Source organism: Pseudomonas sp. H1_D04 (assembly GCF_054683855.1).
Map to the genome: position 1 here is coordinate 6,160,388 of NZ_CP162826.1, position 57,671 is coordinate 6,218,058.

The following is a 57,671-nucleotide window of genomic DNA, read 5'->3' on the forward strand; positions in this document are numbered from 1 at the left end:
TCTTGCCCACCTGTCCCGACAGAATCGCGATCATGGTCATCGCAATACCGATGTGCGGCGTGGCCAGGGTCAGTACCACCACGTACATCGGCCCCAGAAAACCGCCGATCAGCTGCCAGCGCGGCAAGTCCGTGAGCGCCGGGCCTTTTTGCGGACCGCTGAACAGCAGCAGCAAATACAGAATCGCCGAGCCCACGCCGAAGATGCTCAACGTCGCCCACAGGGGCCCCACCTGCACGCCCAACGGGCCGAGTAAACCGGCCTCCACCGACAAGCCCATACCGGCGAGGATCACCAGCGGCAACAACAGCAACCGCAGAAGGTTTTTTTTCGGCGTGGCGTTCGCCACACCCTCGATAGAACTGGCCTGCATACATCACCTGCGCATCAACAAATGGATTAATGGCGCGCATTATCCAGTGGCCGTCCTGTGCGATAAATGGGAGCATACCAACAACACCTTTGCGCAAAACGCACAGCTTGGAGCCATGATGCAGGGTTTGAACGAGTTGAGTTTCAAGGCGCTGCGCCTGTTCGTCGCAGTGCTGGACCACGGCAGCTTCTCCGAAGTGGCGCGCCGCGAAAGCCTGGCGCCCTCCTCGATCTCGCGGCAGATCCAATTAATGGAGCAGGCCCTGGGGCAACAGTTGTTGTATCGGCACACCCGCGCCGTCAGCCCCACCGAGGCTGGGCGCCTGCTAGGGCGGCACGCGCGCCTGATGCTCGAACAACTGGAAGCCGCCGGCCAGGCCCTGCAGGAACAGGAAAGCGAGCCCAGCGGCCTGGTGCGTATCAATGCGCCGATGGTGTTCGGCCAGCGTCACCTCTCGCCCTGGCTGGGCGAGTTGTGCCGCCGCTACCCCAAGCTGCAACTGGATATCCAGCAAACCGACACCTACGTCGACCCTCTGCAAGATGGCACCGACCTGCTATTTCGCATCGGCGTGCTCAACGACTCCGGCATGCAGGCCCGTATCTTTGCGCCCCAGCGCTTTCGCATCGCCGCCAGCCCTGCTTACCTGGCGAAGCACGGCACGCCCTCGCACCCCGATGAACTGATCAACCACCAATGCCTGGCGTACAAGGGCATCACCGGCCAACAACGCTGGTTTTTCCGCCGCGACCAAGGCGACTGGACGCCCTACAGCGTCAAAGGCCCGATCACTGGCAACCACGCCGACACCCTCACCCACGCCGCCGAACAAGGCCTGGGGCTGGTGGTGTTTCCATCCTGGTTGATCGGTGAAAGCTTGCGCGCCGGCACGTTGCACGCGGTGCTGACGGAGTACGAAGTGGCGACCACGCTGGAGCCGCAGCAAATTGCGGCGTTGTGGCCAGGGAGCCGGCGCTTGTCGCTGAAGGTGAGGACCGTGATTGATTACTTTGTGGAGTGTTTTGGGGCGGTGCCTTATTGGGATCGCTGACTCAAAACACCCATTGCCCAATCAACCATGCATTCGCCCCACTGATCACCACAAATAGAAACCACACCAACACCCTGGTGGGCAGGCTATTCACAAACGGTCCCATCAGTTGCTTGTCGCCAGTCATGCGAATCAGCGGATACAGCGCAAACGGCAGCTGCAGGCTCAGCACCACCTGGCTCAGGATCAGCAATTTGCCGATGGCATCGTCACCCATCAGCCACACCCCGAGAAACGCCGGGATCAGCGCCAGCCCCCGGGTAATCAGGCGCCGCTGCCAGCAGGGAATGCGCAGGTTCAGGTAGCCTTCCATGATCACTTGTCCGGCGATGGTGCCGGTAAACGTCGAGCTTTGCCCGGACGCCAGCAAGGCGACGCCGAACAGGATGCTGGCAAAGGCGCCACCCACCAACGGATCGAGCAGGTGGTAAGCATCCTGGATTTCCACCACGTCGGTGTGGCCGGTCTTGTGGAATGCGGCGGCGGCGAGTACCAGGATGGCGGCATTGACCAGCAGGGCCAGGGCCAGGGAGCCGATGGTGTCGATGCGCGCCAGCTTGACCGCGTCCTGTTTGCTGGCCAGGTCTTTACCGATCAGGCGGGTCTGCACGATTGAGCTGTGCAGGTAAAGATTATGGGGCATCACCGTAGCGCCCAGAATGCCGATGGCCAGGTACAGCGGCGCGGCATCGCTGATGGCCGACAGTGACGGCGTGAAGCCGCTGAAGACGTCCGGCCAATACGGTTTGATCAACACCAGCTCGATAAAGAAACACACCCCGATGGTCGCCACCAACGCCAGCATGATCGCTTCCAAGCGGCGAAAGCCTCGGTTTTGCAGGGCAAGGATCAGCAGCGTGTCAAAGGCCGTGATCACAATACCGGTCGTCAGGGAAACGCCCAGCAGGAGGTGAAACGCCAAGGCGCAGCCGAGCACTTCGGCCAGGTCGGTGGCAATGATGGAGATTTCCGCCAACGCCCATTGGGTGCGGGCGGAGCGCTTGCTGTAGCGCTCGCGGCATAGCTGCGCCAGGTCTTTGCCGGTGGCGATGCCCAGTCGCGAGCACAGGCACTGCACCGCCATCCCCGCCAGGCTGGCCAGCAGCACCACAAACAGCAGGCTGTAGCCGTAGCGCGAACCGGCCTCGATGGCCGTAGCCCAGTTGCCCGGGTCCATGTAGCCAATGGAGATCAGCAGGCCGGGGCCGGCAAACATGAGGGCACGTTTGAAGAACGACGCCTTGGGATCAACGGCGACAGAGCCCGCCACTTCCGGCGGGCAGAACGGGGCGGTAGCAATTTTCGGCAGGCTGAATTTCACGCGGTATCCCAGGCAAACACACTCGACAGCGCGCAGCTTATCAGTCGGACGCGACCGTGCGCATCACCGTGTCCCGTGGCAGGTCAAACGCTTCCACCACCTGCACCACGAGGTCCATCTCCTGGTTCAGCGCCTCACGCTCCATGCGCTGGCGAATCACACCGATCACCAACACCGCCAGCGTCGTAATCGAATACGCCGGACCGGAAAACGCCCGAACACCACTCACCAGCAGCATCGCGGCCGCCAGTGCCTGCCCCACCACCGGAATCGCTGAGGCCGCCCCACGACGCAGGATAAACCCGGTCAGCCCCGCCAGCGCCGTGCCGCTCAAAGCCGTGGTGGCCGAGCGCCCAACATCGAAACGCTTGAACAGGCCCTGCTCTTTTTGCGCGGCCGCCTTGAGCTCCGCGTCGAAGACCTGCCGGTCGGCATTACTGAGCTTGTCCTTGTACTGCTCGATCAGCTTTTGCGCGACCTGGGTTTCGATCTCTGCCAGCGCAACCGTTTCAAGCGACTCGTCAAACTTGATCCCCAGGCGCTGCGCCACGTCTTCGGCGATCTGGCGATAACTTACGCCATGCCCACGAGCCAGGTTCATAAAGCTATCGCCGCCCATGCGCTGTAACTCGATGGCCAGTTTGAGCGGCTCGCGCACCTTGGCATCAATCGATGCACTGCGCTTTTGCGCCATCAGTTCGGCGAGGAATTTCAACTCATCCGGCCGCGCCTGCACCAAGGCTGGGAACAGTTCCACATCCTCCTCGGCAAAGCGCACCTCGCTGCTGCGCTGGTCGGAGCGGATCATGCCGCGCCGCTCGTGCAACAGGTCGGTGTACTGCACCACCGTCTGCAATTGCGGCCAATAGGCGGCGTGATCGAAGGTAGCCAAGTGCACATTGGTGATCTTGGCCTTGAGTGCCGGCGTCACCTCGATTGCATAACGACCAATGCAGCGCTCGGTGTCCGGCTTAATGGCCAACGCCCAATCCTTGCTGGAGTGGCAGTTGATCAGCCGGCCCTTGAGTGGCGCCGACACCTCATCCCACGGGCTCGACGTACAGATCGCCCCGCCCATCAGCAGTAGATTGTCCAACGGCAGTTCACGCGCGGTTTCAGGGCTGGCCAGGAGGCTCTTGACCAGAATCCGCGCGCCCAGGGAATGGCCGATCAGGTTGATACGCCGCACGTTCAGCGACTCACCGTGCAGGTAACCCGCCAGCTCCGGCAGCAAACTCTTGGCCACTTCGTCCACCCGCGCCTCGACGCTTTTGTAGTGGTCGAGGAAATAGGCAATCGCCTTGCCCACACCGACGGTCGCTGCGCCGACACTGCCGCCGCCGAGCATCGCGCCGATCACGTCCTTGAAAGGCGCAAACAGGTTTTCCAGGAAGTGCCCCGCGGGCCAGAACAGCATCAGGTTGGTGGAGCCTTCGATGCCCGCCAACTGCGCCTTGAAATTGCCCAGTTGTTGCCGGTTGAAAAACGCCGAATAACCGTGAACATAGAGATTGAGCACGTCCCCCTGAGGCTCGCCACACAGTAGGAATGTGGGCTTGCGGGTGCGGTGCATTTCATCCCACTGGTGTTGCATTGGGCGGTGACTCCGGGTGACAAGGGTGGGCGATAGTAACAAAGGCAAGGCCCAAGGGAGGTGAATCCTGACCGACGTGGCAGCAGCAAAAGCCTCAGAACTGCGCGCCAGCCTTTGAGTTCGCCAGGTAGCGCGCCGGAGAATCCCCCAGGTTGCGCCGGAACACCGACGTGAACGCACTGGAGCTGCTGAAACCCAACCCGAGCGCCACCTCGGTGATGGAAGCGCCATGGCTTAGCCGCGCAGTGGCTTCCAGCAGGCACACCTGCTGGCGCCAGGACACAAACGTCATCCCCGTGCTTTCCTGGAAATGGCGGGTGAACGTGCGTCGACTCATGTTCGACCACTCAGCCATCTCGTCGAGGGTGATTTTTTGCGTGGGCGCCTCCAGGAAACGCTGACAGGCCCGCGCCAGCCGTGGTTCGCCAGGCAATGGTGCGCTGAGGGGCACCTCAGGCATGGCGCCGATCTCATCAATCAGCAGCGTCAACACGCAGCGATGCCTCACATTGAGTGGCATTGAGGGATCGATAGCCAGCGCCGCCTCCAGCAAATGCCTGAGCAAGGGCGACACTTCAAACACCTGACAGCGCGCTTGCAACCCCGCGCGCAGGACGGCATCGGCGTTCAGGTAGGTATTGAGCATCACCACCTCCCCGCGCATCTGCATTTCATGGGGCACACCACCGGGCACCCAAATCGCCCGCTGCGGCGGCACCACCCAATTGCCGAGGTCGGTGAACATTTTCAACGCACCGGTGGAGGCATAGGCGAACTGCCCACGCGCGTGCGTGTGCCGCTCGAAAACAGTGCCATTGGGGTATTCGCGTAGCGTCACCACGGCGTCAGGGCTGGAAAAATCAAAGGCTGGAATCATGGCCCGATCTTGTCAAAAGTTGACCTGACATAGCAAGCGGGCCAATCGAACTGCCCCTAACATCAACGCCCTTAAAGAAGCGTCATGACCTAGGGAACATTCCATGCTGAAAAAACACTTGGCGCTAGCCGTGCTCGTCACCCTGGTGTGGGGAGTGAATTTCCCCATCACCCAATTAGGCCTGCGCTCGATCGACCCCTTTGTGCTCACCGGCATCCGCTTTGCCTTGGCAGCCCTGCCCCTGGTGTTCTTCATCAAGCGCCCCGCCGTCAAGTTCAGCTACGTAGCCGCCTACGGTTTTATCTTCGGGCTGGGCATGTGGGGCGTAATCAACTACGGGATCCAGATCGGTGTGAGCCCTGGTATTGCTTCATTGATCATTCAACTCAGCGTGTTCTTCACCATGGGCTGGGGTTTTTTACTATTCAAGGAGAACATCCGCAAGGCGCAGATCGTCGGCGCCTTGCTGGCGCTCAGCGGCCTGGCGGGCATCATTTCCACTCAGGAAGGCAACCACGCCGTCCTTGGGGTGATGTTGATCGTATTGAGTGCGCTGGCCTGGAGCGTGGGCAACGTCATCATCAAGAAGTCCGGGGTCAAGGAGATCTTCTCGTTCATGGTATGGGCCAGCCTGTTTCCGCCGATTCCACTGTTCCTCATGGCCTGGTGGATGCACGGCAGTAGCCCGTTCGAAGGCTTGAACGCCAGCCTCGACCTGGCAGCGATACTGTCCATCCTGTTCCAGGTGTACCTGGCCACGCACTTTGCCTACTGGGGCTGGAACTCGCTGCTAAAACTGTACCCCGTGTCCACAGTGGCGCCGCTGTCGTTGCTGATTCCCGTGTTCGGGATCAGCAGTTCGATGTTGATCATCGGTGAGCACGTTTCCACGCCGAACCTGATTTCGATTGCAATCATCATCGTCGGGTTGGCGGTGGGGTTAGTTCCCCGCTACGGACCGCGCTTGAGCGAAAACACAAAATAGTCTTCGACCCAAAAGCCGTCCATCAACGATCAACTTTCGTAGGAATATGCTCAGCAACGTAATCTACTAGCTGTTTAAGGCTTTGCTCGAACGTCTGGTTAGCCGTATCAATGACCAGATCAGGGTTCAAGGGCGGCTGGTAAGGCGCATCTATACCCGTGAAGTCGAGAATTTCTCTGGCTCGGGCCTTGCGGTACAAACCCTTGGGGTCACGTACCTCACACGTTGCAAGGTCTGCCGCAATATAGATTTCATGGAAAGACGTGTTGCCGGCTGCGGCACGAGCGCGCGCACGCCCTTCGCGATAGGGGGAGATAAACGCAGTGATACAAATCATGCCCGCATCTGCAAATAGTGCGGCTACTTCACCGACCCGCCGTATGTTCTCTGTCCTGTCGTCTTCTGAAAATCCCAGGTTGGCATTAAGTCCTTTGCGAATATTGTCTCCATCCAGTGTGTAGCACGCGCAGCCAGACCTCAGTAGATGCGCCTCCAAGGCCATCGCCAAACTCGACTTTCCGGACGCAGAAAGGCCCGTAAACCAAATCACAGCGCCTTTTGTCCCCATGTAATGGGCGCGCTCAGCCTGGGTCACATGGTGACTGACAGACGTCAGGTTAGAGGTATTGACAGGCGATTTCATAAGCGTGATCCCGCGTATCCCAACGCATGAATTAGAACTCGCCGAGCTTTCAGCTCAGCACCGTCTGATTGTAGAAAATAGTCTTGGGCGCATCAGTCGTGAGGAACTTGTGAGGCGATCACTCACCAACGTCTGCCAGGTAACTGGATAAATACTCACTCGGAAAAGAGTGCCCTCTCAATCCGTCCAAGCCACTAATAATTCCCTCACGCCATTTCTCAAGAAGTACTGTTGAGACATGGCGTTTATCTACGCTGACCCCAGCCGCGCTTAGTAAGCGTCGGCTTCGTCGCATGGAGTTGGGGTCATTTTCAACGTAATACGATAAAAAGCTGCGCTTTATCGAATTCAAATGAGGTAGCAGGAACGGTTCGGGCTTTCCTTGTTGATCTGCTGAAAGTACTTTTACAATTCGATTCAGCACTCGCATAGCCTGAAGTTCATGCCCGGTCAGTGAGCGGTTATGTTGAATACTCTCTGGGGAACGAGGCCTCAAGGTAAAGCCTGCGTGCCCCTCAATCATGTCGTAGAAACGACCGGGGTCGTCACGCAGCAACTCTACGGGAATAACCAGTACGTTTGATGCGCCAAACAGGGAAGCGTAAAGATCATACAACTTCGCGTAATTCAATAACCCGAGCAACATGGCATGCCAGCGTTCGGTAAACACACGAGGGCTTTCAGAAGCGCCCTCTTTCACCGCCTGATTGTAGTAGCTGTCCACAAACGACAACGGGCTTCTTGTCACAATCAGCACTTTAGCGTCGGGTAACTCATGCTTCAGCGCCGCCGCGACCAGGCGTTGGTACGTTTGAATTTCAAGTGCCGTTACCGGTCTCGGCGCCCAGCCGCAGAGTTCTTCACAGCTCACGAAAACAGGGGCATCTGCCCGTGGTTGGTGTGGCGCTATATTCGACTCCCCCGGACCGTCTAGATAAGCTTCCAGCGAAGCCGCGTGAACAATATTCTGGGCGTAATTGTGCCATTGAAGCACCTGTACGTCGCCCCGCTGCTGTGCCGCGGCTTGTATGTAAGTTGACGCTGACTTGGGGAGGCCAATGTGAATAAGCTTCATTAAATATCCTGTCGAGGGTACCCCGATAACGATCGGCGCCACCCCATGAGTAAATTTAGCGCCCCGCGGCAGTCTGCCGGCGTTAGCCTAGGTCGGTTTCGTCACCTACCCTATAACCAGCGCTTCCTTAGGAGTGATCAACTTTCTTTTCAGCCAGACACGTAATGTGATGTGTTTATTCTCCAGCAACCACGCGCACATTGCAGCAAACATAATGCATATAAATACTGACAGCCAGGCATTAGACACGCGCGATGGATCTATATATTGCGCCACCAGAACACGAATCGGCTCATGTGTCAGATACAACGCATAGGACACATATGCACCCGTTGCAGTCACCCACCTGACGGGGGAAGGAATACGAAGATCCTTGCTTGCCAATACGACCAGCATCAGCCCTACACCCGAAAGAATTAGAAGCTGTAAGTCATACATATTTATCTGACTGGCAAGCGAGAGTTTTTGAAATTTCCAGAGAATCCCAGCCACAACAGCCATGAGGGGGACAACAACCTGCCGCCACCCCATCTGAGGCGCATAGACAAATATAGCTGCGCAGGCGGCACCCAGAAACCACTCCCATGCTACCGATTCCCAGACTGTGAAATACCCCACCACCAGTGTCGCGGGGCATGACAGCAGTACCGCAAGCGATTTCTCAATCTTTCCCATCGACCTCCAAAAAAAGGCAATACCGAAAAAGACATAGAGCCACCACTCAATAGCTATCGTCCAAAGAACACTGTTTCCCCCCATAGATATTTATAGGCGGGACGCCTCCGATCATCCTGGCGAAAGGCGTGTGCTGAAGCTGAAAAAGGTGCCCAACAGAATCCCAAGCCGTTGGCGGAGCACGGCCCAAAACAACAACACAAACCAAAAATGTAATCATCAGCCCCGGAATATATAAAACATATATCCTGCTAAAGCGATCTATCATGTACTCGCCAAAACTGTACTTTTTCTTACTCAAGCATTGGTAGACGATAAGAAATCCTGAAAGCCAAAAAAACACAACTACCGCCAAGCTTTGAAATGGCATCACCTTACCAAACCAACTATCAGGAACTACTAATGAAAACGTATGCCCTACTAAAACTACAAAAGCAGCCAACGCTCGTATTGCATCGAGCATGGTTGACTGACCAGCGGTTAATCTATTAATCACAAAAAGCTACCTTCTTTATTATTAGTCAAAATACCATTCAGACATTTGTGACTTTATTGGAATAAAGAGATAAACGCTTTTTGGCCATATTATTATGCGCCCACTGCGGGCTGCACCTGCAAATAACCAGAATGCCCAGCACACACACAAAAAAAACCGCCATTCAAATGAGAATGACGGCTTTTAAAACTTAATCGTTTCTTGGCGTAAGGCCATATATCGCAGCCTGTTCCAGCATGCGTACCGCAATGTCCCAATCCTCGAGAGTATCAATATCGAGCGACTCGCGACTGTCCGTCATTACTAACGGCACGGTCCCGGGGCCTAAAAAACGCTTCTGCTCACGAAGAACATCTGGCGCCAGCAGGTAAATGGCCCCGTCCAATGTGTAGGCCGGTTCCAGGTCCTGCGATCGCTTCGACAGGCTCTCCCAACCAAGGAAAGGCGTCATGGTGTCCCCTTCCAGCCTGAAACACCAAGCGGGATGAGAGCTGGCTGCTGCAACACTGACAACGGAGCGAGAAACATCCTGCTGATACTGCAATACCGCACGCCGAATGGATTCTGCCGAACGAAAGGGCGAGGTGGGCTGAAGCAACATGACACCATCCACGGCACCGTGAACGGTTTCATATTCATCCAGCACCTGCACCACTACGTCAAAACTGCTGGCGATATCAGTGGCCAAATGCGCAGGCCTCATACTGAGGACACTGCCACCAAACGTGCGGGCAACGTCCGCAATAGCAACATCATCCGTCGAGATCACGACATCGGTAACAACGCCACTTTGCTGCGCAGCTTCAATTGTCCATGCAATCAACGGCCGCCCACCCAGAACCTTGATGTTCTTTCCGGGTAGCCGTTTGGATCCGCCCCTCGCGGGTACGATTGCCAGGATTTTCATTTCAGCGCCACAAAGTCGCGCAACATCGACAACCCGACCTTGCCACTTTTTTCCGGATGAAATTGAGCGCCCCACACATTGTCGCGCCCGATAACCGCCGCCACAGCCGTATCGCCGTACCGGCAATCCGCAACGCGATGAGCACCATCTTCAGGAACAGCCATGTAGGAGTGCACAAAATAGACCGCGCTATTGTGCGGTTCTATCGAGGCCAGCAATGTTCCTTCCCAGGAAGCACGCCCTGCGGCACAAACCAGATCTGACCAACCAATATGAGGGATTTTCAGACGCGCACCGCTCTTATCAACGGCAGGTATCGGTTCTACGGAACCTGGGATCAATCCCAACCCGTTGATAAGGCCAAACTCATGGCTGCAATCCAACAACAGCTGCATTCCAAGGCAAATGCCGAAAAGTGGCGCACCAGATGAGGCGTACTCTTTGATTGCCTGATCCATTCCGTTCGCCGACAACATCGTCATCGCATTGGAAAAGGCCCCCACACCTGGCAGTAGAACCTTAGTGGCGCCTTTCAACGCATCGGGATCGGATACCAGGTTTACGGTCGCACCGCAGTACTCAAGCGCACGACGTACGCTAAAAAGATTACCTACGCCATAATCGATAACTGTTACTACATTACTCATAGGTTCGAACCCGGATCCCGCCAGCAGAGGCTTCTGTTCGGATGTCAGCCAGCGATGCTCGCTTATAGTGAAGAATGTCAGCCATAGCTACTGCATCCGCCCCCATCCTGACCACCTCGACGGCATCTTGGGCTTTACCCATACCGCCGCTGGCAATAACAGGAATATTGACTGAATCGGTTACCGCCTGAACAAGTGCCAGATCGAAGCCTTTACGCGTTCCTTCGCGGTCGACCGAGGTCAGCAAAATCTCTCCGGCACCTAACGCTGCCGCCTGTTTTGCCCAGTCGACGACGTCAATACCCGTGCTTTCACGGCCATTGTCGGTGAACACTTCCCAACGTTCCGGCGAGACGCTTTTTGCCTCAATTGACAACACCATACATTGGCTGCCAAAGCGCCGAGCGATCTCGGTGATCAACTGCGGATTGCGGACCGCTGCGGTATTAACGGCGACCTTATCGGCACCACACCTCAGCAGATGAGCGACGTCGTCAGCCGATCGCACGCCTCCGCCGACGGTCAGAGGAATGAAGACATTCTCTGCCGCCTGCTTGATCAACTCACTCAGGCTGTTGCGCCCATAAAGACTCGCGACGCAGTCCATATAGATCAACTCATCAATGCCCTGCTCGTAGTAGCGCAGAGCATGTTCGTTAGGGGACCCGATTACGCGGAGCCCCTCAAGATGAATGCCTTTAATGAGATTGGCACCTTTCACATCAAGGCGGGCAATCAGTCGCGTGTTGCTCATTCAGCGTTAACCTGAGGATTCCAAGGCGTGTAACGCAGTTTCCACTCGCCATCAACCACATGCCACAGGTGCGGAGAACGGAAACGATCACATGTTTCCAGGAACTCTTCACGGGTCATGCTGATGTAGTCCAGGAATTCCTTTTCGTAGCGCGATGGATATTCACCTTCATAACGCTGCATCAAAGCTATTGCTTCGTCCTTGTCGATGTGATGGTTACGAATCTCTTGAGCAGAGTCCATCATCGAGCGGCCCACGCCGAATTTGATCCAACGCGTGAAGTAGAAGAAACCATCTACCTTGTCATCGAGGCTGTTGTACTTGGAGTACGTCCCCTCGGTGCGAACAGGGTTGGCTTCAAAGCCGGTATTCTCTACGGCGTAGTAGTAGGCTTCCTGCGGTACCCACTTCTTGTAGTAACCCAGGTATTTGAAATCGATACCCTTGCGCTCAAGCACTTCGGCTGGCATTGGCAGATAGCTTTTCAGGTCGACCAGCGGAACGCCTTCGTCCAGGTATTCGCCAATTTTCTTGCCACCCAGGTAAACGTCGCGGACGTCTTTGCCACCGAAATAATCCAGCGAAAAACCCTCGCTTTCCGCTACTTCATTGGCGGCAGCGTAGCTTGAGGTTTTATGGGAAATCTTTTCGCCGTACTCGCCTGGCATCTCTCCGTAGAAGATCAACGGAATATTCAGTTGCGCTGCCATTTTAGCAACGAACGTCTTCTGCCCCAGGATGAACGGCTGGAAAGGGTGCAGCAGATTGATTGTCGCGTTGCGGGTCAGCAGGCGGTGAATCTTGCCATTGGGGGTATACAGATAGTTATCGAAGCCACCGACATGCAGCCACTGCTGGAAGTTTTTCCAACCGATATCGGTATACAAGTGCGGCGACCAGGTCACGGTCAGCGGATTCATGCCGTATTTGTACTTCAGCAGGTGAGACTGCATCGCGCTGTCTTTACCACCGCTGCCACCGACGATGCAGTCATAGGTGCCGTCGGACTTACGATGCTGATTGCACAACTCGACGAGTTCGCGCTCACGCTCGTCCCAATCGATTTCACCGTCTTCCTTGAGGATGTTGAAACGGCACGCGTGACATACACCCTCTTCGTCGAAGCTCAAGGTTGTCTTGGTCGAGCCATTGCTGTGCGCGTACTCATTGCTCGACATCGGCTGCTGGTTCGACATGTTGCACTTTTTGCAGAACTTAACGTCGCGCGGCAACCCGTAATAAACTTCCAGTTCATTTTTTGGCTTGCTGAACCTTGAAAGATCTATAGATGAACTCGGGGCAATTTTCAAAACCAATCTCCAATCACGAAATTATTTATTGAACAGTGTACTTGTACGTACCAACAGCGGGTCGCTGGGTCTGTATCGCTTACGCCCCGCATGCTGCACGCGCTCGAACAACAGTGGTATATCGCTCTGACCCCCAAAATAAACGATTTCATCGATTAAAGCGGGGTCCACACGTAGATACCAGCGCTTACGTGTATTCGGTTTATCGGCCTCTCATGGAGGCCATTATTTTTGCATCTTCAGTCGCTTAACGTTTTTTCCTACCGTGTTGACTGACATCAACTGGAAACTGTTGAACGCCACTGGCATGCGTCAGACGCACAATGCTTGCGCAGCCCACTTCATGGGTTGCGACCAAGGGCCCGACAAGCGCATTTTTCCAGAGGAAGTTGGTCAACTGAGCTCATGATTATTTTGGCTCAACTTTAAATTTCGACTCACGAATCCGCATTGGAGAACTCACCACCAAATGCCCTGCTTGCAGGTCCCTGACCAACGTACTTCCCGCCGCCACGATGGCGCTCTCGCCAATACTAAGGCCTTGCAGGGTGGTGGAACCTGCGCCAACAAATGCGCCAGTCGCCACCTTGACTCCACCGCATAAAACAGCCCCGGGAGCGATGTGAACATGACTTGCGATTATACAGTCGTGATCGACCCTGGCCCCGGTATTTATGATCGTGTTGGCACCTATGACGGAATCGGGCTGAATCACTGCCCCGGCCATGACTTGGGCACCCGCCTCCAGCACTACAGTTGAGTCGATCCATGCTGCCGAGTGCAGAAGTGCTGGAAACGTATAGCCCTTGGCGGTCAGCTCCATAAAGACCTTCATCCGGCGATCGCTGCCGACAACTTGTCCCAGACCATTGACCAATGCCACCTGGGTAGGATCCAGCCCATTAAGCGCCTCGTCACCCCCCAACACCCTTACACCCCGCCAGAACTCGATACCACTCTGCGCCAGAACGGGATCGCAGACCCCCTTCACCACCGCCCCCATCGACTGAAGCAGCGCCAATAACACTTTCGCGTGCCCCCCGGCGCCAAGAATGACAAATGGAAGCAGGGAAACGTCGCGACCAGACTCCTTCATTCGATGATCTCACCGGCGCGATAGTTGCGCGAAGCCACTGCTCCGACTCGCTGCCACAACTCAGTCGCAGGCAAGCCGCTGCCAGAGCGCGCCGTGGTCAGATCGGCGCGGGCGAACCGCTGACCCGAAGTAATTTCGCGCGCCGCCACTACCTGCTGACGAGCAGCCTTGCGGGTATCCCACTCACTGGGTTGTGGCGATTTTCCCGGCTTCCCGAGGGCCAGTTCCAGCGCCCTTATCTGCCTTACCATGTCAGCAAGCTCAGCGGGCTCCAGCGATGCCTTGTGATCCGGGCCCGGCATGGAACGATCCAGCGTAAAATGTTTTTCGATTACGGTCGCACCACGAGCGACCGCGGCGACGGGCACCAGTAATCCTTCCGTATGGTCCGAGTACCCGACTTCAAGCCCGAACGCTTCTTTCAGCGTATCCATGGCCCGAAGGTTAACTTCCGCCATAGGCGTAGGGTATTGCGAAGTACAGTGCAACAGCGTGACATGGCCGGCCAATCGGCCTCTTGCCTCATCATCACTCCAGCACCGCCAAACTTCATCCATATGTGCCGGTTCGGTTTGATTACACAGTGCGTGCGCAACGATAGCCAGACCTTGCTCGACCTCACTCAGTGTCGCCATGCCCGTCGACAGGATGAGTGCCTTCCCGGTCCTGGCAAACTGCCAAAGCAGAGGTCCGTTGGTCAGCTCCCCCGAAGGAACCTTGAAGAATGGAATATCCAGCGAACACAGAAAATCCAGGCTATCGCTATCAAAAGCAGTGCTGATGAACTCAATGCCACGGGCTTTGGCATGGCTTTGCAAATCAGCGTGCCAGGCGCGCGGCAGTTCAAGCTTCTGCAGCATCGCCAACTGGCTTTCAGCCGCGTCGGTCGTTTCCTGCTGATACAAGGCCTTGGGAGCACTTGCAGATGCCAATTTGCGCGCATCGAACGTCTGGAACTTTACCGCATCTGCCCCAGCGCTCGCGGCCAGGTCGACCAGTTCAAATGCCAACTCGCGCTCACCATTATGGTTTACACCAGCTTCAGCAATAACGTACACCGCATCTTTTTTGGGTAGTTTCATACGTCAACTCAAATCATGAAATGTTTTGTGACTCAATAGGTCACAAGTTTCAAGAACGGCCACAATAGCCTCGGCGACTTCACCCTGCCCATACGGGTTGGTTGTTTCCCTGCAAGACTGCGCAAATGGCGCACTCAGCGCCAACGCAAGCGCCGCGACGATGGCGTCTTTATCGGGCGGGCAGGCCAACACCGAGTCCGCGCAAAGCCGGCCGGCCTGACGCATGCCAATATTGACGGTCGGCACACCAAAAGACGGTACTTCGATGATCCCACTGGAAGAGTTGCCGACAACCGCTGAAGCGCGTGCGACGACACTGAGGTAGCGACGAAAACCCAATGAAGGGATCGCCAGAACCCGATCAGGATGGCGCCCAGCAAAATCCTCCAGCAACGGAATGATCGCGCGACCACCGTTATCGGCATTCGGGTAGGTCAGAATGACGCGATAATCCGCGAATTCCTCCAGGGCCAGCAATAAGGCGTTGAAGCTTTCAACTGGATCCTCTGTCAACGCCGTGACCGGGTGGTAAGTGACCAGGATGAGCGGTGCATCCACATCAAACTGAAGGCTCTCACTTAACTCGTGTGCCGACATAAGCGGCGTGCGCTTAATGTGATCAAGCCCAACCGCTCCGACATTAAAGACCCGCTCGGGGCTTTCACCCATCTGAATGACACGCTGCCGGTAGGGCTCAGCCGCCACGAAATGCAGGTATGCCATTTTCGTGATTGCATGGCGAATGGCATCATCATATGCGCCCTCCGTCAGCTCCCCACCGTGCAAATGAACGACAGGAATGCGCATGACCAACGCCGCCTGAACAATACTCAGCGCCTCGAATCGGTCACCCAGTACCACCAACATCTCAGGGCGCAACCGATCCAGGGCATCAGCAAATCCCAGCGTACCCAATCCCATCGACTTGGCCACGCCGACGTCGGTATTGGAGGATAAAAGCATCTCGACTTTGGCGTCGATGGCAAAACCATCGTGCTCGATTTGTCGCCAGGTCTCTCCAAACTCAGGAGAAAGGTGCATGCAACTGACAATGGTTTGCAGCTCAAGCAGCTCGCTGGCCTGAATGCCTTTCATCAGCCAGTACAGCAAGCCGTACTCAGCCCGAGTCCCGGTAAATACGGCGACGCGACGTGTCATAAGCGACCCGCAGGCGGCACGCTGCTGGGCAGGTTAACGATACGCGCCTCCAGCCAATGCGAGTTACTCAGGTCGCCCTTCAAGCAATGCTCGTAAGTAGGCAAATGGCTCATCAATTTCCAGATCGGCCGAGTCATGACACCACTGTCGTTGGTTGCTTTCAGCAGCGCGTCACGCTGCGTCCTGTCATTGCAAATAACCGCGTTCAACCAGTAATTGGATTTGCCATGCGCCGGCTCGGTAAAAAACTGCAAGTCGGTTTGTGCCAACTCATGCTTGTAATTCATTGCCAGCTTTCGCTTGGATACGAGGAATGAATCCAACTGTTCCAACTGCGCACAACCCAGGGCCGCATTAAGGTTAGGCAACCGGTAGTTGTAGCCCACTTCATCATGAACATATTCGTAGGCATGAGGCTGTTTGGCAGTGGTCGTAAGATGCTTGGCTTTGGCACCCAGTACCTCGTTGGTCAGCAGCATACCGCCACCGCCAGTGGTAATGATCTTGTTGCCATTGAAGCTGAGCGTGCCAATCAACCCGAATGTGCCGGTATGACGCTCTTTGTAAGTACTGCCTAGAGACTCGGCCGCATCCTCCACCAACGCCAGCCCCCAACGAGTACAGACCTCCATGAGCGCATCAAGCGCTACGGGATGGCCAAATGTATGCATTGGTAAGCAGGCCCGGAGTGCGCGGTCGTCACGTCGCAAGCGGCAAACGCCGTCGGCGTCGATAAATGCTTCGGACTCAAGCCACGCATCCAGGGCTGTCGGCGAAAGGCCCAAGGTCTCACGATCGACATCAACGAATACAGGTTGAGCGCCACAATAGGCAATGGCATTGCATGTAGCTACAAATGTCAGGGACTGAGTGATGACCAGATCACCCGGCTTAACGCCCGCCAACAAGAGAGCTATGTGCAACGCGGCAGTACCGTTCACGGTAGCTACGGCGCGCTCACTGCCAGTGTAAACCTGCATGTCCTTCTCGAAACGATCTACAAAGGCACCAACGCTGGAGACGAAGGTCGATTCGATCGTGTCTGCTACATACTTTTTCTCGTTACCGGAGAACACCGGGGCATGCAACGGAATGAACTCATTTGTTCCGTATTGATCGCGTACAAACCGAACCAGGGCATCAAACATTTCGAGCCTCAAACGTTATAAATATTGGCTTTATATTTGCTGAGATTTTGAGGCTGGGAGAACCACTCAACCGTTTTTTCCAGGCCTTGGCGAATCGAATACTCAGGCTCAAAACCGGTAAGAGCGTGGATCTTTGAGTTATCACACCACAAGCGGAAAACTTCAGATTTCTCTGGACGCAGGCGCTGGTCATCCGTCAGGAACTCGACATCGCTATTCATCAACTCGCGAATAAGATTGAGCGTATCACCTACCGAAATCTCAAAATTCGAACCGATGTTCACCGTTTCACCGATCGCTTGCTCGCAACGAGCCAATTCCAGGAACCCACGGCACGTATCGGCGACATAGTTGAAGTCGCGAGTCGGCGTTACATCACCCAGCTTGATCTGTTTCTGCCCGGCGGCAATCTGACTGATGATAGTGGGGATAACCGCCCGAGCTGATTGGCGAGGACCATAGGTGTTAAATGGGCGCGCAATCGTCAATGGCAGATCAAATGCATTGAAAAAGCTCATTGCCATTGCATCAGCGCCGATTTTTGAAGCGCTGTACGGCGACTGCGCCTGAAGCGGGTGCTTTTCATCGATAGGCACATACTGGGCAGTGCCGTACACCTCACTGGTCGAGGTATGGATAATGCGCTTTACGCCGTTTTCCAATGCCGCCTGGCAAATATTCAAAGTGCCTTTGACATTAGTATCTACATAACTGTCTGGAGCGACGTAGGAATAAGGAATAGCAATCAGCGCAGCCAAGTGAAAAACGATGTCGACACCTTTAGTGATGTGCTTGCAATAGTGCGGGTCACGCACATCACCATTGAGCACCTCAATACGAGACAGGCAATCGACATCCTCGAGCCAACCCCAATAGTTGAAGGAGTTATACTGAGACAGCGCCTTTACATTATAACCTTCACGCACGAGCAGCTCGGTCAAATGCGAGCCAATGAACCCATCCGCGCCGGTCACTAAAACTGTAGTCATCGTTCAACCCTTAACGTACTTGTCCCGAAGCCCCAGAGCCCAAGACACAAAAAACAGTTACGCAAGAGTCCTACAAACGGATCCTGCTTCAAAAATTGCGACACGTGCAAAAGCACGCGCATACCACACCGCACCGAGCCGCATAGAGATAACCTGGCTGGCAACCCGCAAGGCAATGCCATCAGAGGGAGCACATCTTGCACTGAATAGCCCGGCTTGCGCCATTAGTCGCCCAACAAGTATCCGGCAGCAACCATGACACAGCGCAGCCTACGACGCAGCGAAACCAGAGGTGGTGTAAAAAATCAAACAGGGGGGAGGCTCCCATTACTTTACGCCAAGGGAGCTTTGCCAGGATCAATCACGAGCCGCCTGAAAAGCGTCTCGTAAGAAATCGGTGAGCATGCATCCCTGCAATGATTGGCTGATCATACCAGCTCAAAGAGCGCCGAAAAACATCCCTCGCCACTCTTCCTACAAAAAGCAGCATAAGTGGCTTACGTTGCGCATGCGTGAACCGCACACTGATCACTCTTGTTGACTTACGAGACCTGTCGTGTAGGCTTATTGCGCCCCTGTTTAACAGCTGCGGCTGCGCTACAGTTCGGCTGTTCAAAATATTCGGAGCAATATAGATACAGTAGACAGGGACGCTCTGCTCCGAGGCACTCCAGTCAGATTAGGAAGTCGATAAAGTGAAGGATTGGAGAGATACCGTAGTCTCGCCCAACACTCCGTTGCGCGAAGCGATTGTTCGCATCGACGCCTGCGGGATGCAAATGGCACTGGTGTTGGATGATGACGAAAAACTGGTCGGGTTACTCAGCGACGGTGACGTCCGCCGAGCAATCCTTAAGGAAGTCCATCTGGAGACGCCGGTTGCCGAAGTGATGAACGAGGCGCCGCAGACTGCTCACGCAACATCTTCCAGCAACGAACAATTGAACCTGATGCGCCGAGGTGTTTTACACCATCTGCCGCTGCTGGATGATGAACAGCGCGTGGTGGGTTTAGCCACGCTCGATGCCCTCACGGGAATACTTGAGCGCCCAAACTGGGTGGTGTTAATGGCTGGCGGCCTGGGACAACGCCTGCGCCCCCTGACAGAACACTGCCCAAAACCGATGCTGATGATTGCCGGAAAGCCCATATTGGAGTGCATTCTGGAGAGTTTCATCGAGCAAGGATTTCGCAACTTCTTTCTCTCCGTCAACTACCTCGCTGAAGTGGTACGCAACCACTTTGGGGATGGCAGCAAATGGGGTGTGCGAATTCGCTACCTGGAAGAAAACAAACGACTAGGTACGGCAGGCGCCTTGTCGCTACTGCCCAAACGCCCCGAGCACCCTATTCTGGTGATGAATGGCGATCTCTTGACTCATGCGCGTTTCGACGACTTGTTGCAGTTTCATGAAGATCACAACGCCGAAGCCACAATGACAGTACGCGAGTACGACTTTCAGGTGCCCTACGGGGTTGTGAAGGTCGATGGTTCAGCCATTACCGGCATTGATGAAAAACCGATACACAGTTTTTACGTCAATGCCGGAATCTACGCCATTTCACCCTCGGTGCTCGACCAGATTCCCGAAGGTACCTTTTACGACATGCCCACCATGTTCGAGGACTTGATCGCATCCAAAAGAGCCACTGCGGCATTTCCCCTGCGTGAGTACTGGCTCGACATTGGTCGTATCGAAGAATTCGAACGAGCACAACACGAATGGTCTGCGCAAAAAACCGAAAGGCAGCCTGCAAACTAACGCCAAACAGCACAGTGAATTTTCCATGAAAAAAATGCTTTTGCTTCTGACTATTTTGACCGCCACCGCTGGCAGCCTTGCTGGCTGCGATCAAGCCTCCGACAAACAAGCGCAGGCTCTCGGCAGACCAGCCAAAGCGGCCCCTGCAGTAACCCTTGAGAATCAGGCGCTTGAACTCGCACTGTCCTCGCCTGAAGGCGCTGCACAACTGGCCGCGAAGTCTCCGGAAACCGTTGCCGTCGCTGCAATGCAAGCGTCCGAAAAAGCGCTGTCTGAAATCAAGTCCTCGCCAGAGTCGGCAATGCTGAGGCTTAACGCCTACGTAGAGCTTGCATCGGCCGCCTCTGCAGCAGCTCCACAGTCGCAAGTTGCGAAAGACGCAGCCCAAAAGGCTAAGAGCGCTAAATTGCGTGCCACAGCGGCAATCAAGGACGCTAAATAGATAGCAATCCATCCAAAAAGTGTTGCGGTCGAGCGGGCGCTCACGCTGAGTGACCCGACTTCGACGGCACAACGAATTGTGCATAAGGTTGACGGGAACGCTCAAAGGCCTGCAAGCCGTGCTTTTTGAGAAAGAATTCCTACTCTATTTTTTCCAACACGTAACGACTTCATTAGCTTAGCGACGGAGATGTCAGGACGATGCACGCAACAAAAGGTGAGGAATGAAATTGGGCTCTCCACTCCCTGGCAAAAATGTGCTTTTTGTCGTAAACGAAGCCGGGGAGTTCGTCGAGCTTCGCCGTGTCGCAATAGCTGCCAAGACGGCTGGTTACGACGTCAGCTTCCTTTTCGTACAAGCGGGCTATATCAACCTCAAGCCTGACCGTGCGTTTTGCCGCATGAACGGCTTCGGTGCTTATTACCCAGGGCGCCCGCTGAAGCGCTCTCCACTGTCGATAAAGTATGAAAAAATCGCGAAGGAGCTTGAAAACGGTTACATACCTCACTCCTTGGTGCAAAAGACCAATCCCAAAGGTCGTGCATTTACATGGGCCGGCCTAGTTCTAACGACAGTGCTCAGTCCATTTTTCAAGCTGCATGACTTCGCCACTCGCTCCAAGCAAAAGCGCGCCGAAAAAGCCAACAGCAAAAGTTTCCAGCCGTATAACTACGCGCGCCAGCTGTACAACGTCCTCAAGCCTTCAATGGTGGTTTTCGGTCAGGAATTCCCAGGATCGGTGAATACCCTGCTGACGAAAATCTGCAACAAAGATAACGTCCCAACACTGATCGTCCCGTTCGCCGTAGGCACGGCCAAAGAAATGGTCGAAAGCCTTTCTGACAAACCGATGTACGAAGCGGACAGGAATATCCTTAACAAACTTGCAGCGTTTTTGTTTCCACACTGGGTCAACTACTACGCCTCGAAGAAACTCCTTCGCCTGCCCGGTCAGCACATATTTTTGCTGGAAGCCTTCGGTTTTGCGCCGGAACATCCTTGGATCCCCAATAACAGCAGCGTCACCTGCATCGCCGTCGAAAGCCCGGAAATGGAGCGTTACTATCGCCGTATGCTATTCCCGGAGCACCAGTTGCGCTTGACGGGGGCTGCATACGACGACGTTATGCATGCCGCACGAGAGTCGCAAACCGCCCGCGAGCGCATTTTCCGACGACTGCGTCTGGATCCTACCAAGCCTTTGCTCGTCTGTGCCTGGCCCACCGACCAATATGGCTCACGCAGCATCCCAATGGAGTTCCAGGACTACAAGTCACTTTGCAAGGCCTGGGCAAAAGCCCTCGCAAGCGTCAGTCGCTTTACTGATTTCAATGTAATAATTCGTCCACACCCCGTCACCGACCCCGAGCTTTTGAGTGAAGTCCTCAGGCCCTATCGCCTGCATCACCGGGTGACCGATATCGACACACTTGAACTCGTTCCCGCGTGCGACCTGTTTGTCGCGTGCGTGTCGTCCACGCTGCGCTGGGCCACGGCATGTGGAATTCCAGCCATCAACTACGACTGCTATGACTACGGCTATACCGACTTCGATAACGCGAAAGGCCTTATTACGACCAACCGCTACAGCGTATTCCAATCGAGTCTGGAGCAATTGACTGACAACAAGGAAGCGTACGCCGAGGCACGAGCCAATCAAATTGAATGTGCTCATGAATGGGGCCTGCATGACGGTAAATCGATGGCGAGAATTATCAAGCTGTTCGACGAACTGACAAGCGCTCAGCCTCTCTCCACCCCCTCAACCAGAACCTGACCCTAATGAGTACCGAAGAAAAAATCCGCCCGCCGCTCAAGGAAACGGTTGTCAACAATTCCCGCCGTTTCGACCTTCGCGGACTGATCAGAACCCTATGGGATTTTCGATTACTGTTGTGGGTGTTCTGCAAGCGGGATCTGAAGGGACGTTACACACAAACGATATTCGGATTGGGGTGGGTCGTTCTGACCCCACTCATTACCGTTGGCGTATTCGTTATCGTGTTCGGCATCATGGTCAAGGTGCCAACTGATGGGCTCCCCACCATTATGTTTTACCTGGTGGCGGTCATACCCTGGTACGCCTTCATGAACGTCCTCAACCCCTCGGTTCAGATGATCGAAGGCAACGCAGGCCTGATCACCAAAGTCTACTTCCCTCGCCTCCTCATTGGCGGGGCTTACGCCGTAGGCGCCGCCGTTGACTTCCTGATCGCCTACACGTTGCTGATTACGCCTTTCGCCATTATCTATGACGTTTGGACCATTCAGTTGCTGCTCATCATGCCGTTGCTACTGGCCTGTACACTCATGACAGGCCTGGGCATAGGCCTGATGCTCGCGCCTTTAAATGCCAAGTATCGAGACGTAAAACACTTGGTGCCCCTGGCCTTACAACTTTTTTATTACTCAACACCTGCTATTTACCCGGTCTCGGCTGTCCCGCCTTGGGCTAAACCCTGGTATGCAGTCAACCCACTCTCGCTGGTGATTACCGGTTACCGTGACGCCATGCACGGCCACTGGCCCGCACAATCCACCCTGCTTACGCTCATTGCCATTGCGGTGACTTGCTTCTCGGTTGGCGTGTTTATATTCCAGCACTTCGATAAAAATGTGGTAGACACCCTATGACATGGGCTATTCGTTGCGAGAACGTTTCCAAACTTTATCGGATTGGCAAGTCCAACGTTACCGCCGCCGAAATGATCAATATGCGTATTCGGTGGATGCTCGGCCGAGTGATTAACCCGCTGCAAAAGTCGAAAACTGCGAAACCGGTGGAAACCACTCACGAATCGCACACCATTCTCGACGCCATGCAGACCCAAGATGCGCCACCCAACCATTTCTGGTCTCTGAAGGACGTAGACCTGGAGATAAAGCAAGGTGATCGAGTCGGTATTATCGGTCCCAACGGTTGTGGCAAAAGTACACTGCTAAAGATCTTGTCCAGAATCACATCGCCCTCCCATGGCGGCTTTCGTTTCCGTGGACGATTGATCAGCCTTCTGGAGATCGGAACAGGATTTCACGGCGATCTCAGTGGCCGCGAAAACATCTACCTGAACGGTTCGATCATGGGCATGAAACCTCAGGAAATCAGCCGTCGTATCGAGGAAATTATCGAGTTCTCGGAACTCGGCGAACTGATTGACACGCCGGTGAAGCGCTATTCCTCAGGCATGTATGTGCGCCTCGCCTTTTCCGTGGCGGCCCACCTTGAATCCGAGATTCTCATCGTCGATGAAGTGTTGGCGGTAGGTGATGCTGCGTTTCAGAGACGCTGCACCGAAAAAATGCTTCAAGTAGCCGACCAGGGACGCACACTGCTGTTTGTCAGCCACGACATGGATGCTGTCAACCGCATTTGCAATAGAGCCGTACATATGGCTCACGGCCGCATTGTTAACGACAGCAAAATCGAACTGCCGAAAAGCGTCGAAGACAAACAAATTTCTACGCAAAGTGTCTCAGACATCACCCGCTCTTATATACGCTCAGGCATTCAACTGACACCGGCAGTGACGTGGGCTGAGGCCAACGCGCCGCTGTTTGACGACTGCGTAAGACTCGACTCGATCATGGTTCTTGATCAAAACGGCAATCCGAGTCCCGAATTTGACGTGAAGGAAGAGTTTGTTATCGAAGTCAAGTTCACGGTTCTTGAGGCGAAATGGCCGATTAATGTACACCTTCACTTGAAGGACTTGGCGGGCCATTATGTACTGGTGAGCATGGACAACCTGTACACCGGCACGGATGTCAGGGCCGTGGGCCAACATATCGAGCGTTGCACTGTTAAGTCGCCGTTGCTCAATGTTGGAGACTATCGTGTCGATGTCGAACTGTGGCCTGGCGCTGAAATCGATCACCGGATCATGAAGCAGGCGGTCATCAGCTTCACGGTTGCCGATGACAGTGAACCCACCGGGGTTCGTGGGAACTGGCCCAACGCATGGCCCAACTGCATGGTGCGGCCTCACCTATCGTGGGATGTTGATTTGCCCGTAAACCGTCAGGCGCGCTAGTCAGTGATCGTGGACAATGCACACACTCTTTCCCCCGCATCCGCGGGGAAAGAGGTCATTTTGATCTCGTCTCCACATCAACTTTTACATGCTCTCTGCGCGCTTCGTTTCGATAGAGAATCCAGGAATATTGCAAGAGAAACCCCGGCCACTCTAGTGCTGTGGTCCTATCAACTGATGGACCACTCGCCGAACTCAAAAAGTCGGCAATTTTTCGATGCCGCACTCAAAAGCTTCCCGTTCATCACCGGAGTGCTGCCATCACTGAAGGAACGTAAAGGACCGCTCTCCGCTTACCGAAAATTGTCAAAACGTGCAGAGTGGCTCAGGCAGTATTTGAACATCACTCCTGGAGAATGTGCCGCGTTTTATTACTCGCACGATGCCAGCTCTGAACATACTGCGCAGGCATTCATGCAGGCTCTATCAGCAAAACGAAATATTTGTTATGGAGACTCCCCTGGCTTTCTCTATCCAAATATAAAGCCCCCTGCGCCGACTTTTGATCTCAGCCTTCGCGGGCTGAAGCATTTTTTTTGGTTCACCCGCGTCAACATCGCCGCCGAATGGATTGCAGCAGAGACGGCGTTGACCGTGATCGATTTTGATGACCTGGACCGCACCCTTCCCCACCCTAAGCACACCATCATACCTACCGAAATCCTCGTACAGACGCTCACCACGCTGAAGCAGTTTTTCGCGCCTGTACTCCAGCTTGAACAGGAAATTGGTGCAAGGTCGAAAACAGAACCTACTTGGGTGCTCATCCTCAGCAACTTCACGAGCAGTAAATTGACGAGCGAGTCGGATGAGCTCGAATTGTATGTCCAGATCTGCAGTGAGCACGTATTACCGGGCGGGACAATTTACATTAAAAAGCATGCGGGCACGCCTGCTGTCTTCGTCACGCAGTTATTACGGCGTCTTGAAAACTATAACGCAAAGAAACTTCCTGACAGCCTGGATTGCTTGCCTATTGAGTTTCTAAGTCAAGTACTCGAAACGTGCGGCATTATTTCCGTTTCATCAGCATCAGCGCTGTTGAGTTTATTGCAAGCCCCTAATCTCATTCACGCACTCACTGCAGAAAACATAGACATGTTCTTCAGGCCAGCCCATAAAGAATATATGACCATCGCAAACAAACAAATACTAAAAAAACTACACATGCCACAGCTGCACTTCCCCCAACATCTTTAAGAACTAAATAATGCTCCGTCTCAATATAAAAAACGCTACCCTCGCATTTATTACGGTAATGATAGCCTTCACTACTCCAACGCTAGTGATTGCCCAGTCTGAGGAGGCAGACAACTCTACCACCCTCATTGGAAGCGTTCCCTACACCATTAGCAAGCCAGGAAACTATAAGCTGGAACGATCGCTACAGAGCGACCGCAACGGCATTGAAATTCTTGCCAGCAACGTCACCATCGACCTTGATCAACATACAATCAATGGCCCCACTGAAGGTGACAATACCGGATTCGGTATTTTTTCATTCGGCCAAAGTAACATCACCATAAAAAACGGGTTTATTCGCGGCTTTCAGTACGGCGTTTATCTTTCCGGGCTTTCTGACCTCGCCACTCACTCTTCAATGTTGGAAGGGCGTAATCACTTAGTCAACCGTATGGATATTCGCTTTAGCACATTCAGAGCAATCAGGGTTGAGGGCGAGAAGTCGGTGATCTCCGACAATGTGATCTCAGACATCGGCGGGGATACTACCATTGAGAACGCATACGCCATGGGTATCGAAACCTATGGAAAGGATGTCCTAATTCAAAACAACAGCATCATGGAAGTAAGAGGCCAAGGGATTCAGGATATAGGTGAGGGCGTAGGGATTTCACTCTCCCGATATGGCGAAGGCAGCGTTGTGGACAACAACAAGGTCGCTAACCGCGAGTTCGAAATAAGCAGCGACTCTCCCGCCTGGCAGAGCAGATCAAGGTCAACTTACGGCATATGGGTAGGCGGCGATGGCATTCAAGATGTTGTCATCAGTAACAACACCGTCAACAACTTTAAACAGGGCATAACGTTCAAGCGATCTGAGTCGGGCTCTTTCTCTGGCAACCGGGTTACCAACGCGTTTATCCCTTATTACCTCCCCGACAATCATGAAAGAACAAGAGTGGTAGATCTAGGAGGCAACACATCGGATGAACAGACTCTTGAATTGAAGCCTGGGAGGGCAACGCCGGGCCAGATCGAAACCGTGGAGCCCCCTTACCTCACCTATCTTTCTCCCCTGCATCGTCATTCCAATCCTGCCTTTCTTCCTCGGCCAAACCCGACCAATGGCGACGATATCATCATTGGAATTGGCGAACGGAACATGGTCGATTATTGGTCCCCAATCGACCCAAGCAAACCCGACAACCCTGTATTCATTGATCTGATGGCAGGACGAGCGACTGGTGGCGGTGGCAACGACCGTCTGATCAACATTCGCGGTGCGCAGGGCTCCCCCTACGACGACATCATCCTCGGCGATGACCACGATAACTTGCTGGCTGGCGGAAGCGGCAACGATCGTATTGAAGGCAGGGAAGGAAATGACTATCTCTACGGCGATGACGGAGATGACGAGCTTTTTGGCGGCCCAGGCGATGATGTTCTCGATGGTGGTGCCGGCAACGATATTCTGTGGGGTGGCCCGGGCGCTGATACTTTCATTTTCTGGAAAGGAAGTGGCGGCGGAGAAACTATCATTGGAGACTTTTCAGGCAGTGCCGGCGAGCAAGATAAAATTGACCTTGCAGGTATTGTAGCGACCTTCGAAGAAGTCATGGATGCGTCGGTACAGATGGGCGACGACCTGCTTATCACGCTTAACGAAGATGACTCAATCTTGCTGCTCAATATAAAGAAAGAAGACCTCTCCCCTACCGACTTCATCTTCTGACATAAACAGGCAACTATCAGGCGCTTACCGACAGGTTCGCGCCGCCTTTTTTATACGCGACGCATAATGACCGCAACTATCAAACCAAGATTCCCCAACAGCGTCTGACGATATACTCCCGAGCCTATAAAACCCCAAAACCGTCCAAATAATCTATTTTTTCTGGCCTTGGTGAAACGCTCAAGAGTCGTTCTGTTTTCCGCTGTAAACCGATGACTGATTACCTGCAACGAAATAATATTGTTATCAATCCAACCCTGATAACGTCCGCGCCACAGTTCCTTTGCACGCTTACTATTGTTAAGAAACCCACGATTGGTACCAATGCAGTTCAAACTGTGCTGACGATAAAGTACTGTGGGTGTCTCATCATAATAAATTCGACCATTACAACCGCTGACAATCATGTATGCCCACCAATCGTGAGATGCCACGGGCACACTATCGCCTGCCTCACGAATCAGATCCATCAAGGCCTGATTGAAAACCATGGTATTTCCACCTGCAATATTTTGAACGAGTGCGTTCTTAAAAGTTGCTGGTTTTAAAAAGAAGGGGGAGAAGCCAATACTTTGACCATGCTCATCAATCAGTTCCGTGCGTGAACAATAAAGGGCCGGCACGGAACTATCACCACTGGCGAGCCACTCTACTGCGATCTGGAGTTTATTCTCATTCCAAATATCGTCCTGATCGCACCATGCATAATAGTCGGCCTTTACGTCGGCGCGACAACTGACAGATAAAAAGTTTCTAGCAAACCCTTTTACTGGACCATCAGTTAGTTCAATACACTCATGCCCCAAGCGCTCAATTTCGGCTGTAACAATGGATTGCGTAGCATCACTCGATCCATCGTCAGAAACATAGACTTTAACGTTCTTATGGGTTTGACGATAAATTGAAGCTATTTGCTCTTCAAGGAAGCGCTCACCATCTCTCGTGCATAATAATACGGCGACAGAAGCAATAGCAGCCAAGCCCACACCATCCATTGGTAAGTCATTGGAATCTAAACCCTTTGAAACCCTGTCTACAGTCACGTTTCGTAAATCCCCTAAATCTAAGTATCAGTTCCGATAGCAATAAAAATTAGCGCCTCACAAAACGAGAGTACTTTCGAGCTAGTTTTCGGCGTTAAAGCCAGCGCCGCCATCCATACAAAGCGCCACTATCGCATATCAGAAAAATCTGATCTCGAATTGGTATTTTCCACGCCAACTGTAGGATTGTCTATCCTACTTCGAGTAAAAATCGACTTTCTAACACATTTCAAATTGCCACTAGTCAAATGCTTATCAGCTGTCGCGCAGAAAATACCTGGCAGATACGGCAGCAGATCTTGTTAGACGAAACAGCATCCGCCTTCAAAAATGTTATGAATTGAATCCGAATGATATTTTTGGGTTCCCTGTAAATGAGAGTTCCGTCCAGCATTCATTGATATCTGCCTCAAAAATACAATTTTCAAAATGTAAAAAGCGCTCTAATACACGCCTGATGACTGGTTTTGAAGATCCTGGAGTTCGCAATGCCCCATGAAGGCAACCTGTTACAAGCAGCCGTGGTGTTCCTGCTCGCGGCCGTGCTGACCGTGCCCCTGGCCAAGCGCCTGCAATTGGGCGCGGTGTTGGGCTATCTGTTTGCTGGTGTGATCATTGGTCCATCGGTGCTGGGCCTGATAGGCAACCCGCAAAGCGTGGCGCAGTTTTCGGAGCTGGGAGTGGTGTTGCTGCTGTTCATCATTGGTCTGGAACTGTCGCCCAAGCGACTGTGGGTGATGCGCAAGGCGGTGTTTGGTGTCGGCCTGGCCCAGGTGCTGTTGACCGGGCTGGTCATGGCCGCAGTGGCGCTCTGGGTATTTGGCCAGGCCTGGAACAGCGCCATCGTGCTGGGCCTGGGCCTGGCGCTGTCGTCCACCGCGTTTGGCCTGCAAAGCCTTGCCGAGCGCAAGGAGCTCAACCAGCCCCACGGCCGGCTGGCGTTTGCCATCCTGCTGTTCCAGGACATCGCGGCGATCCCGCTGATCGCCATGGTGCCGCTGCTGGCCGGCAGCGACCACCCGACCACCGAAGCCCAGGGCGTGCAACACGTCCTGCAGATCCTCGGCAGCATCGCTGTGGTGATCATTGGCGGGCGCTACCTGCTGCGGCCAGTGTTTCGCATCGTCGCCAAGACTGGCCTGCGCGAAGTGTCCACTGCCACCGCGCTGCTGGTAGTGATCGGCACAGCCTGGCTGATGGAACTGGTGGGCGTGTCCATGGCCCTCGGCGCCTTCCTCGCCGGCCTGCTGCTGGCGGATTCGGAATACCGCCACGAACTGGAATCCCAGATCGAACCGTTCAAGGGCCTGTTGCTGGGACTGTTCTTTATCAGCGTGGGCATGGGCGCCAACCTCAGCCTGTTGCTCAGCTCGCCCCTGGTAGTGATCGGCCTGACCCTGCTGTTGATCGGTCTCAAGCTACCGCTGCTGTACGCCGTGGGCCGGATGGTGGGCGACCTCAATCGCGAAAGCGCCCTGCGCCTGGGCGTGGTACTGGCCGCCGGCGGTGAATTCGCCTTCGTGGTGTTCAAGATCGGCCGCGACCAGGGCCTGTTCGAACCCCATCTCTACGACATCCTGGTGCTGACCATCACCCTGTCCATGGCCGTGACGCCGCTGCTGTTGCTGGTGTGCCCGAAGCTGTTCAAGCCCAAGGTCAAGCCGGTGGAAGTGCCCGAGGAGTACCGCGCCATCGAAAGCGATGCCCCGCGTGTGGTCATCGCCGGCATGGGCCGTATGGGCCAGATTGTGGCGCGGATCCTGCGCGCCCAGAACATCTCGTTCATCGCCCTCGACACCTCGGTGGAAACCATCGAACTGACCCGCAGTTTCGGCGGCATGCCGGTGTTCTACGGCGACCCGCAGCGCCCCGAGATCCTGCACGCGGCCAAGGTCGACCAGGCCGAGTTCTTTGTGATCGCCATGGACGACCCGGAGATCAACATCAAGACCGCCGAGCTGGTGCGCACCCTCTACCCGCACATGAAAATCATCGCCCGCGCACGTAACCGCCAGCATGTGCACCGCCTGGTGGACCTGGACGCCTCGCCCGTTCGCGAGACGTTCTACTCCAGCCTGGAAATGAGCCGCCGCACCCTGGTAGGTCTGGGGCTGACCCAAGCCCAAGCTGATGCGCGCATCAACCGGTTCAAGAACCACGACCTGCAAGTACTCGCTGCCCAGCACGCGGTGTACGACGACGCAGCCAAAGTGATGCAGACCGCCCAGGAAGCCCGTACGGAACTGGCGCGACTGTTTGAGATGGACAGACTTGAGGAAGAGTCCGACAAGGTGTGAGGCTAGCGATGAACGTTCTTGCGAATTTTCTGACAGAATACGGCGCAATTTCGTTCATCCCTGGAGCGCTTCATGGCCACTTTCACCAAGACCGCCGCCCTGCTGGCCCTCGCGCTTACCGCCGGCAGCGTATTCGCCGCTGCCAAGCCGACCGTGCAAACCATCTCCACCTTGGGCGGCAAGTTCACCTTCAGCCTGCCCAAGGCCTACACCGCCGACACCCTGCCGCCGGGCAAGACCGAGGATGGCACTGCCGACACCCAAGGCACGATGTACGCTAACAAGACCACGAAAAGTGTAGTGATCGTCGCCGAAACCGTGCGTAACGACGGGGTGAACATCAAGGACAACGACCCACAATTCCTCGACGGCGCCGTGGCCGGCTTCGTCAAGGACCAGAGCGCCGCCCTGCCCGACTTCAAAAAACAAAGTGAGAAAAAACTGACTTTCAAGGGCCTAGGCCTGCGCCAGGTAGACAGCACCGCCACCCAAGGCGGCGGTAAAACCTTGAACTCCACATTCCTCGGCGGTTCAGGCAATCACCTGCTGGTGATCCAGGCGATTTCACGGGCCGATGATGCAAAAGGACATGCTGAACTGGTGAAACAAATCACTGGCGGCAAGTAACCAGCAGTCCTGACGACGCCAATCAAGAGTGGAAGGGGCATGCCCCCTCCCACATTTGTTCAACGCGCTCACTTCAAATTCGTTTCCAGCCAGGCCTTCAGATCCTGCACTTCCGTCTCACTGACGGTGTGGTTCATCCCCGGATAGCCATGAAACTCCGGCTTCAACCCCAGCCCCACCAACACCTCATTCGCCCGCGTCGCCGACGCATACGGCAGCGCCTGGTCCAAGGTGCCATGACCGATAAAGATCGCCAGCTTGCCCAGACGTTCGTCCGGCTTGAGCTCAGCCTTGAGCACCGGCAGCAGGCTGCCACTCAGTGCCGCGATGCCGCGCACCAACTGCGGGTCACGTAAAGCCACCTCATACGTCATGATCGCGCCCTGGCTGAAACCTACCAAAAACACCCGGTCAGGCTGGGTGTGATACTTGACGGTGGCTTTGCCGACAAAGTCCCTGATCAGCGCAGCGCTGCTCTGCAAATCGGCCGTCACCCCATCGTAATCGCCGTCCCCCGGCGTCTTGGTAAACCAGCGGAAGCCATTGGGCTCCACCGGCATCGGCGCGCGCGCCGACAGGTAGGTCCAGGTGGACGGCAGCGCGTCCTTGATCCCGAACAGGTCCTCCTCATTACTGCCGAACCCGTGCAGGAAAATCACCAGCGGCTCGTTGCGCGCATCGCTTTGGGTCTGTTCCAGGTACGCCAGCGGCAAATCGGTGTGCAACTCGGAATCGGCGTGAGCAACGCCAGCCATCAGGGTCAGCGCCAGGGCAAACAGTTTGAGCATGGGAAATGACCTCAGGGTTTACGCAATAAATAGGTGTCCATGATCCAGCCATTCTCAAGGCGCGCCGCCTTGCGCACCCGCTCAATCTCTTCAGCCACTTCGCTGACTTTGCCGCTGATGAGGATTTCATCAGGCGTGCCCAGATAGGCGCCCCAGTAAATATCGAGGCCTTGATCCGCCACCGTGCGGTAGGAATCTTCCGCGTCGAGCATGACCACCAGGGTGTCGGCATCGCTGGCCTGCCCTGCCGCCAGCCGGCGTCCCGTGGTGATTTCGACGGACTTGCCGATGCGGTTGAGCGCCACCTTATGCTGGGCCGCCAAGGCCTGAACACTGGTGATGCCGGGGATCACTTCAAACTCGAACGTGCACCGGCCAGTGGCCAGGATCGCCTGCAAGATGCGAATGGTGCTGTCGTACAGCGCCGGGTCGCCCCACGCCAGGAAAGCGCCCACTTCACCGTCGGCCATTTCCTCATTGATCATGCGCTCGAAAGTCTGCTGCTTGTCGCGGTTGAGGTCCTGCACCGCGGTGGTGTAGTCGATCTCACCGCGTACACGCTCGGGGCAATCGGCCTCGACAAAGCGGTAGCCGGGCTCGGTGATGTAGGTCTCGCAAATCTCGCGGCGCAGGTCGATCAACTTGTCTTTGCTCTGGCCCTTGTCCATCAAGAAAAACACGTCGGTGCGGTTGAGCGCCTTCACGGCCTGCATCGTGATGTAGTCAGGGTTGCCGGCGCCAATGCCGATGATCAGGATGCGTTTCATGGGTTGCTCTCATTGCGGGGCGTGGATTTTGCCATGTTCACGCGCCTGGGCGTGAGTTTCCAGGCGCAAGCGCCAGACCTTGTTGAAGCGAAGTTCAGTGGCCGACAACGCTTCGACGTCGATGAGGTAGAACATCGACAGCGGGAACTGCATGACGTACAGCAGTGCGGCGCGGATCACAAAGGGGTGCGTAATGGCGACCACATGGCCGGGTTGGGTTTCGAGGGATTTCATCCACTGCGCGACACGTGTGCAAACGTCATCCACCGACTCGCCGCCATGGGGTGCGCACGTGCTGTCAGTGAGCCAGGTGTTTAACTGATCGCCATTCAGTTGGCTGATGGCCTGGCCTTTCCACTGGCCGAAATCCGCGTCACGCAGGGCGTCTTCGATTCCTGCGTCATCGCCGAACAAGCCGGCTGTCTGCCGTGTACGCACTTCCGGCCCGCACAACAAACGCCGGGGTTTCTTATAACGCCCGGCGAGGGACAGCGCCGCGCCATGCCAATCCATCGCCACCGCCTCGTCGTCCGGAAAACGCCCGCGCTTTTGCAGAGGCGTGGCGGCATGGCAGATGAGTGTCAAACGGGTGGCCTGGATCACGGATTGTTTCAACGACAAGGATTAAGGCCACCAAGACTGGCGCAGTTATCACTGGGGCGCAACGCCTTGTGCCAGATAGAGCACCTGGTAGCCCGTGCCTGGGTGCTCGGCATCCAACGTTTTGGCCGACAGCGTAAACCGCACCAAGCGCCACGCTTGTACGTCCAGCGCGAGGAACACCGCGAACGTGTCGTTGCTATCCGCCAACTGCTGATTCCGTCGTTTCTCATCGGCCAAGATGCCCGCGCGGTCCACGCCAGGCGCCAGCGGCCGTTCCTCCCGATACAGACTCAGCGCGTTCTGCGCCGGGCCACGTTGTACATCCAGCGGCAGCCAACTCTCGATATGCGGACGACCGAAGCTGTCGAGCACTTTCTGGAAACGCTCCCCCAGCAAAAAGTCAGCGGCCTGCAACGGGTCGGCCCACAGGTACACCGAGGAATACACATTGCCGCCAGTCTCCTGGGCGATAAACGCCTTGAACAGCAACCCTTCAGCGTGATCCCACAACGGCCCCAACTGCGTGGCACGTCGGCGAATCACGTTCATGTCGTAATCGGCGGGTAAGCGGTGTGAATACTGTTTGGCGAACATCAGGAAGCTCCCAGGCAAGATGAGGTATCAGCTTGCGCATCCGCGATGATTTCAACAAGATATGACCGAATATAGGTGCGATAAGGATTTGATATGACTGACGCGCTCAAACCTCTGGACATCGACACCGTGCACGCCTTCGTACTGGTGGCCGATTTCGGCAGTTTCACCCGTGCCGCCGAGGCCCTCGACACTTCCCAGGCCGCGATCAGCCTTAAGCTCAAGCGCCTTGAAGAGCGCCTCGGCTATCGTCTGCTTGAGCGCACGCCACGGCATGTGCGGCTGTCGCCCCAGGGCGAGCAGTTCATCGTGGCCGCGCGTGCGCTGCTCATCGCCCATGAACGCGCGCTGGGCGACATGGGCACCCACGCACCGCGTCGCCTGGTGATCGGCATCAGCGACCATGTCGCCGGCCCGGACTTGCCGGCCTGGCTCAGCCGCCTGGCCGCCTATGACCCTTTGGTGATCCTCGAAGTGCGCATCGCCTCCTCCCGCGACCTGGTCGCGGCCTTCGATCGCAACGAGCTGGACGCGGTCATCGTGCGCAACGAGGGCGACCGCCAGGACGGCGAAGTCTTGGTGGTGGAACGCTTTGGCTGGTTCGCCGCGCCCACCTGGCAGCACAGCGCCGGCACGCCACTGCGCATGGCGACCATGGCCGCGCCCTGCGGCGTTCGCCACTTGGCCACACGCGCACTGGATGCGGCGTGCATCGACTGGACCGAAGTATTCGTCGGCGGCGGTGTGATGGCCGTGGGTGCGGCAGTCAGCGCCGGCCTCGGCGTCGCCGCCCTCGCCCACCGCGTGGCACCCGCTGGCGCGGTGGAGGTGAGCGAGCAATATGGGTTGCCGGCGTTGCCCGTCAGTGAAGTGGTGCTTTACAGCCGTATCAGTGACGCACGCTCCAGGGAAACGTTGCGCGCCCTGAGCGCAACCTTTCGTGGTGTGCTGCAACGGTGAAACCAGCCCCGCAATTCCTCTGCTACGGGCCATCTCATTGAACATGTGCAGTCAATCAAACCACTCGCGGCGGCCTTCGAAGGTGCTGACGATCAACGCCACAATCATCTGCACCGCCTCGGCATCCTGCACCTGTGCATTCACCGCCAGCCACACTTGGCGCTGCATGTTTTCGGCCAACAACCCCGGCAAAGCCACAAGACCTCGGTCGAAGCTGCTCATGTAGTGCGGCAGCAACCCGATGCAGGCGCCGCAGCGGATCATCTCCAGCATCAGCGAATACGCATGCACCTGCACCACGGCGGCCAGGCGCTGCTCCACCACGTGGTTCCATGGCTGCAAGGCCTCGACCTGCGCATCGGGTTGCCATTGCACCAGCATGTAGTCAGCGAGGTCTTCCACGCTGTCCGGGCGCGTGGTCAGCCGCGAGTAGCGCTTGGCAATGTGCGGCAAGTACTGCAGGCGCGCCAGGGCCCTTGGCGGTTCGGTGACAAAGCCCGGGCCGGGCATCGGGCTGTCGCTGTCCGACAGCCACACCACAACATCCACGTCCACCGCTTGCAGGGACAGTTGGCTGTCGATGGAGATGATCTCCAGGCGCACGCTGGCGTTGCGGCGCAGCAAGGCGATCAAATCGCGGCCGAGGATGTCATGCAGGATCGGTTCGGCCACCGCCACGCGGATCAGCGGCTGTTCCACCACCGGCAGGCGTCGTTCATGGGCCAGAGCGATCAGTTGCGCCTGCAATTGCTGGCCGTCCCGACTGAGCACCAGCCCATTGCCCTGGTAACTGAACAACACGTGGCGCAGGTGCTCTTCCAGTTGCGCCAGGCGCTTGCGCAGCAGCGTCGCCTTGATGTTCAGGCTGCGCGCCGCCTGCATAAAGCAGCCGCAGCGCGCGCTCACCAGAAAGTAGCGCGCCACCTCCGGGTCAATCTCATGGGCCAGGGCCAGCCAATGGCTGCGCGGCTCGGCCGCCGCGGGATAGGCGGCGGTGCCCTGAGGGCCGGACGGTTCCAGTAATGCCATTTGAGACTCCCTGTCTTGTTGGTCTGGGCATCCAATGCGGGTGGACGGGTATTACTCCAATACTTTGTTCAACTCGGCGCCGTCGATGCTCAAGGTCGCGGTGTTGAGCATGCCTTCAAGGTAAGCCTTGGCGATCTGCTCTTGACGCTGGGCACGCAGGGCCTGGGTCAGGCGTTCACGCAGCTCATCGAGGCTGGCGGTGCGCGCCGGTTGTTGGCCGATCAACTTCAGTACATGGAACCCCGCCGGGCTCTGCACCACGTCCGACACCGCGCCGACCTTGAGTCGCGACACCGCCTCGCGCACTTGCGGCACCAGTTGCTGCAACGGCTGCATCCCCGAATCACCTCCGCGCGCGGCGCTGTCCGGGTCCTGGGAAAACTGCGTGGCCAAGGCCGCAAAATCGGCTGGCGCGGCCTGGGCCTTGCGGCTCAACTCCTGGGCCTGGCGCCGCACGGCATCGAGGGTTTGCGGGTCGTTCACGGCGAGGAAAATCTGACTCACCCGGTACAACGGCGGCGTCACCCATTGCGCCTTGCCGCTGTCGTAGGCCTGTTGCAATTCGGCGGCGCTGGGGTAATCGGCCGGGACTTTACTGACCGACAACATGTAGTCGCGAAACACGATCTGCTCGGTGGCGGCGCGGGTCTGTTGCTCCACCTCCGGGCGCTGGCGCCAGCCTTGGGCGTCGGCCTGTTCAAGCACGGCTTTTTGCGCCAGACGCGAGCGGATCCAGGTTTCCAGGGCGCCACGGTTGCCACGCAATTGTTCGCGGGATTCAGCCGGCAGGCTGGCGAGCACGTTTTTCAGTTCCGGCAGATCGATCTGCTGGTTGCCCAGGCGCGCAACCGCCGGCCCGGTTGACGCAGGGCTGATCACCGGCGCCGGTTGTTGCGCCGCCACCGGGTCGCTGCCCGGTCGCAGGCTCAACGCCACTGCCACCACCAGCAGGGCCAACGCGCCCGCGCCGACCATCAGTGTCGGCTTTTTCACAGGACAGGCGCCTCTTCCCCAACCGCAGCGGCCTGCAATTGCGCCGCGTGCTGGCTGTATTCACGCAGGTAGACAATGAATTCCTGCAACAGACGGTCCCACAATTCCAACTGACTGCGCAGGTGCGTGGCGCCAACGCCGGCCACCACCACGTCCATTTCCATCAATAGGAATTCACCCTGCACCGACAACCGCGCAAAACGGCGCGAGGCATTCCACACCTGGGCCAAGCCTTCGGGCAATTCGCCCTGGACCCGCAGCGCGCAGCTGTAGGTGAAGTCCACATAGCTGCCCTGCTCGGCCGCCGGGTTGCCGAAGCGCACGGCAAAGCCGATGCCCTGGCTGGCGCTGAGCAACTGCACGATGCCGTTCTGTTCGGATTGGTTGACCCGGTAGCCGGCTTCCTGCAACAGCTCGGTGAGGCTCTGGACGCTAACGCTGGTGATCAATTCGCTCATGGTCTGTTCTTCCTTGTCGATCAGTGGGTGACGCCCGCCTGGGGCGCATCAAAACGGCTCTTGTACAAATCGTCGCCAAAACCCTGGGCCAGTTCCTCGAACTTGACCCGCGCGCTGCTGGCGAACGGCTGGCGAATACTCATCACCTCAGCCACATCGATTTTTTCGTAGGCCGCGAGCAACTGCTGGGCCACGCCGTACATTTGTTGATTCTTGACTGAACATTGCTGCACTTGTGTGTCACGTTCGCTCAATTGCGCCTGCAACCGCGCACGCTCGGTTTCCTTGCCCTTGGCCAGCACCAGCAACTCGTCATAGGCCTTCTTGAACTTGCCAATCTGCTCGTTGCTCGCATTCACCTGGGCTTGCGCCTGGCTGTGCAGGCTTTGTTGCTGGCCGGCCAGTTGCTCGGCCAGGCCACGGGTCTTTTCCAGCTCAGCCGTCAACTGCTTGATCTGGGCCTGGGCCTGCTTGGCCTGGGTTTCGGCGGCGATGCGCGCGGCACTGGCCTGGGCCTGCTCGCTTTGCAACGCCTGCAATTGCTGGGTAGTGCTGCGCAGTTGGGTACGCAGGCGTTCCTCCATGCCTTCGGCGCAAGCGCCGCTGGCGACGAACAGCAACAACAGCCCGCAGATTCGCGTGTTCATGTGGCATCTCCCTGCGCATCAAAAGCGCGTGTTGAGTTCCAGTTGCATCACATCCACCTCAAACGGCTGGCCGTAGACTTCGGAGGCGCTCAACCAACGTGCGCTGGCGTAGATGTTCTTTTCGATGCCGTAGTTGGCGCCAATGAAATAGCCCTTGGCATTGGTGCCGCCCAGGTGGAACGAGGAGTCATTGAAGCCGTCGGGCAAGGCGTCGGGTTGGATGTATTTGTAGCCGGCCAGCACGTTCCAATCGCCACGCTTGCGCATCTCCAGCGCGCTGCCGAGGGTGAACGAGACCATCAAGGCATTGCCGCCACTTTCAAACTGGCCGTCGCTGTTGAGGTTGTTGACGATCTGGCCTTCGCTGCGCTTGAGCATTTCGCCCTTGTCGTAGGCCAGGTTGTGAATGAAGTTGCCCTGGCTGCGCAGCTTCAAGTCGCTGGGCAACTCGCTGTCCCAGACCGCGTTGAGGTCCAGCACATTGAACTTGGACGCCAGGCCGACGTATTGCGGCTCCGGCGTGAGGCCGGGTGTGGCCGGGTTAGGCGTGATGTTGCGCAGGTTGAACACGCTGTTGCCCTTTTGCATAAACGCCACCCGCGAGCCATCAGTGTCGCAACCGGGTTGGCCTGCCCACGGTGAGCACGGGCTGGAACGTTCGCCTTCGATGTCCTGGAATTGGTAGTACGCGGCGGCCAGCTTGAGTTTGTTGCTGCGGCTGATCTTCCAGTCCGCGCCGATCTGCCCGCCAAACAGCCATTTGGTCTCGCTGTCCTGCTTGTCGACGCCGTTGCTGCTGGCAGTGTCGGAGGTGTACTCGACCGGGAACGCACCAAGGGTGCCGAACAGGCCCCACTCGCTGTTGAGGCTGTGATTGAAAATCGCCGCCACGCCATCGAAATTGAGGTCGTTGGAATACATCATGTCAGTGGAATAGAACGGGTTGCCGATACGCCCGCCGGTCAGCGTCACCGCGTCGGAGGCTTTCCAGCTCAGGTAACCCTGGTCGAGCCAGATGTCTTTCTTGCCGAAACCACCGCCCAGGGTCTGGGTGGTGGACACCGGGTTATTGTCCGAACCGGTACCCAGGCGAATGCCGGCGGTCCATTCCGGCGAAATCACCGCTTTCATGCCCAGGCGGGCGCGCAGGCGGAACAGGTTCTCACGGTCCTCGCGGGTATTGAGCAACGGCGGGAAACGCGTATTGGTGCCAGGATTGACGTCATACGGGCCCGAATCGTTGAGCTTGGCGTAGTCGGTGATGGTGTCGTCGTTCTTGCCCGAAAAATACCGAGATTCGTCGCGTAAACGGATATCGCCATCAAAGCTCACCCGTGAGATCCAATCCGGAAAGGTGTTGGGTTGGGCCCAGTTTTCCTGCTTGGCGGTGGCCATGACTTCAGCTTTCACCTGGTCACGGATCTGATCACGCACCGCTTGCGGCACATACTGCACCCGCACATCCCCAGGCGCTGCGGCCGGGCCGCTGGCAACCACCGGCGCCGCATTGGCCTGGCGCGCCTGCAAGGCTTCTTTTTCGGCCTGGGCGATCAGGCCGTTGGCGGTGTCCTGGGTCAGCACGCCCTGCTGCACCAGCAGGCGGATCAGGTTGATGGTGACGTTTTCCGAAGGGGCAACCGGAGCAGCCGCCGCCTGGCCGACCAGGGTCGCGATGACCATGCCAACCGCCAGGGTCAGTCGATTCACGGGGGAAATCATGTGTACGCAACTCCTGTAAAAAACCATTGAAAAAGCATTCGATCAATCTGGACGCCGACCCTTGAGGGACAGGCGTACCGGCATCGTCACCGAGGCCGGCACCCGTTGCGTGGCATGGGGCGCACGCAAGGCCGCGAGGACCTGGGCATCGGTGTCGGCATCGCCGCTGGACTTGGCCAACTGCGCACGGGTGACCGCGCCTTCGGCGTCAAGCCACAAGTCCGCTTGCACCGTGTAAGCCTTCTTGCGTAACTCCGGGTCTTCGCGCAGCAGGCGTTGAAACACCCCGGCCAAGTACTGCTTATAAGTGCCGGCACCGAGTCCACCACCACCGGAACCCGCCATGCCGCCGCCCTTGCCCGCGCCAATGTTGAAACCGTCGTTGCCTGACTGGGCGTCGCCATCGATCTGCATCGGGTTGGCCAGGTCATCGGCCGGTGAAGGCGGCGCTTCCTCGGCCGGCTTGACCTCTTCCGGTTCTGGAGTAGGGACTGGCTCAGGGATTTTTTCTTCCACTTGCGGCTCTGGTTCCTTGGGCTTTTCAGGCGGTGGCGGCGGCGGTGGCGGCAACGGAATAATCGTCGGCACCTTCGGCGCTTCGCGACGTACGCCACTCATGTCATTGGCCCACTGCCATAAAAACCAGGCCGCCACGGCCGCCAGCAGCAGGCCGGCGCCCCACTTCAGCGGGCGCAGCTTCGGCGTTTTCTTGACCGGCAACGGCGTGATCGGGATCTGTGCAGTCATGACTCAGCCCTGGCTCGGTTTGCCGGTGACCAACCCGACCTGGGACAGCTCCAATCGGCGCAGCAGGTCGAGCACTTCGATCACTTTCTGGTACTGCACCATGGCGTCGCCGCGCACGATCACCGGGAAATCCGGGTTCAGTGCTTTCTCGATGCGCAGGCGCTCTTCCAGCTCGCCGAGGGTCACCGGGTAAGCGTCGAGGAACACCTGGCCGCCGTCATTGACGGAAATGGCCTTGGTCTTTGCCTCCGACAACGACACCGAAGCGCTGGCCTTGGGCAGGTGAATCTGGATACCCGACACCTGGGCGGTGGCGGTGAGGATGAACATCACCAACACCACCATCAGCACGTCCACCAGCGGCGTGATGTTGATGCTGTCGACAGCGGCATCATCGTCATCGTCGTGGGAGGTATTTACGGAAGCCATGGCGATTCTCCTCAGGCCGGAACCGATGCGTGATGTTCGCGACGGTGCGCGGCTTCACTGTGCTGGCTCTCGCCGTGCATCTCCGCCAGGCGGGTGATGAACTCGTCGACGAACACCCGCATGTCGGCGCTGACTTCCTTGTTGCGCGTGATCAGGCGGTTGTAGCCAAACAGCGCGGGGATCGCGACGAACAGGCCCATGGCCGTGGCCAGCAAGGCGGCCGCCATACCGGGGGCGATGGCGTTGATGTTGACGTCACCGGCCATGGCCGTGCCGAGGAACACCACCATGATCCCCAGCACCGTACCGAGCAGGCCGATGTACGGGCCGCCGGCAATGGCGTTGGACAAGGTCGAGAGTTTGGAACTGAGGGCCTGGTTCTCACGGGTGCGCACGCCGTCCATGGAACAGCGGATGGCTTCGATGGTGGCCGCAGACACCGATGAGGTGTCGGCGCCCTGGGCACGTCGCGTGCGGATCTCCTTGACCGCCACCAGGTACAGGCGCCACAGCGAGGAATGGGTCAGCCGCTCACCCAGTTGCGCGTCGTCGGCGTACATTTCCAGGCGGGTGCCGATCTGCGCGAAGTGCTCGCGGAACACCTCGTTGGCACTGCTCACACGGCTGACCTGACGGTTCTTGCGCAGCATGATCACCCACGATTGGAACATCATCGCCACCAGCACCAGGATGATGACCCAGGCATCCACCGGCACGGCATTGAGCAAAAAGCCCAGGCTGCCGAAGCCCATGCCCGACTGTTCTTCATCCACCCCGTAAGCCACCAGTTTCGACTCGGCGCCCTGGGCACTGGCATCAGCCAGCAACAGCGCGGCCGGGCGCGCCACTTTGGACAAGCGCAGCTCATCCATCGCACCAGCGAACGGCAAGTGCGTACTGCCCGCTTCCGGCAGGTCGGCACCGATGGCGAATTGGGAATTGAAGGCCGGCAATGCGACGGCGAGCGTCGCGGTTTCGCGACCATTCACATACAGCGCGACTTTTTCACCCTCGGCGGTGAACGCCAAGTGCTGCCATTGGCCGGGGTTCAACGGCTGCGTCGAGACAGCGCGCTGGCCGTCGATTTCCACAAACGGCATGCCTTGATTCAAGCCCAGCAGCAGGCTGTGGGCACCGTCGCGACGGGCCAGGACGATTTGTTCGCCACTGGCCTGGTCCAGACGCAACCAGGCGCTGACGGTGAACGCCCCACCGGCGGCGTGTTGCAGCGACGGGCTGGCCGGCAGCAACAGCGGCTGGCCGCCGAACTGCAAGGCGCGGCCGATTACGCCGTCGATGCTCGCGCCGGTGGCGTTCAGCGCCGTGTTGGCATAGGCCGTGGTGTCCCGTGGCGGCGTGGCATTGGCGCCGTCAAAGTGATAGAGCGCGGTGTAATTCGGGTCAAACGTCAGCTGGCCGTTAGCGGTGGCCGGGGCCTTCTGGTTGCCGTAGTACATCCAGATGTCCTGGCGCTGGCCGCCTTCGACCTTGGGCACGTCGACCCAAATCAGCGCCATGCCCATCAACGGATCAAAGCTCTCGATCTGGTGATTGAGCACGGTCTTGTCATCGGCACTCACAAAGCGCAGGTCGGCGCCGTCGTCCTTGACCCCGTCAAAGGTGAAATTGCCGGTGTGCAAGCGCACCAGCAGTGCGGTACGGCCCAAGGCCTGATTGATCGCGGCGCCTTGGGCGGTGGTGTCTACCGAAATCTGTTTGCGGTAGTGCCAATCGTCCTGCCACCAGGCGTGGGCGGTGGCCGGGAGCGCGAAGCCCAGGCAGATCATCAGGCTCAGAAATAGGCGTTGCATGGATGAAGTCTCCGGAAGAAAAAGTCAGAACGTCGCCTGCACACTGAAGTGCAGTCGCGAATCCTGTTTCTGGGTGTTCGGTCCATCGAGCAGCGGGTAGCCCCAATCCAGACTGCCGGACAACCATTTGCTCAAACTGGCGCGGGTGCCCAGGCCGACACTGGCCAGGCTGTATTCGTCTTCTTGCTCGGGCAGCGGGTCGTGCAGACGCAGGCGCGCGCCTTCGGCGAACGCATAAAAGCGCCACTCCTGCACATAACTGCCGAGGAACTTGGCCAGGGACGGCGTGCGCAGCTCCTGGGACAGCAGCAAGCCTTCGTCGCCGGTGCGTTCGGCCGCCAGGTAGCCGCGCACCGAAGTGGCGCCGCCGGCGGAATACTGCTCGTTGGACACCAGCGGCCCCGAGGCCAATTGGAAGCCGGCCTTGGACGCCGACTGCCAATCGTTGGCGAAGGTGTAGCTGTAATTCAGGTCGCCCTTGAGCACGGCAAAACTGGCGCTGGCCTTGTAGCGTTTGTAATCGAACTCTTCGGCGTCGCTGCCGTAGCCAAAGAACGCACGGGTGCCAACCACCAGGTTCAGGCCCAACCCCAACTGGGACTGTTCGGTGTAGCGATAGCCGTTGTAGCCGAGGGTGAACGGCGCGTACTTGAGCGGCACCTGATCGCTGCTGGAACCGAATCTCATCTGCTCGTCGAAGTCTTTGAAGTCGATACCGAACGAGAAGGAATTGGCCCAATTGCCGGCGGCCGGCAGGTTGTAAATCGCCGACACCCCATAGGAGTGGCCCTTACCGAGTACGTTGCTGCCGCCGATGGTGGCGATGTTGCTGTCGGACTGGTAACCGGAGAACTGCAAAGTCCAGCGCTCATCCAGCGGCGCGCTGTAGGAGCCCGACCAGACCTTGGCGTTGTCGGTGTCCTGGGGGGCGGTGAAGTAGGTCAGGGAGATGCTGTGGCCCAGTTGCCACAGGTTGTCGTAACCCAGTGTCGCGACCGAGCGCAGCTTCTCGGTGTCGGCGCTGTAATCGTTGTTCAGGCCGATACTGGCGTGCCAGGGGTTCTGGTCTTCCACCTGCAAATCCACATCCATGGTGCCGGGCCGCTGGCCTTCGCGCACCAGCGGCGTAACCTGGCGCCCGGCGCTGCGATTGAGCCCGGCCAACTGGGTTTGCACCGTGGAAAAATCCGGCACCGCGCCCTCCTCCAGGCCCGGCACTTGCTCGCGGATTTCCACCGGCGAGTAATGCTTGGCGCCGACCACACGTACCCGGCCGACCTTGGTTTCGCTGACTTGCAGATAGACGATGCCGTCATCGACCTTCTGCTCCGGCAACTCGACAAACACCGACTGGTAACCGCGCGCCTGGTAGATCTTCTGCAAGGCGTCCCGGGCGCCTTCGATATCGTCGAGGGTCTTTTGCGGGCCCAGGAACGGGTACACCGCCTCCTCGATGGTGGCCGCATCAAGCACGGTATTGCCACGCACGAAGTACTCGTTGACGTCCACTTTGCGTGCCGGCGCTGCGTCCTCCGCCAGCGCGGGTTGGGCCATGGCCCCCAGCGCCAAGCAGCACAGCACCAGCGTTGATTTGAACAGATGCTCCACACCGCCCCCCTGACGTTCTATAAGTATTCGCCGACGCCACTGGCACGGCGTTCGGCCGGCTCAATTGCTGGCGATCGAGGTGTTGCCGTGGCGTGCCAGCCAGGTGTGCAGCAAGGCGAAGTTCAGCGAGAACTCCGGCATGTGCAGCAAGGCGCCACAAAACACGTCACCGATGATTTTCTGGATGAGCTGTACCGCACGAGGGTTGTTGAGCAGCGTGGCGATATCGCGGGTGAGTACGTGAATGCTCCAGACCTTCTGGTTCAGGTCCAGGCCGACGAACCAGCGGAACAGCAGGTTGTAGTTGAGCTGTTCGTGCAGTTGCTGTTCGCTGGGCACCGAGTACAGCAGTTGCAGCAGCAGGATCTGCAGCACGGTCTGCGGTGCGATCAACATCGAGGGCTCGGCCACCAGCCAGTCGCGGTGCTGGTCGAGGACGTCGTCGATCTGCGGGCGCAGTAGCACCAGGGAATGGCCTGCGGGGATGTAGCTGGAGACTTCCTTCACGGCGCCCTGCCAATCGTCCTGGGAGACGATCCATACCCAGGGTGCGCCATAGCGATAGACCGACACCGGCTTCTTGCGCGCGGCTTCGACGATCTTTGACAGGCGCTGGTCGAGCTCCTGCATGCCGACTTTTGAATAACGTTCCATAGATCCCATTGCCCCACTCCTGGCGTCCTGCTGGCGGCTTTAAGAACACCTTCGTGGTGTTCTTGAGCGCGTTACACAGGAGAGACGGGGGCAAGGGTTGGCTACCGAACTTTTGTCATGAAAGCTTCATTTTTTGGGTTTTTTTTGGGGGTGGTGGGGTGAGTACATATCCGTTATTTGGGTAACGGCCGCTTAGGGTTTCGCTCTTACAGCGACTCACTTTTGGAAGAGCCCAAAAGTAAGCAAAAGGCTCTCGCCCCAACACTCGGCACCTCGCCTAGGCTCGGTGTGCCCGCACTCCGGCTTGAATCCGTGGGCCGCCGCGATGGGCCATCCATGGCCCAGCGCGGCTAACCCGGCGTCCTGCCGGGTTACCCACGGATTCAAGCCTGCGTGCGGCCAGCGTGTTTGACGGGGCGCCTGAGATCAAGATCAAAAGCGCAGATCAAAAGACCGCTGACTTCGTCAGCGAAAAGGATGTAAGAGCCAGATCAAAAGCACATCAAAAGCAGAGCAAAAACAGAGCAAAAGCAGGACAGCAGGACAGCAGGACAGCAGGACAGCAGGCTAGAACCTATCTGTCTGATCTATGGAGATCAAACTGTGGGAGGGGGCTTGCTCCCGATGGCAGTGGGTCAGTCACAACTGCATCAACTGACACACCCTCATCGGGAGCAAGCCCCCTCCCACATTTGGACGGAGTTGGAGCTGAGAACCCGGTCGGCTCTAAGGCCGCCGCGCTCTTGCTTTTGATCTGAAATCGCCCCGTCAACCACGATGGCCGGAATTCGACATTGATTTGGGGGGTAAACCGGCAGGGATGCCGGTTTAGCCGCCCTGCGCCATGGATGGCGCGTGGCGGCGGCCCCCCAAATCAATGTCGGATTACGGGCATGCCGAGCCTAGGCGAGGCACCGAGTGGTGGGGCGAAGGCTTTTTGGTTACTTTTGTGCCTTTACAAAAGTGACCCGCTGTAAGAGCGGAACCCTAAGCCGCCGTTACCCAAATAACGGATATGTACACGAGCAAAAAAAAACGGGGCAATCAAAGATCACCCCAAAAGTCCAACGAGAGGCCCTACCAACCCAACTACAACGAAATCTGCTTCCTCTCCTCGTCCGTCAACCGCGCCCGCGCCTGTTCACTCAGCGGCCCCGCGCCCAGCACCTGCACCGGGCTGTTGGGGTTATACCCCGACGTCTTCTGCCCCTCTTCAACCCCACGCTGCACCGGCTCAGTCCCAAACCCGAGCACTTCCACCGTCACGATCGAAGCCCTGCCCTGCTTGGCCGCCGCCTGCTGACTGCGCGCCGCATCTTCCGCCGCCTGGGAGGCCGCTGCCCCCGCCGCGCTGGCCGAGCTCATGGCGCCGGTATTAACAGAGGCCGTTACAGGCACCCCAGACGATTTGCCCTGGGACTGGATATTCGCCGCGTTCACCACCCTCAAGGCCGCGATGTTGACGTTACCCGACACCCGAATCCCCGCCTCGCCCGCGTCGATGGTGCCCAACGGCGCGATCAGGTCGATGTCTCCCGCCGGTACTTCCGGGATCGGGTTCAGCGTGGCAATCCCAGCACCGGTGCTTGGCACCGACGGCGACAGGCCCACGTTGCCCCAGTTGTCATAGACACGCTTGGGCGGTGTGTACACCACGGTGGTCTTGGAGCCGCGACCGGCGTTGATGTCGCCCTCGGCGGTCCACCCCATGATCGAGCCGCCAAAGGTGGTCATGATGCGGCTCTGCCCCAAGAGGATGCTGCCCATGGAATACAGCTGAATGTCACCGGCACCCTGGGTGATCACACCCGCCGTGGACGGTGGCGCCGCGCCTTCGATGCCGAAGGTCTGGCCGCCGCCGGGGGTGAGCATCTGGATCGACCCACCGGCATTGGTGTGCACGCCCGAGCCGTTGAACAGTGTGATGTCGCCCTGGTAAGTGATCGGGTTGCCGGCCACGTCCCTGGTCGGGAACAACGCCGCGATCGCCGCACGGCCACGCAGGTAGCTGCCCTCGCGGACGCCGCCGTCCTGGTTGTACTCGCGGCCAGCGGCCTTGAGTTCGGCAAAATACACATCACGGGCAAACACCCGTTGTTGCTCAGCGGGTAATGCAGCGTAGTAAGCGCGGGCCTGCTCGCTGTCGCCGGCAAACCCGAAGCGCTCGGCCAGCCAGGTGGCCAGTTCGTCCTCGTAGGTCTTGGCCACCTTGCCGCCCTGCAAGGACTCGCCCGCGTGTGCCTGGTTGAGCGGGTTCAGGTAGCTCTCGACGAACCGTTGGTAATCCGGTCCGGTGGCGCCGACACCGGCCTGCATGACGATGCTCGCGCCAGGGCGGTTGTCGCCCGGCAACACCGCGCCGAGGCTGGTCACGCTGTGCTCGCCGCCCGTGCCTGTCAGCAGGATATTGCGCCCGGCCGAGACTTCCAGCAGGCCGGGGCCGGCTACCTGGAAGTTGCTGTAGAGAATGTCGCGCCCGGCAGACACGATGGAGATGTCCTGAGTGTTTTTATGAATGAACAGATTGTCGCTTGGCGACGCGACGGTAAAACCATCAGTGCCAAAGGTACGACCACTGCTGACGATATCCCGCCCGGCCATCATGCGGACCGCGCCATTCCCTTCATACCAGGTCTCACCTTCATGCACTGACCCGGGTGTCTTCTGGAACGTGATTATCCGACCACTGCTCACCCCGACAAGGTCGCCGTCCATCGCATAAAACCGCGCCGGTTCAGCACTGCCCGCAGATGAAGCGGCTGTGGTGCCAGACCCGAATGCGAACAATGAGAGGTTGCCCGCGTTACCCGTGACCGACAGGTTGCTGGCGACCACGGCGTTGCCCACCCGGCCTTGGTACGCAGGATTCCACGGCGTCGCCATCGCACTGTTCGCCGTGCCGGACTGGCTAACCGGCATGCCGCCGGCGTAGATCGAGTCTTGGGCGAGGAACTGCAACTGGCCGTTTTCCCCAGGCGCCAACAGCAAGGGATAACTGTAGGCGCTGTCACCGTTGGTCTGCGTCTGCGCGGCTTTACCGTAATACAGGCTGCCGCCCGCTGCGGTAGCGTTAAGGATGGACGGGTAGACCACCGCCAGGTCGGCCGTCGCTTCGGAGCGGGTGAAGGGTGTGAGGTTGCCGCCCAGTGAAAACAGATCAATCGCGGTGTCTTTAGTCCACAACGTAAACCAGCTTGAACCGCTGCCGACTTTCGCGCCTTGGGCAAAGGGTGATACGTGCGAAAGCTGTACCCGGCCCGGGTCTTCGACGTTTTGCACCACCAAGTCGCCCAGGGTCTGCAGGTTGAACGTGGCATCACCGGGCACCAGGGTCATGCCACCACGGGCAACGCCACGGGTCGCGACCAATGGGTCGAACGCGCGGGTTTCGCCCGGGCTCTGGGTGGGAGCAATGCTGCCGTAGAGCATGTCGACGCTGCCCACGCTGGTGCTGCGCAGTTGCACATCGCCGCGCAGGTTGACCAGCACACCATCACGATGGTCCGCAGTCGCGGCCACGCTGGCCGGGTTCAGCGCCCCACCGATGCGCACGCGCAAATCGCCGCCGCCGGTCAACTGCTGGGTGCCATCGCTGGCGATCCGCCCCGTGCTGCCGACCGCCAGGGCCAGGCCCTGACTGTGGGGGTTTACAGTGGTGTTGTTGAAGCCATAGCCCAAGGTATCCAAGACCCCGGCATCACCGACCACGTTCACGTCCAGATTGCCGCCACCCAAGGTGCCGAAGCCGGTGAAGCCAAGCATTTTGTCCGCCGCCGTGGTCGCGGTGTAACTGCCGAAATTGATCCACCAGGCGGTGGGTTGAGCTTGCCCGCCCGTGGCCACGTCACCACTGCCCTGGCGCCACAGCCAGTTGCCGACTGCGGCCGAGTCCACCCCGGCGTCCTTGGGGTTGGGACGCGCATTGCTGGTCGCAGTGCTGGTGATATAACCGGTCAGGTCACCGCCGACATTCAGGGTCAGATTGCCCCCGGCCTCCGGGTACCAGGCCCGGTAGCGGCTGGTGGGTGAGCCGTTGACGAATTGCTCAAAGTAGCTTCCCGGATCGTTCAGCACAGCGCCGGACGGTTGAGCGTTGGGCTGGTTGTACGGGTCACCCGCAAACGTGCCGGTCGATGAAGTACCGGCGGTGTACACGCCGTACAGCGAATCCATGCTCAGGTTGCCCGCACTCAACAACTCCAGGTCGCCGCGGCCGGTGCGGATCACACTGAAACGTGTACTCGAAGGCGTCGCCCCGTATTCAGTCGTGCTCTGGGCCGCGCAATATTCGGGAGCCAGGGCGCAGACTTCATCCACCGTAGGCAGCTCCAGGCTGGCGAGGAACTCATTGGTAATCACCGCGCCCACGGGGATGATCACACCGGACTGGTTCAACAGATCGTCAGCCGCTTGCTGCGTCCACACGTAGGTCACTTTGATCGCGCAATACTCCGGCGCGCCGGCGCAGAAATCCTCGATCGACCCCAGGCTCAAGTCATCGAGCAATTGCTGGTCGATGGGGTCGCCCTCTTTGATGTCCAACCCAGCCTCGGTCAGCACCGCCACCGCTTCGGCCGTCCAGGTCTGAACGCCTTTGCTCGGCAATTCCTTGGCATACATGCCGTAGTGATTGTCGGCCAGATGAATATCGCCGCTGCGCGGATGGGCTTGCAGCAGACGGCTGTCCGCGGCCTCGGTGTCGGCACCCGCCACCAGGCGCAACGACCACGATTGGGTGCCTTCGGCCAGCATCGGCGAGATGGCCCACACCTGACCGGCGTCGCCAGACACCCCAACCCGCAACTGCACCGAGGCAGCCCCGTTGGGCAACTTCACATCGGTGCCGGCGGGGATCAGCGCGCCCTTCGGCAGGGCTTTGCTGCCACTCAGTTGCACGATGTTATTGGCCAGGTTCGCCCCGTGCACCGTCGGCAGCGGTACACCTTTGGGCCAGATCATGTCTTGCAGACGGGTGCCTTGGGTCAACAGTGTCCCGGCCCCCAATTGCGTGCCCGCCACCAGGGTGTGCGCCTCGGCGAGCAACGTACCGGCGGCGAACAACAGGTTGCCCCCGGCATCACGCACGTCCGCCGCCAATACGCTGCCCGCCGGCAGAACCAGGTCCTGGCCCAAGGTCGCGGCCACTGGCAAACGGGTGCCGGCGGCGACCGTCAGGCCTTTAATCGGCAGGTCGTAGTTGAGCGTGCTGCCCGCCGGAAAGGCCGTACCGTCTGCCAGGGTCACACCGTTGCCCGGCACCACGATGGTGCCGCCGCTGAAGTCCACACCGGTCAGCAGCACCCAGCCTTTGTCATCCTCGGACACCGGCGGTTTGGCGAAGCCATCGTTGATGCTGCCGTAGATATTCAAGTCCCCACCGGCGCGCAGCGTCAGGCTGCCGGACTCGCCGGAGCCGTAGACGGCATTGTTCTTCTGGCTGTTGGGGTTGAGGCTGGCATAGCGATAACCGGACAAGTCCAGGTCGCCCTGGACCACCAGGTCGCCGTCCGGAGTCTTGCTGACGATTTCCACACCGGGGCGCAGGTGGAAAGCGTCGGCGTAGGTCGCGTTATTCAAGCCAGCGAGTTTGTTATCCAGCAAGTTCGTATTGAGCAGGGCGGCATTGATGAAGGCCTCGCTCAAGGCGTGTTTTGCATCCAGATAACCTTGAGTGATTTCCTGATACGGCCTGCCACTGGCGGTCGGATCGCTTTTTTCGGGTGCATCGTCGTAGGTCGCCATGCCGTTGAGGGTGATCGAGCGCGCGCCCTGAATGGTCAAGCGTCCACTGGCGTCGATCGCCACGTCATTGCCTGCCAACCGTGGTGCATTCAGTTCCAGGGTGCCGCGATTGCGTCCGTCATTACCAGCAGCCGCGCCGGTACCGTGGCGCAGGTCGATGCGTACGCCATCGGCGAGGGTCAGTTGGCCGCTGCCGGAGCCCAGCACCACCGTGGCGCGGTTCGGCGAGTCGATGATCTTGCCGTAGCTGTCCACGCGCAGCTTGCTGCCGTGAGCGTCGAGAACGGCTGTGCTGTCCAGGGTCAGGCCGTTCTTGCCGGCCAGGTTGATACTGCCGACGCGCTCACCGCTGGCGTCCACCAGGCCGGTTACGCGCAGGCTGCCGTTGTCCACGGACACGCTGACGGTGCCGGCCTTGAGCCCGTTGCCGATGGTCAGGTCGCCCTGCTTGAGCTGAAAACTGCGCGCACCGAACACTTCGCCCTGGTTCAGGCGTTGGTTGAGGTCGGCAAACTGCTGGTCCAGGGAGCCGCTGCTGCCCAGGCGCTGCGCCTGGATCTCCACGGTTCCGGCTGGTTGCGGCATAGAGGTGCCACCGGCGTTGTAGTAACCACTGCTGCTGCCGAGGATCTTGCCCTGCAGATCGACGATTCCACCCGCCGCATCCGTGGCCACCGCACGCAACTTGCCGGCTTGGTTGTGCTTGGCGGACAGGTCGATGGTCGAGCCCGCCGCCTGCAGGATATTGCCGCTGCGGCTGTCGAGCAGCACATCGCCGCCCCACCCGTATTGGGTCACATCGTTGAAGGTGATCCCACGACCGGCCACGTCAATCAGCGCGTCGTCGGTCAACACCACATCGCCACGGGCACTGAGGCTGACTTTACCGCTGGGCAACACCACCGCACTGGCCACGCGGATGCTGTCGCCTTGCAGGGACAGTGCGGCACCCTGGCCGCTGGCGTTGCCACGAGGGCCTGCCGAGGCGCCGATATCGATCGCACCGCCGGCTTTGATCGTGTTCACCGAGCCGGCCTCACCGGTCATCAGCGGGGTGCGAATGGTCAAGTTGCCGCCGCTGTACTGGAAGCCGCTGACCGGGTCATAGGCGCCCTGGCGCTGGTACACCGACAAGCTGCCCTTGCGGTTGGCGGTGATGCGCTCGCTGGCGTTGAGAGCAACGTTGGCAAAGCCCAGGGCCAGGCGGTCGAAGCTTTTTACAGTGCTGGGCTGGCCAAATTCGCCATAGCCAAACTCGATGCGCTCGGCATTGATATCCAGGCGCCCACTGCCAGTGCCTGCGCCGCCTGCCACCACCGCGCCGGGAGCGTTGGTAGCGCCCAGCCAAATCAGGTTAGCGGTGTGAATGGTCGCGACATCGCTGGCACCACCGGCGCCATAGATGGACGGGGTGGACAGCATCAGGTTGCTCAGCAGCGACTTGCCGGTCAGCGGGTCATAGGTGTCGAGGCTGGCGCTGCCGTAGAAGTTAAAACCGTCACGCGCCGACAACTGCAGGGTCTCCAGGGCCGGTGCGCCCAATTGCGTGTCGCCGCGCAGCAGGCGGTCGAGCAGCGCCTGGTTCAGGGTCAGGCCGGCTGGCAAGCGGTTTGCGGCAGCCGCCGCGGCGAGGGCTTCGACGCTGCCCAGGTTGATGGTGCTCACGCCCAGGTTGAGGTGACGAGTGCCATAGCGCACCTGGTCGCCCAGTTGGAAGGTGCTGTCGGTCAGGGCCACGATGCTGCCATCGGAATACAACCCGGTCTGGCCGGTGCAGACGCTCGTGCTGCATGCGCCGATGTTGATACCACCGCTGGTCACACCGCCGACTTGAGGGGCACTCACCACGTTCAGCAAACCGTTGGACACGGCCAGCATATTGGCAACTTGGTAGATAAAACCGTCGCGGGCATCGTAGCTGGCGGCACCGCGCCCCAGGGTGTTGATCGAAGCGCCCTGCTCTACCACGATGGCGCCGGTGTTGCTCACCAGGAACACTTCGGGCGCGGCAAGGGTGGCGCCCGCACGTAAAGTCACGTTGCTATCGGCGGCATTCACACCCGATGCCAGGCTTATGAAGTTGCCCGACTGGCCATACTCCACCATGGTCATGCCCCCCACCATCAGCCGTGAAGCACCGATGGCATTGAGGGTGTCGGCTTTAAGCGTAATGCCGGAAAAACCGGCGGTAGCCGAAGCGTCAGCCGCGATCACTTCAATGCCGAGCTTGCCAGGGTCCAGTACCGCTACCGTACCGCCATAGCCTCCCGTCGCGGCATCAAAACGTCCGATACCCTCGAAGGAGAATGCGTCGGCCCCCTGGCCGGGGCGCAATGCCAGTTTCAGGGTCTTGGCGTCGGCTTCCAGCATGGGGCGCGGTACGCCTAACCTGGCCGCATCGGCTTTGGCGAATTGGGCGTAACTGGTTTCGTTGTATTGGGAATAACGGCGCAGGGTGTCCGCCGAAGTCAGGATCAACTGGCTGGCAATGCTGTTGCGGATCCCGGTGTGGGCAATCGACAGCTGCCCGGCCGTGGCCCACGAGCCATTGCGCATCAAGGTGGTCGCGGCGTCGCTGCCGACTCCGGCCAGGCCATTGATCTCCACGCGATAGGCGCCGGGCATCAAGGCATACGTCGACGGCATCAAGGTATAGGTGCCCGCCGGCAACCCTGGCACACCCGCGCCGATGGTGACCTGTTGGCCAACCAGCGGCGCCACGGCACCGCCCTCCGCAGCCACCGGCGCTACGCCGGGTTGCACGCCCGGCACGATGGCGTAGATCGGGTTGGTGGACAGCCCCGGCAACACAAACCCGCCGTTGGCACCAAATTGCACCAGCGGGTTGTAACGCGCATCCGTGGAGCCGCCGCGCCCGGAAACAAACCCGGCGCCGAGTAACTCGCCACCGCCCGACAGGTCCAGGATGGCATCCGGCTGCACCGCAACCGACTGGCCGCCCAGAATGACGCCCACGCTCAAGTCGCTGTTGGTATTGGCCAGCCCGCCTTGGCCGAGGAATGTCACCGTCTTGCCGTTGTACTTGTAAACCTGCCCGTCCAGCGTGCCGCCATAGGGCAACACCAGGCCCTTGCCGCTCACCGAGGTGACACTGCCCGGCAGCAATTGCACCAGGCTGCTACCCATGCTGCCGATATCGATCAGGCCCAATGGCGCGCGCACCACACCGCCTTGCTTGACGGTGGCAGCGCCCAGTTGCAGGCGTCCGAACGCCGAATACGGCAGGGGCGCGTCCGTGCTGCCGACGCGGCCAATGGTCAACGTGCGTAAAGGGTCAAACGTCAGGCCCTGCACAGCCGATGACTCGCCCAGGTAACCGGCGATGACACGGGCACTGACTTCCGTGCTCGGGTACACCTGCGCCGCCCGCAGGGTCATGTCGCCCTGAGTCAGTAACTGGGTACTGACACCGGTGATGATGTCGTTCGCGGAGGCGCCCACCAGAAAGCGCAAATCGCCCTGGCTGGTCAGGTTGACCTGATCGAAGCCACGGCGCTCAAGGCTCGCCAGGCTATTGTCGGCACCGTACAGGCTGCTGCGATTGCCGAAGATCACATTACCGCGCACTTCCACCAGGTCGCCGTCGGCATTGAACTGCGCCTCGGTTGCACGCTGGGATGGCACCGGCAACACCGGCACCGGACGCACGTATAAATCCTTGCCCGTCTCGGGAGGCGCAAGGTAGCCCGCCAGCAACAGGTGCGGCGCCGTCAGGTTGATACGTGAGTTGCCTGCCGCGTTTTCACTGAGGCCATAACCACGGCTGTAAAGACGCAGGCTCTGGCCCATGTCCAGGCTCACATCACCGTCAAAGCTCAATAAGCCATTGCTCAACAGCGCGAGGTTATCGAAGCCGCCAGCAGTGACTTGATCCACGCCCAGGCGGCCATGCCCGTACTCCAGGCTGTCGCCCAGCGCGGTCGGTTGGTGCACCTGGCTCAACACCAGGTCACGGACCTTGAGCACCCGATCGGTGACCCCGGCTTTCTGGTAATACGGGCTCTCCAGCGCCAGGTTAAGGCTACCGCCCGCCGCGCCGGCGCCACCGGCCTTGGCGACCAGGCTGCCATCCAGGTACAGGCCATTGTTGGAGGCCAGGCTGATGCTGCCACCGTTACTGGCGACCTGCACCGCGCCCTGCCCTGGAATATTCAGCAAGGCCTGGGTGCCGGACGCGTCCAGGCGCGCACCGTCGCGCACGACCACGAACATGTCGCTGGCCGTGGCAAGGCCGGTGTTCAGGTCAAGCGAGCCGCCAATGTTGATAGTGCCGCCGTCGCGCACCACGCCGTAAGTGCGGCCACGGTAGTCCACCGCCGTGGCCGCCCGCGCCGCCACGTCGATCAACGCCTGTTCGCCAATCCAGATCGAGCGGTCATGGCCGATGGCGTTCACCGCCTCCGAGGCGCCGGTGGTCACACCGCCCAGGCTGACGCTGCCGCCCCAGGCATTGAGCGTACCGTCCAGGGTCAATTGACCGATGCTGCGCAGCTTGATGGCCTGGCCGGGATCGACGTTGATCACGGCGCCGTGGCCCACGGTCAGGGCCGTGCTCGCCAGTTGCGCAGCCGTGGCGTAGACCGTGCCGGCGGTGAGGCTCAAACCGGCGCCACGGCGTTGGGTCAGCACGCCCTTGGTCGCGTCCTCCTGGTACAGCGGCGGCGTCCATTGCTCCAAGGCCGTGGCGGGATCGCTGCCCGTTGGCGTGGTGGACGCTTGGGCGCCCAAACGATAGGTCGGCAGGCTCACATCCACTTGCGTACCGTCGGTGACGATCAGCCCTTCGTTGCCGGTGATGTCGTAGGCCGAAAAACCCTTATTGAAGAAGTCGCCAGCCAGTTTCAGGGTGTCGCTGTCCACCGCAGCCGCGCTGTTGCCGATCTGCACCTTGCGTGCCTGCAAGGCCAGGGTGCCGCCGCCACTCACGCCAAAGCCGCGCACCTCGCCCTCCAACGCCAAGGCGCCGAGGGCGCCCAGGGTCACACTGCCGCCCTTGCCGCCGGTGAGCTTGCCGTCGACGCCGAGGGTCGCACCGGAGGACACATCCACCACACTGCCGGCCGCCAGGTTGACGTTGTTCGAACTGCGCAGCGAGACCTTGCCGCCGTTGACATACGCCACGCCGGTGCTGTTGGTCGGGTCGAGCAGTAGGTTGTTCCAGCGGCCACGGGCGTCGAGCTTGACGCCGGCCGCGACATTCACACTCGAACCACCGGCCAGGGTCGTGTCTTCGACCTCGCCCGCTTTCAGCGGGTTGACCTGGCTGAGGATGTTGCCCGCATTGATGCTGCCACCCAGGGCTGTCAGGTTGGCGTTGATATCAACCCTCGGCCCGAACAGGGTGATGTCGCCGCCGTCGGCCACGCTGAGCGCGCCATTGACGGTCACCTGCTGCCTGGCCGCGACCTTGATCGCGCCCAACGGGTTGCCACTGAGCTGCTCGCTGTCGAGCAGGATTTTGCCCTGGCGGTCCTGGGGCAACGCGGTGGCGAGGTCCAGGCCATCGGCGATTTTTTCCAGGCTGCCTTCGATCGACACCTCGTCGGCGTTCGCCCCCAAGGCGTAGCGCAAGGTGCCGGTGGTCTTGTTGTAGATCGGCGTGTACTGGCCAATGATCAACTGCGCGAGCTGGGCCATGGCTTTTTGGGATTGCTGGTAACCGTCCAGGTTGATGTTCGGCGCCTGGGTCTGGCGATCACCCTGGAACACCGCGCTGATCATCTGGCCTTCCAGCACTGCGCTGGCGGTGCTGACCACCAGCTTGCCGGCGTCACGGCCCACGGTATAACCGGCCTCGTTACGGCCCTGCGGAGCAATCATCGGGTTGTAGTAGTACTCGGTCTGGCCCCAGCGAACACTGGTGTCTTCATAGCCCTTGTAAATGCCGGAATAGAGAATGTCGCCGGGTGCTTTGGACAACTCGTACAACCGTCGATCCGGGCCCTTGAGCCAGGTTTGTCGGATGTAGCCCCCTTGCACATCCACGGTGCCGCCCGACAAGTTGATCTGCGCGCCCTGCTGGGTCACGACATCTTTGCCGGTAAACGTCACGGTGCCGCCCTGGGCCATCCACTCGCCCACCGAATGGCCCTGGGTGCCGAGGTAACCGCCGACTTCCAGCAGACCACCGGCGGTGTACCAGCGATCGGTGGCGTAGCCGTTGGTGCCGGCCGGGACAAACACCAGGTCGCGTAAGTCGACCCACACGTCGTTATTGATCAGTTGCCCATTGTCGCGGTTGATCGGCGCATCCCGCTGCTCGTTGCCCTGTACGTTGATCTTGATGTTATTGGCTTCCATCGACACCTTGACGCCCACGGCGCCCGACACGTCGATCATCGCGCCATCGCGCACCAGGCTGCGTTGACCGGCGCTGACCGCGACCTGGCCGCCGGTGGCGAGGGTGATCGAGCCTTTCTGGAAGTCCACGGTGCCACCGCTGACGATCTCGATACGCGACTGGTCAGTGCGGTCGGCCACGGCGCTGAGGTGGTTGAACTGCCCCGTGATCAGGTTAGCCGGCGTGCCGTCGAGCTTGATCAGGCCGTTGTCTTTCTGGCTGTTGAGGGCGGTGCTGCCACTGGCGTCCAACAGGATTGCAGTGGTGCTGCCCTCCCCCAGGGTGACGCTGCCGCCGGTGTCGCTGGCCGAGTTGAGCAAGTGAATGGAGCCGCGGGTGTCCACCGAAGTGCTGGCCAGGACCACGCCGTTTTGCTGAACCTGGTGCCCGGTCAGGGTGACGTCGCCGGTGGAGGCCATGATCAGGCCGTTGTTGATCACCTTGCCTGCGCTGCTGCCCGGCT

At 58.5% G+C, this 57,671-nt stretch carries 45 protein-coding genes (2 of these 45 running past the window's edge); 12 read left to right on the top strand and 33 right to left on the bottom strand.

Annotated features, from left to right (window positions below):
• Positions 1 to 373: the 5' portion of a DMT family transporter gene (locus AB4N82_RS28345; RefSeq protein WP_460104020.1), read on the bottom strand. It extends 116 nt beyond the left edge of the window; 373 of the gene's 489 nt are visible here — the first part of the coding sequence; the start codon lies at positions 371 to 373; its stop codon lies beyond the left edge, outside the window.
• Positions 374 to 491: 118 nt separating this feature from the next.
• Between AB4N82_RS28345 and AB4N82_RS28350 the strand changes: the two genes are divergently transcribed.
• Positions 492 to 1,424, top strand: coding sequence for a LysR family transcriptional regulator (locus tag AB4N82_RS28350; protein ID WP_095186030.1), 933 nt, complete (start codon positions 492 to 494; stop codon positions 1,422 to 1,424).
• A 1-nt stretch (position 1,425) separates the two neighbouring features.
• Here AB4N82_RS28350 and AB4N82_RS28355 read toward each other — a convergent pair whose 3' ends face one another.
• The 3 genes from AB4N82_RS28355 to AB4N82_RS28365 all read right to left on the bottom strand — a co-directional run bounded on the left by AB4N82_RS28355 (position 1,426) and on the right by AB4N82_RS28365 (position 5,216).
• Positions 1,426 to 2,745, bottom strand: a complete 1,320-nt coding sequence (locus tag AB4N82_RS28355) for an Nramp family divalent metal transporter (protein WP_032885360.1) — start codon at positions 2,743 to 2,745, stop codon at positions 1,426 to 1,428.
• 40 nt (positions 2,746 to 2,785) lie between these two features.
• Complete coding sequence (locus AB4N82_RS28360) at positions 2,786 to 4,339, bottom strand: DUF726 domain-containing protein (RefSeq protein WP_099601605.1); 1,554 nt, start codon at positions 4,337 to 4,339, stop codon at positions 2,786 to 2,788.
• A 94-nt stretch (positions 4,340 to 4,433) separates the two neighbouring features.
• A complete protein-coding gene (locus tag AB4N82_RS28365) occupies positions 4,434 to 5,216 on the bottom strand; it encodes an AraC family transcriptional regulator (RefSeq protein WP_032885362.1) in 783 nt (260 codons plus the stop codon).
• 103 nt (positions 5,217 to 5,319) lie between these two features.
• On the opposite strand from AB4N82_RS28365, the gene AB4N82_RS28370 reads away from it, so the two are divergent.
• Positions 5,320 to 6,201 carry an EamA family transporter gene (locus tag AB4N82_RS28370; protein WP_122763640.1) on the top strand — a complete coding sequence of 294 codons (882 nt, stop codon included), beginning with the start codon at positions 5,320 to 5,322 and terminating at the stop codon, positions 6,199 to 6,201.
• Positions 6,202 to 6,223: 22 nt separating this feature from the next.
• On the opposite strand, the gene cysC is transcribed toward AB4N82_RS28370, so the two are convergent.
• From cysC to AB4N82_RS28435, 13 genes are all read right to left on the bottom strand, one after another.
• Positions 6,224 to 6,844: an adenylyl-sulfate kinase gene (gene cysC, locus AB4N82_RS28375; protein WP_122763641.1), complete on the bottom strand. Its 621-nt coding sequence runs from the start codon at positions 6,842 to 6,844 to the stop codon at positions 6,224 to 6,226.
• Between the two features lie 118 nt (positions 6,845 to 6,962).
• A complete protein-coding gene (locus tag AB4N82_RS28380; protein ID WP_122763642.1) occupies positions 6,963 to 7,919 on the bottom strand; it encodes a sulfotransferase in 957 nt (318 codons plus the stop codon).
• A gap of 105 nt (positions 7,920 to 8,024) precedes the next feature.
• A complete protein-coding gene (locus tag AB4N82_RS28385; protein WP_460104024.1) occupies positions 8,025 to 8,678 on the bottom strand; it encodes an acyltransferase family protein in 654 nt (217 codons plus the stop codon).
• On the bottom strand, positions 8,641 to 9,057 hold the full coding sequence (locus AB4N82_RS28390; protein WP_460104026.1) for an acyltransferase family protein: 417 nt from the start codon (positions 9,055 to 9,057) through the stop codon (positions 8,641 to 8,643). The genes AB4N82_RS28385 and AB4N82_RS28390 overlap by 38 nt, the downstream gene beginning before the upstream one ends.
• A 223-nt stretch (positions 9,058 to 9,280) precedes the next feature.
• A complete protein-coding gene (locus tag AB4N82_RS28395) occupies positions 9,281 to 9,997 on the bottom strand; it encodes an acylneuraminate cytidylyltransferase family protein (RefSeq protein ID WP_122763644.1) in 717 nt (238 codons plus the stop codon).
• On the bottom strand, positions 9,994 to 10,644 hold the full coding sequence (gene hisH, locus AB4N82_RS28400; RefSeq protein ID WP_122763645.1) for an imidazole glycerol phosphate synthase subunit HisH: 651 nt from the start codon (positions 10,642 to 10,644) through the stop codon (positions 9,994 to 9,996). Before hisH ends, AB4N82_RS28395 begins: the two co-directional genes overlap by 4 nt.
• Complete coding sequence (hisF, locus tag AB4N82_RS28405) at positions 10,637 to 11,398, bottom strand: imidazole glycerol phosphate synthase subunit HisF (protein WP_032885369.1); 762 nt, start codon at positions 11,396 to 11,398, stop codon at positions 10,637 to 10,639. The genes hisH and hisF overlap by 8 nt, the downstream gene beginning before the upstream one ends.
• A complete protein-coding gene (locus tag AB4N82_RS28410; protein ID WP_338105013.1) occupies positions 11,395 to 12,714 on the bottom strand; it encodes an N-acetyl sugar amidotransferase in 1,320 nt (439 codons plus the stop codon). Before AB4N82_RS28410 ends, hisF begins: the two co-directional genes overlap by 4 nt.
• A gap of 403 nt (positions 12,715 to 13,117) precedes the next feature.
• Positions 13,118 to 13,804, bottom strand: coding sequence for an acetyltransferase (locus tag AB4N82_RS28415; protein ID WP_032885371.1), 687 nt, complete (start codon positions 13,802 to 13,804; stop codon positions 13,118 to 13,120).
• A complete protein-coding gene (neuB, locus tag AB4N82_RS28420) occupies positions 13,801 to 14,886 on the bottom strand; it encodes an N-acetylneuraminate synthase (RefSeq protein ID WP_032885372.1) in 1,086 nt (361 codons plus the stop codon). The genes AB4N82_RS28415 and neuB overlap by 4 nt, the downstream gene beginning before the upstream one ends.
• 3 nt (positions 14,887 to 14,889) lie before the next feature.
• Positions 14,890 to 16,044, bottom strand: coding sequence for a UDP-N-acetylglucosamine 2-epimerase (neuC, locus tag AB4N82_RS28425; protein WP_032885373.1), 1,155 nt, complete (start codon positions 16,042 to 16,044; stop codon positions 14,890 to 14,892).
• Positions 16,041 to 17,192, bottom strand: a complete 1,152-nt coding sequence (locus tag AB4N82_RS28430) for a LegC family aminotransferase (RefSeq protein WP_122763646.1) — start codon at positions 17,190 to 17,192, stop codon at positions 16,041 to 16,043. The genes neuC and AB4N82_RS28430 overlap by 4 nt, the downstream gene beginning before the upstream one ends.
• An 8-nt stretch (positions 17,193 to 17,200) precedes the next feature.
• A complete protein-coding gene (locus AB4N82_RS28435) occupies positions 17,201 to 18,181 on the bottom strand; it encodes an NAD-dependent 4,6-dehydratase LegB (RefSeq protein WP_032885375.1) in 981 nt (326 codons plus the stop codon).
• 695 nt (positions 18,182 to 18,876) lie between these two features.
• Between AB4N82_RS28435 and AB4N82_RS28440 the strand changes: the two genes are divergently transcribed.
• The 7 genes from AB4N82_RS28440 to AB4N82_RS28470 all read left to right on the top strand — a co-directional run bounded on the left by AB4N82_RS28440 (position 18,877) and on the right by AB4N82_RS28470 (position 27,331).
• Positions 18,877 to 19,944 carry a nucleotidyltransferase family protein gene (locus AB4N82_RS28440; protein WP_032885376.1) on the top strand — a complete coding sequence of 356 codons (1,068 nt, stop codon included), beginning with the start codon at positions 18,877 to 18,879 and terminating at the stop codon, positions 19,942 to 19,944.
• A gap of 25 nt (positions 19,945 to 19,969) precedes the next feature.
• Entirely contained in the window at positions 19,970 to 20,386 is a 417-nt protein-coding gene (locus tag AB4N82_RS28445; RefSeq protein ID WP_032885377.1) for a hypothetical protein, read from the top strand.
• Between the two features lie 223 nt (positions 20,387 to 20,609).
• Entirely contained in the window at positions 20,610 to 22,163 is a 1,554-nt protein-coding gene (locus AB4N82_RS28450; RefSeq protein ID WP_032885378.1) for a glycosyltransferase family protein, read from the top strand.
• A gap of 5 nt (positions 22,164 to 22,168) precedes the next feature.
• On the top strand, positions 22,169 to 23,020 hold the full coding sequence (locus AB4N82_RS28455) for an ABC transporter permease (protein WP_032885379.1): 852 nt from the start codon (positions 22,169 to 22,171) through the stop codon (positions 23,018 to 23,020).
• The gene (locus AB4N82_RS28460) at positions 23,017 to 24,417 is read left to right on the top strand and encodes an ABC transporter ATP-binding protein (RefSeq protein ID WP_032885380.1); all 1,401 of its coding nucleotides are present in this window, start codon (positions 23,017 to 23,019) and stop codon (positions 24,415 to 24,417) included. Before AB4N82_RS28455 ends, AB4N82_RS28460 begins: the two co-directional genes overlap by 4 nt.
• Positions 24,418 to 24,420: 3 nt before the next feature.
• The gene (locus AB4N82_RS28465) at positions 24,421 to 25,617 is read left to right on the top strand and encodes a hypothetical protein (protein WP_163034955.1); all 1,197 of its coding nucleotides are present in this window, start codon (positions 24,421 to 24,423) and stop codon (positions 25,615 to 25,617) included.
• A gap of 10 nt (positions 25,618 to 25,627) precedes the next feature.
• The gene (locus tag AB4N82_RS28470; RefSeq protein WP_122763648.1) at positions 25,628 to 27,331 is read left to right on the top strand and encodes a right-handed parallel beta-helix repeat-containing protein; all 1,704 of its coding nucleotides are present in this window, start codon (positions 25,628 to 25,630) and stop codon (positions 27,329 to 27,331) included.
• Between the two features lie 50 nt (positions 27,332 to 27,381).
• Here AB4N82_RS28470 and AB4N82_RS28475 read toward each other — a convergent pair whose 3' ends face one another.
• A complete protein-coding gene (locus AB4N82_RS28475; RefSeq protein WP_241089562.1) occupies positions 27,382 to 28,374 on the bottom strand; it encodes a glycosyltransferase family 2 protein in 993 nt (330 codons plus the stop codon).
• 488 nt (positions 28,375 to 28,862) lie between these two features.
• On the opposite strand from AB4N82_RS28475, the gene AB4N82_RS28480 reads away from it, so the two are divergent.
• Together AB4N82_RS28480 and AB4N82_RS28485 are read left to right on the top strand one after the other, a co-directional pair.
• Positions 28,863 to 30,671 (top strand): monovalent cation:proton antiporter-2 (CPA2) family protein, encoded by a 1,809-nt coding sequence (locus tag AB4N82_RS28480; protein ID WP_032885382.1) that lies wholly within the window; start codon positions 28,863 to 28,865, stop codon positions 30,669 to 30,671.
• A gap of 72 nt (positions 30,672 to 30,743) precedes the next feature.
• Positions 30,744 to 31,298 carry a DcrB/PsbP domain-containing protein gene (locus AB4N82_RS28485; protein ID WP_122763650.1) on the top strand — a complete coding sequence of 185 codons (555 nt, stop codon included), beginning with the start codon at positions 30,744 to 30,746 and terminating at the stop codon, positions 31,296 to 31,298.
• Positions 31,299 to 31,366: 68 nt separating this feature from the next.
• Here the strand turns inward: AB4N82_RS28485 and AB4N82_RS28490 are convergent, their stop codons facing one another.
• Genes AB4N82_RS28490 through AB4N82_RS28505 form a run of 4 tightly spaced genes read right to left on the bottom strand, consistent with a single transcriptional unit; the run spans position 31,367 to position 34,050 of the window.
• Positions 31,367 to 32,086 carry an alpha/beta hydrolase gene (locus tag AB4N82_RS28490; protein ID WP_122763651.1) on the bottom strand — a complete coding sequence of 240 codons (720 nt, stop codon included), beginning with the start codon at positions 32,084 to 32,086 and terminating at the stop codon, positions 31,367 to 31,369.
• A gap of 11 nt (positions 32,087 to 32,097) precedes the next feature.
• Complete coding sequence (gene cobF / locus AB4N82_RS28495; protein WP_122763652.1) at positions 32,098 to 32,853, bottom strand: precorrin-6A synthase (deacetylating); 756 nt, start codon at positions 32,851 to 32,853, stop codon at positions 32,098 to 32,100.
• A gap of 9 nt (positions 32,854 to 32,862) precedes the next feature.
• Positions 32,863 to 33,453 carry a histidine phosphatase family protein gene (locus AB4N82_RS28500; RefSeq protein ID WP_032885417.1) on the bottom strand — a complete coding sequence of 197 codons (591 nt, stop codon included), beginning with the start codon at positions 33,451 to 33,453 and terminating at the stop codon, positions 32,863 to 32,865.
• 51 nt (positions 33,454 to 33,504) lie between these two features.
• Complete coding sequence (locus AB4N82_RS28505) at positions 33,505 to 34,050, bottom strand: DUF4865 family protein (protein ID WP_032885386.1); 546 nt, start codon at positions 34,048 to 34,050, stop codon at positions 33,505 to 33,507.
• A gap of 93 nt (positions 34,051 to 34,143) precedes the next feature.
• Here AB4N82_RS28505 and AB4N82_RS28510 point away from each other — a divergent pair, with 93 nt between their 5' ends.
• Entirely contained in the window at positions 34,144 to 35,010 is an 867-nt protein-coding gene (locus AB4N82_RS28510; RefSeq protein ID WP_122763653.1) for a LysR family transcriptional regulator, read from the top strand.
• Positions 35,011 to 35,061: 51 nt separating this feature from the next.
• Here the strand turns inward: AB4N82_RS28510 and AB4N82_RS28515 are convergent, their stop codons facing one another.
• The 11 genes from AB4N82_RS28515 to AB4N82_RS28565 form a co-directional block, all read right to left on the bottom strand.
• Positions 35,062 to 36,039 carry a LysR family transcriptional regulator gene (locus tag AB4N82_RS28515; protein WP_122763654.1) on the bottom strand — a complete coding sequence of 326 codons (978 nt, stop codon included), beginning with the start codon at positions 36,037 to 36,039 and terminating at the stop codon, positions 35,062 to 35,064.
• A gap of 51 nt (positions 36,040 to 36,090) precedes the next feature.
• Entirely contained in the window at positions 36,091 to 37,032 is a 942-nt protein-coding gene (locus AB4N82_RS28520) for a peptidylprolyl isomerase (protein WP_032885389.1), read from the bottom strand.
• Positions 37,029 to 37,490, bottom strand: coding sequence for a YbjN domain-containing protein (locus tag AB4N82_RS28525; protein ID WP_032885390.1), 462 nt, complete (start codon positions 37,488 to 37,490; stop codon positions 37,029 to 37,031). Before AB4N82_RS28525 ends, AB4N82_RS28520 begins: the two co-directional genes overlap by 4 nt.
• 20 nt (positions 37,491 to 37,510) lie before the next feature.
• The gene (locus AB4N82_RS28530; RefSeq protein WP_095185991.1) at positions 37,511 to 38,137 is read right to left on the bottom strand and encodes a DNA repair protein; all 627 of its coding nucleotides are present in this window, start codon (positions 38,135 to 38,137) and stop codon (positions 37,511 to 37,513) included.
• An 18-nt stretch (positions 38,138 to 38,155) separates the two neighbouring features.
• Positions 38,156 to 39,856 carry a putative porin gene (locus AB4N82_RS28535; RefSeq protein WP_032885392.1) on the bottom strand — a complete coding sequence of 567 codons (1,701 nt, stop codon included), beginning with the start codon at positions 39,854 to 39,856 and terminating at the stop codon, positions 38,156 to 38,158.
• Between the two features lie 42 nt (positions 39,857 to 39,898).
• Positions 39,899 to 40,603, bottom strand: a complete 705-nt coding sequence (locus AB4N82_RS28540; RefSeq protein ID WP_032885393.1) for an energy transducer TonB family protein — start codon at positions 40,601 to 40,603, stop codon at positions 39,899 to 39,901.
• A 3-nt stretch (positions 40,604 to 40,606) separates the two neighbouring features.
• A complete protein-coding gene (locus tag AB4N82_RS28545) occupies positions 40,607 to 41,032 on the bottom strand; it encodes an ExbD/TolR family protein (RefSeq protein WP_016980095.1) in 426 nt (141 codons plus the stop codon).
• An 11-nt stretch (positions 41,033 to 41,043) separates the two neighbouring features.
• The gene (locus tag AB4N82_RS28550) at positions 41,044 to 42,843 is read right to left on the bottom strand and encodes a DUF2341 domain-containing protein (RefSeq protein WP_099601618.1); all 1,800 of its coding nucleotides are present in this window, start codon (positions 42,841 to 42,843) and stop codon (positions 41,044 to 41,046) included.
• Between the two features lie 24 nt (positions 42,844 to 42,867).
• Entirely contained in the window at positions 42,868 to 44,451 is a 1,584-nt protein-coding gene (locus AB4N82_RS28555) for a ShlB/FhaC/HecB family hemolysin secretion/activation protein (RefSeq protein ID WP_095185993.1), read from the bottom strand.
• A 60-nt stretch (positions 44,452 to 44,511) separates the two neighbouring features.
• A complete protein-coding gene (locus tag AB4N82_RS28560; protein WP_032885396.1) occupies positions 44,512 to 45,105 on the bottom strand; it encodes a transposase in 594 nt (197 codons plus the stop codon).
• 1,089 nt (positions 45,106 to 46,194) lie between these two features.
• Positions 46,195 to 57,671: the 3' portion of a filamentous haemagglutinin family protein gene (locus tag AB4N82_RS28565; protein ID WP_122763655.1), read on the bottom strand. 1,039 nt of this gene lie beyond the right edge of the window; only the last 11,477 of its 12,516 coding nucleotides appear in the window; its start codon lies beyond the right edge, outside the window; the stop codon is at positions 46,195 to 46,197.

What these genes read in the sequence shown, in the direction of transcription:
- AB4N82_RS28350 (WP_095186030.1), top strand. Translation starts at nt 492, where the DNA reads ATGCAGGGTTTGAACGAGTTGAGTTTCAAGGCGCTGCGCCTGTTCGTC.
- AB4N82_RS28360 (WP_099601605.1), bottom strand. Translation starts at nt 4,339, where the DNA reads ATGCAACACCAGTGGGATGAAATGCACCGCACCCGCAAGCCCACATTC.
- AB4N82_RS28365 (WP_032885362.1), bottom strand. Translation starts at nt 5,216, where the DNA reads ATGATTCCAGCCTTTGATTTTTCCAGCCCTGACGCCGTGGTGACGCTA.
- AB4N82_RS28370 (WP_122763640.1), top strand. Translation starts at nt 5,320, where the DNA reads ATGCTGAAAAAACACTTGGCGCTAGCCGTGCTCGTCACCCTGGTGTGG.
- cysC (WP_122763641.1), bottom strand. Translation starts at nt 6,844, where the DNA reads ATGAAATCGCCTGTCAATACCTCTAACCTGACGTCTGTCAGTCACCAT.
- AB4N82_RS28380 (WP_122763642.1), bottom strand. Translation starts at nt 7,919, where the DNA reads ATGAAGCTTATTCACATTGGCCTCCCCAAGTCAGCGTCAACTTACATA.
- AB4N82_RS28385 (WP_460104024.1), bottom strand. Translation starts at nt 8,678, where the DNA reads ATGGGGGGAAACAGTGTTCTTTGGACGATAGCTATTGAGTGGTGGCTC.
- AB4N82_RS28390 (WP_460104026.1), bottom strand. Translation starts at nt 9,057, where the DNA reads ATGCTCGATGCAATACGAGCGTTGGCTGCTTTTGTAGTTTTAGTAGGG.
- AB4N82_RS28395 (WP_122763644.1), bottom strand. Translation starts at nt 9,997, where the DNA reads ATGAAAATCCTGGCAATCGTACCCGCGAGGGGCGGATCCAAACGGCTA.
- hisH (WP_122763645.1), bottom strand. Translation starts at nt 10,644, where the DNA reads ATGAGTAATGTAGTAACAGTTATCGATTATGGCGTAGGTAATCTTTTT.
- hisF (WP_032885369.1), bottom strand. Translation starts at nt 11,398, where the DNA reads ATGAGCAACACGCGACTGATTGCCCGCCTTGATGTGAAAGGTGCCAAT.
- AB4N82_RS28415 (WP_032885371.1), bottom strand. Translation starts at nt 13,804, where the DNA reads ATGAAGGAGTCTGGTCGCGACGTTTCCCTGCTTCCATTTGTCATTCTT.
- neuB (WP_032885372.1), bottom strand. Translation starts at nt 14,886, where the DNA reads ATGAAACTACCCAAAAAAGATGCGGTGTACGTTATTGCTGAAGCTGGT.
- neuC (WP_032885373.1), bottom strand. Translation starts at nt 16,044, where the DNA reads ATGACACGTCGCGTCGCCGTATTTACCGGGACTCGGGCTGAGTACGGC.
- AB4N82_RS28430 (WP_122763646.1), bottom strand. Translation starts at nt 17,192, where the DNA reads ATGTTTGATGCCCTGGTTCGGTTTGTACGCGATCAATACGGAACAAAT.
- AB4N82_RS28435 (WP_032885375.1), bottom strand. Translation starts at nt 18,181, where the DNA reads ATGACTACAGTTTTAGTGACCGGCGCGGATGGGTTCATTGGCTCGCAT.
- AB4N82_RS28445 (WP_032885377.1), top strand. Translation starts at nt 19,970, where the DNA reads ATGAAAAAAATGCTTTTGCTTCTGACTATTTTGACCGCCACCGCTGGC.
- AB4N82_RS28450 (WP_032885378.1), top strand. Translation starts at nt 20,610, where the DNA reads ATGAAATTGGGCTCTCCACTCCCTGGCAAAAATGTGCTTTTTGTCGTA.
- AB4N82_RS28455 (WP_032885379.1), top strand. Translation starts at nt 22,169, where the DNA reads ATGAGTACCGAAGAAAAAATCCGCCCGCCGCTCAAGGAAACGGTTGTC.
- AB4N82_RS28460 (WP_032885380.1), top strand. Translation starts at nt 23,017, where the DNA reads ATGACATGGGCTATTCGTTGCGAGAACGTTTCCAAACTTTATCGGATT.
- AB4N82_RS28470 (WP_122763648.1), top strand. Translation starts at nt 25,628, where the DNA reads ATGCTCCGTCTCAATATAAAAAACGCTACCCTCGCATTTATTACGGTA.
- AB4N82_RS28480 (WP_032885382.1), top strand. Translation starts at nt 28,863, where the DNA reads ATGCCCCATGAAGGCAACCTGTTACAAGCAGCCGTGGTGTTCCTGCTC.
- AB4N82_RS28485 (WP_122763650.1), top strand. Translation starts at nt 30,744, where the DNA reads ATGGCCACTTTCACCAAGACCGCCGCCCTGCTGGCCCTCGCGCTTACC.
- AB4N82_RS28490 (WP_122763651.1), bottom strand. Translation starts at nt 32,086, where the DNA reads ATGCTCAAACTGTTTGCCCTGGCGCTGACCCTGATGGCTGGCGTTGCT.
- cobF (WP_122763652.1), bottom strand. Translation starts at nt 32,853, where the DNA reads ATGAAACGCATCCTGATCATCGGCATTGGCGCCGGCAACCCTGACTAC.
- AB4N82_RS28505 (WP_032885386.1), bottom strand. Translation starts at nt 34,050, where the DNA reads ATGTTCGCCAAACAGTATTCACACCGCTTACCCGCCGATTACGACATG.
- AB4N82_RS28510 (WP_122763653.1), top strand. Translation starts at nt 34,144, where the DNA reads ATGACTGACGCGCTCAAACCTCTGGACATCGACACCGTGCACGCCTTC.
- AB4N82_RS28515 (WP_122763654.1), bottom strand. Translation starts at nt 36,039, where the DNA reads ATGGCATTACTGGAACCGTCCGGCCCTCAGGGCACCGCCGCCTATCCC.
- AB4N82_RS28525 (WP_032885390.1), bottom strand. Translation starts at nt 37,490, where the DNA reads ATGAGCGAATTGATCACCAGCGTTAGCGTCCAGAGCCTCACCGAGCTG.
- AB4N82_RS28530 (WP_095185991.1), bottom strand. Translation starts at nt 38,137, where the DNA reads ATGAACACGCGAATCTGCGGGCTGTTGTTGCTGTTCGTCGCCAGCGGC.
- AB4N82_RS28535 (WP_032885392.1), bottom strand. Translation starts at nt 39,856, where the DNA reads ATGATTTCCCCCGTGAATCGACTGACCCTGGCGGTTGGCATGGTCATC.
- AB4N82_RS28540 (WP_032885393.1), bottom strand. Translation starts at nt 40,603, where the DNA reads ATGACTGCACAGATCCCGATCACGCCGTTGCCGGTCAAGAAAACGCCG.
- AB4N82_RS28545 (WP_016980095.1), bottom strand. Translation starts at nt 41,032, where the DNA reads ATGGCTTCCGTAAATACCTCCCACGACGATGACGATGATGCCGCTGTC.
- AB4N82_RS28550 (WP_099601618.1), bottom strand. Translation starts at nt 42,843, where the DNA reads ATGCAACGCCTATTTCTGAGCCTGATGATCTGCCTGGGCTTCGCGCTC.
- AB4N82_RS28560 (WP_032885396.1), bottom strand. Translation starts at nt 45,105, where the DNA reads ATGGAACGTTATTCAAAAGTCGGCATGCAGGAGCTCGACCAGCGCCTG.